Source organism: Desulfatitalea tepidiphila, from assembly GCF_001293685.1.
GTDB lineage: Bacteria > Desulfobacterota > Desulfobacteria > Desulfobacterales > Desulfosarcinaceae > Desulfatitalea > Desulfatitalea tepidiphila.
Genome location: NZ_BCAG01000005.1, coordinates 403,700 through 461,027 on the forward strand (window position 1 = coordinate 403,700; position 57,328 = coordinate 461,027).

At 58.5% G+C, this 57,328-nt stretch carries 57 protein-coding genes, 1 pseudogene and 1 riboswitch (2 of these 59 cut by a window edge); of the genes and pseudogenes, 19 read left to right on the forward strand and 39 right to left on the reverse strand.

Annotated elements, in window-relative coordinates:
- The 6 genes from DFT_RS19490 to DFT_RS19510 all read right to left on the reverse strand — a co-directional run.
- Positions 1-578, reverse strand: the 5' portion of a protein-coding gene (locus DFT_RS19490; RefSeq protein ID WP_235506279.1) for a PstA family ABC transporter permease. The gene continues 304 nt to the left of window position 1, outside the view; only the first 578 of its 882 coding nucleotides appear in the window; its start codon is at positions 576-578; the stop codon falls past the left edge of the window.
- Entirely contained in the window at positions 575-796 is a 222-nt protein-coding gene (locus tag DFT_RS26840) for a hypothetical protein (protein WP_235506280.1), read from the reverse strand. Before DFT_RS26840 ends, DFT_RS19490 begins: the two co-directional genes overlap by 4 nt.
- Positions 793-1,431, reverse strand: coding sequence for a hypothetical protein (locus tag DFT_RS19495; protein WP_235506281.1), 639 nt, complete (start codon positions 1,429-1,431; stop codon positions 793-795). Before DFT_RS19495 ends, DFT_RS26840 begins: the two co-directional genes overlap by 4 nt.
- A complete protein-coding gene (locus DFT_RS19500) occupies positions 1,428-2,240 on the reverse strand; it encodes a phosphate ABC transporter substrate-binding protein (RefSeq protein WP_235506282.1) in 813 nt (270 codons plus the stop codon). Before DFT_RS19500 ends, DFT_RS19495 begins: the two co-directional genes overlap by 4 nt.
- A 195-nt stretch (positions 2,241-2,435) precedes the next feature.
- The gene (locus tag DFT_RS19505; RefSeq protein WP_054032930.1) at positions 2,436-3,191 is read right to left on the reverse strand and encodes a YdcF family protein; all 756 of its coding nucleotides are present in this window, start codon (positions 3,189-3,191) and stop codon (positions 2,436-2,438) included.
- Positions 3,192-3,198: 7 nt separating this feature from the next.
- On the reverse strand, positions 3,199-3,963 hold the full coding sequence (locus DFT_RS19510; protein ID WP_054032931.1) for an SDR family NAD(P)-dependent oxidoreductase: 765 nt from the start codon (positions 3,961-3,963) through the stop codon (positions 3,199-3,201).
- 113 nt (positions 3,964-4,076) lie between these two features.
- On the opposite strand from DFT_RS19510, the gene DFT_RS27495 reads away from it, so the two are divergent.
- Positions 4,077-4,652, forward strand: a complete 576-nt coding sequence (locus tag DFT_RS27495) for a hypothetical protein (protein WP_235506283.1) — start codon at positions 4,077-4,079, stop codon at positions 4,650-4,652.
- A gap of 71 nt (positions 4,653-4,723) precedes the next feature.
- Here the strand turns inward: DFT_RS27495 and DFT_RS19515 are convergent, their stop codons facing one another.
- Positions 4,724-5,380: a CPBP family intramembrane glutamic endopeptidase gene (locus DFT_RS19515; RefSeq protein WP_054032932.1), complete on the reverse strand. Its 657-nt coding sequence runs from the start codon at positions 5,378-5,380 to the stop codon at positions 4,724-4,726.
- The gene (locus DFT_RS19520) at positions 5,347-6,825 is read right to left on the reverse strand and encodes a HEAT repeat domain-containing protein (protein ID WP_161807211.1); all 1,479 of its coding nucleotides are present in this window, start codon (positions 6,823-6,825) and stop codon (positions 5,347-5,349) included. The genes DFT_RS19515 and DFT_RS19520 overlap by 34 nt, the downstream gene beginning before the upstream one ends.
- Before the next feature lie 264 nt (positions 6,826-7,089).
- Here DFT_RS19520 and DFT_RS19525 point away from each other — a divergent pair, with 264 nt between their 5' ends.
- Genes DFT_RS19525 through rfbD form a run of 4 tightly spaced genes read left to right on the forward strand, consistent with a single transcriptional unit; the run spans position 7,090 to position 11,095 of the window.
- On the forward strand, positions 7,090-8,544 hold the full coding sequence (locus tag DFT_RS19525; RefSeq protein WP_054032934.1) for a mannose-1-phosphate guanylyltransferase/mannose-6-phosphate isomerase: 1,455 nt from the start codon (positions 7,090-7,092) through the stop codon (positions 8,542-8,544).
- 11 nt (positions 8,545-8,555) lie between these two features.
- Entirely contained in the window at positions 8,556-9,641 is a 1,086-nt protein-coding gene (gene rfbB, locus DFT_RS19530; RefSeq protein ID WP_054032935.1) for a dTDP-glucose 4,6-dehydratase, read from the forward strand.
- Positions 9,638-10,195, forward strand: a complete 558-nt coding sequence (gene rfbC, locus DFT_RS19535; protein ID WP_054032936.1) for a dTDP-4-dehydrorhamnose 3,5-epimerase — start codon at positions 9,638-9,640, stop codon at positions 10,193-10,195. The genes rfbB and rfbC overlap by 4 nt, the downstream gene beginning before the upstream one ends.
- Positions 10,196-11,095 carry a dTDP-4-dehydrorhamnose reductase gene (gene rfbD / locus DFT_RS19540; RefSeq protein ID WP_054032937.1) on the forward strand — a complete coding sequence of 300 codons (900 nt, stop codon included), beginning with the start codon at positions 10,196-10,198 and terminating at the stop codon, positions 11,093-11,095. It abuts the gene before it with no gap.
- A 66-nt stretch (positions 11,096-11,161) separates the two neighbouring features.
- On the opposite strand, the gene DFT_RS19545 is transcribed toward rfbD, so the two are convergent.
- The 11 genes and pseudogenes from DFT_RS19545 to DFT_RS19590 form a co-directional block, all read right to left on the reverse strand.
- Positions 11,162-12,004, reverse strand: a complete 843-nt coding sequence (locus DFT_RS19545) for a universal stress protein (protein ID WP_235506284.1) — start codon at positions 12,002-12,004, stop codon at positions 11,162-11,164.
- Between the two features lie 118 nt (positions 12,005-12,122).
- Positions 12,123-13,850, reverse strand: coding sequence for a chloride channel protein (locus DFT_RS19550; protein ID WP_054032939.1), 1,728 nt, complete (start codon positions 13,848-13,850; stop codon positions 12,123-12,125).
- 44 nt (positions 13,851-13,894) lie between these two features.
- Positions 13,895-14,563, reverse strand: coding sequence for a PTS sugar transporter subunit IIA (locus tag DFT_RS19555; RefSeq protein WP_054032940.1), 669 nt, complete (start codon positions 14,561-14,563; stop codon positions 13,895-13,897).
- 370 nt (positions 14,564-14,933) lie between these two features.
- Positions 14,934-15,362, reverse strand: a complete 429-nt coding sequence (locus DFT_RS19560) for a response regulator (protein ID WP_054032941.1) — start codon at positions 15,360-15,362, stop codon at positions 14,934-14,936.
- A gap of 56 nt (positions 15,363-15,418) precedes the next feature.
- Positions 15,419-16,075, reverse strand: coding sequence for a histidine kinase dimerization/phospho-acceptor domain-containing protein (locus DFT_RS19565; RefSeq protein WP_054032942.1), 657 nt, complete (start codon positions 16,073-16,075; stop codon positions 15,419-15,421).
- The gene (locus DFT_RS19570) at positions 16,072-16,446 is read right to left on the reverse strand and encodes a response regulator transcription factor (RefSeq protein ID WP_054032943.1); all 375 of its coding nucleotides are present in this window, start codon (positions 16,444-16,446) and stop codon (positions 16,072-16,074) included. The genes DFT_RS19565 and DFT_RS19570 overlap by 4 nt, the downstream gene beginning before the upstream one ends.
- A complete protein-coding gene (locus DFT_RS19575) occupies positions 16,427-18,184 on the reverse strand; it encodes a sensor histidine kinase (protein WP_054032944.1) in 1,758 nt (585 codons plus the stop codon). The genes DFT_RS19570 and DFT_RS19575 overlap by 20 nt, the downstream gene beginning before the upstream one ends.
- Before the next feature lie 66 nt (positions 18,185-18,250).
- Positions 18,251-19,471 carry a response regulator gene (locus DFT_RS19580; RefSeq protein ID WP_054032945.1) on the reverse strand — a complete coding sequence of 407 codons (1,221 nt, stop codon included), beginning with the start codon at positions 19,469-19,471 and terminating at the stop codon, positions 18,251-18,253.
- Between the two features lie 22 nt (positions 19,472-19,493).
- On the reverse strand, positions 19,494-20,150 hold the full coding sequence (locus DFT_RS27395; RefSeq protein ID WP_369688339.1) for an STAS domain-containing protein: 657 nt from the start codon (positions 20,148-20,150) through the stop codon (positions 19,494-19,496).
- Positions 20,124-21,625, reverse strand: a pseudogene (locus tag DFT_RS19585) (SulP family inorganic anion transporter); the annotation flags it as partial. The gene DFT_RS27395 and the pseudogene DFT_RS19585, both read right to left, overlap by 27 nt.
- A gap of 2 nt (positions 21,626-21,627) precedes the next feature.
- Positions 21,628-22,227, reverse strand: a complete 600-nt coding sequence (locus DFT_RS19590; RefSeq protein ID WP_054032946.1) for a TetR/AcrR family transcriptional regulator — start codon at positions 22,225-22,227, stop codon at positions 21,628-21,630.
- A 279-nt stretch (positions 22,228-22,506) separates the two neighbouring features.
- On the opposite strand from DFT_RS19590, the gene DFT_RS19595 reads away from it, so the two are divergent.
- Positions 22,507-22,668, forward strand: a complete 162-nt coding sequence (locus tag DFT_RS19595) for a rubredoxin (RefSeq protein WP_054032947.1) — start codon at positions 22,507-22,509, stop codon at positions 22,666-22,668.
- 6 nt (positions 22,669-22,674) lie between these two features.
- Here the strand turns inward: DFT_RS19595 and DFT_RS19600 are convergent, their stop codons facing one another.
- From DFT_RS19600 to DFT_RS26015, 4 genes are all read right to left on the reverse strand, one after another.
- Positions 22,675-23,712 (reverse strand): hypothetical protein, encoded by a 1,038-nt coding sequence (locus tag DFT_RS19600; protein ID WP_054032948.1) that lies wholly within the window; start codon positions 23,710-23,712, stop codon positions 22,675-22,677.
- A complete protein-coding gene (locus tag DFT_RS19605; RefSeq protein WP_054032949.1) occupies positions 23,709-24,386 on the reverse strand; it encodes an ATP-binding cassette domain-containing protein in 678 nt (225 codons plus the stop codon). The genes DFT_RS19600 and DFT_RS19605 overlap by 4 nt, the downstream gene beginning before the upstream one ends.
- Positions 24,386-25,849 (reverse strand): ABC transporter permease, encoded by a 1,464-nt coding sequence (locus DFT_RS26010; protein WP_054032950.1) that lies wholly within the window; start codon positions 25,847-25,849, stop codon positions 24,386-24,388. The genes DFT_RS19605 and DFT_RS26010 overlap by 1 nt, the downstream gene beginning before the upstream one ends.
- Before the next feature lie 237 nt (positions 25,850-26,086).
- Positions 26,087-26,653, reverse strand: coding sequence for a nitrous oxide reductase accessory protein NosL (locus DFT_RS26015; protein WP_054032951.1), 567 nt, complete (start codon positions 26,651-26,653; stop codon positions 26,087-26,089).
- 258 nt (positions 26,654-26,911) lie between these two features.
- On the opposite strand from DFT_RS26015, the gene DFT_RS26345 reads away from it, so the two are divergent.
- Together DFT_RS26345 and DFT_RS19625 are read left to right on the forward strand one after the other, a co-directional pair.
- Positions 26,912-27,601 (forward strand): sulfite exporter TauE/SafE family protein, encoded by a 690-nt coding sequence (locus tag DFT_RS26345; protein ID WP_054032952.1) that lies wholly within the window; start codon positions 26,912-26,914, stop codon positions 27,599-27,601.
- 99 nt (positions 27,602-27,700) lie between these two features.
- A complete protein-coding gene (locus DFT_RS19625) occupies positions 27,701-28,621 on the forward strand; it encodes a UbiA family prenyltransferase (protein ID WP_054032953.1) in 921 nt (306 codons plus the stop codon).
- Between the two features lie 189 nt (positions 28,622-28,810).
- On the opposite strand, the gene DFT_RS19630 is transcribed toward DFT_RS19625, so the two are convergent.
- Positions 28,811-29,842 (reverse strand): lipase family protein, encoded by a 1,032-nt coding sequence (locus tag DFT_RS19630; RefSeq protein WP_054032954.1) that lies wholly within the window; start codon positions 29,840-29,842, stop codon positions 28,811-28,813.
- 835 nt (positions 29,843-30,677) lie between these two features.
- Positions 30,678-30,775, forward strand: a riboswitch (TPP riboswitch).
- Positions 30,776-30,844: 69 nt separating this feature from the next.
- On the opposite strand from DFT_RS19630, the gene thiS reads away from it, so the two are divergent.
- The 7 genes from thiS (at position 30,845) to DFT_RS19665 (ending at position 37,676) form a co-directional block, all read left to right on the forward strand.
- The gene (gene thiS, locus DFT_RS19635) at positions 30,845-31,045 is read left to right on the forward strand and encodes a sulfur carrier protein ThiS (RefSeq protein ID WP_235506285.1); all 201 of its coding nucleotides are present in this window, start codon (positions 30,845-30,847) and stop codon (positions 31,043-31,045) included.
- 4 nt (positions 31,046-31,049) lie between these two features.
- On the forward strand, positions 31,050-31,838 hold the full coding sequence (locus tag DFT_RS19640; RefSeq protein WP_054032955.1) for a thiazole synthase: 789 nt from the start codon (positions 31,050-31,052) through the stop codon (positions 31,836-31,838).
- A 31-nt stretch (positions 31,839-31,869) separates the two neighbouring features.
- Positions 31,870-32,979 carry a 2-iminoacetate synthase ThiH gene (gene thiH / locus DFT_RS19645; RefSeq protein ID WP_054032956.1) on the forward strand — a complete coding sequence of 370 codons (1,110 nt, stop codon included), beginning with the start codon at positions 31,870-31,872 and terminating at the stop codon, positions 32,977-32,979.
- A complete protein-coding gene (gene thiF / locus DFT_RS19650; RefSeq protein ID WP_054032957.1) occupies positions 32,976-33,527 on the forward strand; it encodes a sulfur carrier protein ThiS adenylyltransferase ThiF in 552 nt (183 codons plus the stop codon). The genes thiH and thiF overlap by 4 nt, the downstream gene beginning before the upstream one ends.
- Positions 33,505-34,164 carry a thiamine phosphate synthase gene (gene thiE / locus DFT_RS19655; RefSeq protein WP_054032958.1) on the forward strand — a complete coding sequence of 220 codons (660 nt, stop codon included), beginning with the start codon at positions 33,505-33,507 and terminating at the stop codon, positions 34,162-34,164. The genes thiF and thiE overlap by 23 nt, the downstream gene beginning before the upstream one ends.
- A 14-nt stretch (positions 34,165-34,178) precedes the next feature.
- Positions 34,179-35,465: a phosphomethylpyrimidine synthase ThiC gene (gene thiC / locus DFT_RS19660; RefSeq protein ID WP_054032959.1), complete on the forward strand. Its 1,287-nt coding sequence runs from the start codon at positions 34,179-34,181 to the stop codon at positions 35,463-35,465.
- 537 nt (positions 35,466-36,002) lie between these two features.
- Positions 36,003-37,676 (forward strand): sensor domain-containing diguanylate cyclase, encoded by a 1,674-nt coding sequence (locus tag DFT_RS19665; protein WP_161807212.1) that lies wholly within the window; start codon positions 36,003-36,005, stop codon positions 37,674-37,676.
- On the opposite strand, the gene DFT_RS19670 is transcribed toward DFT_RS19665, so the two are convergent.
- The 5 genes from DFT_RS19670 to DFT_RS26350 all read right to left on the reverse strand — a co-directional run bounded on the left by DFT_RS19670 (position 37,663) and on the right by DFT_RS26350 (position 41,736).
- Complete coding sequence (locus tag DFT_RS19670) at positions 37,663-38,364, reverse strand: SH3 domain-containing protein (RefSeq protein ID WP_161807213.1); 702 nt, start codon at positions 38,362-38,364, stop codon at positions 37,663-37,665. The genes DFT_RS19665 and DFT_RS19670 overlap by 14 nt on opposite strands.
- Before the next feature lie 180 nt (positions 38,365-38,544).
- Positions 38,545-40,254, reverse strand: a complete 1,710-nt coding sequence (locus tag DFT_RS19675; protein WP_054032962.1) for a GGDEF domain-containing protein — start codon at positions 40,252-40,254, stop codon at positions 38,545-38,547.
- 89 nt (positions 40,255-40,343) lie between these two features.
- Positions 40,344-41,030 (reverse strand): ferredoxin--NADP reductase, encoded by a 687-nt coding sequence (locus tag DFT_RS19680; protein ID WP_054032963.1) that lies wholly within the window; start codon positions 41,028-41,030, stop codon positions 40,344-40,346.
- Entirely contained in the window at positions 41,030-41,602 is a 573-nt protein-coding gene (locus DFT_RS19685; protein ID WP_054032964.1) for a cob(I)yrinic acid a,c-diamide adenosyltransferase, read from the reverse strand. The genes DFT_RS19680 and DFT_RS19685 overlap by 1 nt, the downstream gene beginning before the upstream one ends.
- Positions 41,599-41,736: a rubredoxin-like domain-containing protein gene (locus DFT_RS26350; protein ID WP_161807214.1), complete on the reverse strand. Its 138-nt coding sequence runs from the start codon at positions 41,734-41,736 to the stop codon at positions 41,599-41,601. The genes DFT_RS19685 and DFT_RS26350 overlap by 4 nt, the downstream gene beginning before the upstream one ends.
- 266 nt (positions 41,737-42,002) lie before the next feature.
- Between DFT_RS26350 and DFT_RS19690 the strand changes: the two genes are divergently transcribed.
- Both DFT_RS19690 and DFT_RS19695 read left to right on the forward strand, forming a co-directional pair.
- On the forward strand, positions 42,003-43,079 hold the full coding sequence (locus tag DFT_RS19690; protein ID WP_054032965.1) for a DUF1786 family protein: 1,077 nt from the start codon (positions 42,003-42,005) through the stop codon (positions 43,077-43,079).
- 52 nt (positions 43,080-43,131) lie between these two features.
- Complete coding sequence (locus DFT_RS19695) at positions 43,132-43,722, forward strand: MarC family protein (RefSeq protein ID WP_054032966.1); 591 nt, start codon at positions 43,132-43,134, stop codon at positions 43,720-43,722.
- Between the two features lie 14 nt (positions 43,723-43,736).
- On the opposite strand, the gene DFT_RS19700 is transcribed toward DFT_RS19695, so the two are convergent.
- The 10 genes from DFT_RS19700 to DFT_RS19745 form a co-directional block, all read right to left on the reverse strand.
- Positions 43,737-45,263, reverse strand: a complete 1,527-nt coding sequence (locus DFT_RS19700) for an AMP-binding protein (RefSeq protein ID WP_054032967.1) — start codon at positions 45,261-45,263, stop codon at positions 43,737-43,739.
- A gap of 201 nt (positions 45,264-45,464) precedes the next feature.
- Entirely contained in the window at positions 45,465-45,860 is a 396-nt protein-coding gene (locus DFT_RS19705; protein ID WP_054032968.1) for a universal stress protein, read from the reverse strand.
- A gap of 301 nt (positions 45,861-46,161) precedes the next feature.
- Positions 46,162-46,983, reverse strand: coding sequence for an ABC transporter ATP-binding protein (locus DFT_RS19710; RefSeq protein ID WP_054032969.1), 822 nt, complete (start codon positions 46,981-46,983; stop codon positions 46,162-46,164).
- A 100-nt stretch (positions 46,984-47,083) separates the two neighbouring features.
- A complete protein-coding gene (locus DFT_RS19715; protein WP_054032970.1) occupies positions 47,084-48,301 on the reverse strand; it encodes an ABC transporter substrate-binding protein in 1,218 nt (405 codons plus the stop codon).
- Between the two features lie 70 nt (positions 48,302-48,371).
- The gene (locus DFT_RS19720; RefSeq protein ID WP_054032971.1) at positions 48,372-49,466 is read right to left on the reverse strand and encodes a branched-chain amino acid ABC transporter permease; all 1,095 of its coding nucleotides are present in this window, start codon (positions 49,464-49,466) and stop codon (positions 48,372-48,374) included.
- 3 nt (positions 49,467-49,469) lie between these two features.
- Positions 49,470-50,363, reverse strand: coding sequence for a branched-chain amino acid ABC transporter permease (locus DFT_RS19725; RefSeq protein WP_054032972.1), 894 nt, complete (start codon positions 50,361-50,363; stop codon positions 49,470-49,472).
- Between the two features lie 26 nt (positions 50,364-50,389).
- Positions 50,390-52,339 (reverse strand): AMP-binding protein, encoded by a 1,950-nt coding sequence (locus tag DFT_RS19730; RefSeq protein ID WP_054032973.1) that lies wholly within the window; start codon positions 52,337-52,339, stop codon positions 50,390-50,392.
- A 176-nt stretch (positions 52,340-52,515) separates the two neighbouring features.
- Positions 52,516-53,277: an ABC transporter ATP-binding protein gene (locus DFT_RS19735; RefSeq protein WP_054032974.1), complete on the reverse strand. Its 762-nt coding sequence runs from the start codon at positions 53,275-53,277 to the stop codon at positions 52,516-52,518.
- A 149-nt stretch (positions 53,278-53,426) separates the two neighbouring features.
- Positions 53,427-55,010, reverse strand: a complete 1,584-nt coding sequence (locus DFT_RS19740; protein WP_054032975.1) for a PAS domain S-box protein — start codon at positions 55,008-55,010, stop codon at positions 53,427-53,429.
- A 17-nt stretch (positions 55,011-55,027) separates the two neighbouring features.
- On the reverse strand, positions 55,028-55,678 hold the full coding sequence (locus DFT_RS19745) for an LOG family protein (protein WP_054032976.1): 651 nt from the start codon (positions 55,676-55,678) through the stop codon (positions 55,028-55,030).
- Between the two features lie 208 nt (positions 55,679-55,886).
- Here DFT_RS19745 and DFT_RS19750 point away from each other — a divergent pair, with 208 nt between their 5' ends.
- Positions 55,887-56,168, forward strand: coding sequence for an HPr family phosphocarrier protein (locus tag DFT_RS19750; RefSeq protein ID WP_054032977.1), 282 nt, complete (start codon positions 55,887-55,889; stop codon positions 56,166-56,168).
- A gap of 7 nt (positions 56,169-56,175) precedes the next feature.
- Positions 56,176-57,328, forward strand: partial view of a phosphoenolpyruvate--protein phosphotransferase gene (gene ptsP, locus DFT_RS19755; RefSeq protein WP_054032978.1) — the 5' portion only. Its footprint extends 623 nt past the window's final position; the window shows 1,153 of its 1,776 coding nt (coding positions 1-1,153); the start codon lies at positions 56,176-56,178; its stop codon lies off the right edge, out of view.

Here is a 57,328-nt window from a genome sequence, read left to right on the forward strand (position 1 = left end):
ACCAGGACATGAAAGATATTTTGAAATCGTGTCGCCCCCAACGAGGGACCGATCAATCGCAAATCGGGGGAGATCGCCTCCAATGCAGCCTGGGTGGTGCGGATGAGATAAGGCAACACCAGCACCGCCAGCGACAACGCCGATATGAACAGGCAAGGGTAAATATTACCGGAAAAGCGATGGTGCAGGAAGATGGTGATGGAAAAGCCGAACAGCCCCACAACAATCGAAGGCATGCCGGCCAGGATGTCAAAAAACAGGCTGAGAAGGAAATACAAGCGGCCCGTGGCGTATTCTGCCAGATAGATCCCGGTCGCCAGGCCGACCGGCAGGGCCATACCCACCGAAAGCAATACCAGCGCGAAGGTGCCAACCATTGCCGGAAAAAGGCCATCGAAGACCGGGCGTTGAAGCATCAGCGCGGCCAGCACCGGTGTCTCGCCAAAAACGAGCTCCCGGCCGATACCCGCCCACCCCCGAACCAACAAAAATCCGATGACCGTACCGGTTGCAGCCAAAAGAAGGAGCGTGCTGCCCCACACCCAGATATGAAACAGTTTAAAAGTGTGGCGCATCATGGCCTTTTCCCCTGAAGCCGCATGGTGAGGCGTACGAACAGGACCAGCAACGTGGTCAGGACATAAAGGGTCAACCCACATAGAAAAAGGGTCCTGAATTCGGGACTGTCAAAATCGGCGGCGATGATCAAGGCGATGTGCGCCGTAAGCGTGCGCGCTGAATCAAACACATGATCTGGGAAGGCGACCGCATTGCCGGCCAGCATCAGGGCGATCATGGTGTCGCCGAGGGCGCGGCCCAGACCGAGAAGCACACCGGCCAGAATACCGTTCCGGGCCTGAGGCAGCACGACAAAAAAAATAGCTGTGCGGTGGTGGCCCCCAACGCGGCTGCCGCCTGTCGATAGGTGTGGGCCACACGTCCAAAACTGTCGCAAAAGAGCAGGATCATGGTGGGTGACACCAACAGCGCCAGCATGAGGGCGGCCGTCAACAGCGAAAAGCCCGATCCTCCTCCGAAAGCCTCGCGTATCACGGGAACGAGCAGAAAGATGCCCACGAAACCATAAACCACCGTGGGAATACCTGTCATCATGCGCACCACGGCGTGCAGGAACCGCCCGACCGGTCCCGGGGCCGCATCGCTGACCAGGGCGGCACATCCCAAGCATACGGGAAACGCCGCGGCGACCGCCAGGATGGCGAGGATGAAGGTGCCGATGATCATCGGCAGGATGCCGTAGCTCTGGTGAATCGGATCCCATGCGCCGAGAAGGGTGCCCAACAACCGGCCGCTGGTCAGTATAGGGTATCCCAAGAGAGCCATGAATATGAAAATGGCCAGCGGCACAGCCGCGCTCATGATAGCCGCGGCCATGAAGCTGTACTTGGTCAGAAATTCGCTACGCGTCATTTCACGGGAATGAATCCACTGTCACGGACGATGGCCTGTCCTGCGGGGCTGAAAAGAAAATCCAAAAAAGATTGGGTCAATGGACCGGGATCGCCCTTGGTGTTACTGAAAAGTCCACGTGCGACCGGATAGTCGCCGCTCAGGACGCTCTCCATCGTGGGCGCCACACCGTCCAGCGCCACCGCCGACACGCTGTCATCGATATGCCCCACGGAGACATAACCGATGCCATAGGGATCATTGGAAATGGCCGCTTTCATGGCGCCGTTGGAGACCACGACATTGGCTTTATCTAAAATTTCTCCCTTGCCGAGCGCCTTTTGCCAGAAAACTTCACGGGTCCCGCTGGCAGCATCGCGGGTGTAGAGGTTAATCGCCTTGTCCGGTCCGCCGAGAAGCTTCCAATTGGAAATCTTTCCGCTGAATATCTCCTTGAGCTGCGACTCGGTCAACGCTTTCACGCCGTTTTGGGGATGCACCACCACGGCAACCCCATCGATGGCCCATTTGAACATCTTGAGACCGTACTTGCTCACCTCACCTTCGGTGGGTTGGCGTCCCGAGTTGCCGATATCGACCAACCCTTCGCCCACCTGCTTGATCCCCACCCCCGAACCGCCGCCGGCAATGCTGATGCGGACCTCAGGATTCGCGCTCATGATCGCCTTGGCAGCCGCCTTCATCACCGGGATGTGGGCCGTGCCTCCGGAAATCTTGATCTCGCCCTTCATGCCCTCGAAAGCGGCCAGCGGATCGGCATGGGTTACCGGCATGGATGCGAAAAACAATAAGGGAATTGAAAAAAACATAATCACAAACATCTTCAAAGAGTTGTGCAACATCGCAGCCCTCCGGTCCATTTAATGGTTTTATCGAATTCAATGAGTTTGCAGGGGTTATACGGAACAATGGCCAGCAGCTACCACAGGGGGTGAGAGAAATCTAATGGAAAGGTCCGATAAGAAATCAGGGCTGCAATAGAATATTTCGATATATGACGGTTCTCAGTAGCGCAATCGATAGTACATCAGTCCCAGCCACTCGTGCAGGGCGGCCGAGGTGCCCGCCAGTGCGGTCGCGCTGGGCAACCAGTGATGCCAGCTGTAGACCTTTCCCGGGTAGGTGGTCACTGCACAGGGGAAGGGCGTGACCTCCAGACCGACCTTTTCGAAGGAGAGCCGAGCGCGTTTCAGATGATAGCCGCTGGTGACCACCAGCGGTCTTTGAAAACCGTGCCGCTCGCAAAGCTGCTTGCTGTAGAGCGCATTTTCATAGGTATCCCGGCTTCGATCTTCCAGGAGAACAAGCGCCGCCGGCACCCCCAGGTCCACCAGGAAACGTTTTGTCAAAAACGCTATCGAATCGGCTTCGGAAAAGACCCGGCCGCCCGAAACGATGATGGGCACCTGCAACCGGCGATAGAGACGCGCCGCCGTGACCATGCGCTCCATGGTACCGGGCCCCGGGGCGCCTCTGCCGGATAGGTCGGCCACATTCTGGTAGGCGGCGCCGCCCAGCATGACGATGACATCCGCCCGGATCTCTTTGGGGAGGGCCGCCTCCTGCTCCAATCCCGCCATCAACAGATCCACGGTGGGAGGTACGGACAGGCCCCAGATCAGACCCCCCAACATTAAAGATATCCATGTCCCGGCCCAAGATCTGCGGCGAATGCACCACAGGGCGGCCACCACGAGAAGCAGGACGAAGAGGCCCGGTGGCAGCAGAAAGGGCGTTACCCATTTCTTTACCAGAAACATGTGAGGATCACACCGTCACCCCGCCGTCCACGACCAGCACCTGCCCGGTCATGAAGGTCGAGGCCCTGGAGGCTAAAAACAGCGCGACACCGGCAATATCGATCGGTTCGCCGATGCGCCTGAGCGGGGTCGCCGCCAGGCGTTTGTTGAGAAATTCGGGATTTTCCCACAATGCCCGCGCGAAGTCGGTCTTGATCAGGCCCGGTGCGATGGCGTTGGCCCGGATGTTGTGCGGACCATACTCCAGGGCGATATTGCGCACCAGGGCGATTTCGCCGGCCTTGCTGATGCCGTAAGTGCCCAGCGTCTCAGAACCGCGCAGGCCGGCGATGGAGGAGACGACGATGATCGACCCGTCGCGACGCTGGACCATGCCCGGCAGCACCATGTGGCAAAGCCAGTGGGTGGATTTCAGATTGGTGTCGATGATTTTGGAAAAGGCCTCATCTGAGATGGTGGCCGAAGGACCGTGATGGACATTGCTGGCCGCGTTACAGACCAGGATATCGATCTGCCCCATGAGTGCGATGCTTTGATCGACCAGGGCCTGCAGCTGATCCTTGTGGGCGATATTGCAGGCTACTGGAAACGCCCGCCCCGCGCCGCCGGCGGTCGTTTGGTTGATCTGGTCGGCCACCTGCGCGCACGCATCGGACTTGCGGCTGGAGACCACTACCTCGGCCCCCTGCATCGCCATCTGCTCGGCGATGGACCGGCCGATACCGCGCGTGGCGCCGGTGATCACTGCCTTCTTCCCTTTCAAATCAAACATCTCCTGCTCCTTTCGACGCCCGTCTTCTATAGACCCTACAGTTTGCCATCAAGGTAGCCGGCACTGAAAAAATTGTCCAGCAGGAAAAATTGGAAAACACTAGCGGGGGTGTGATGACGCAATCGAAGGTGGAAATAGGTCAGCCAATGGAGATAATGAAAAATTCAGGCGGGCCCGGTGTCGACATGGGAAGAGAAACGCGCTGCTGCGAAAAGGTGCCGGTATGCATTGATATCAAAACCGGCACGATTCCTTCAATCGACACACCACGGAAAATTCACGCTGAGCATATACTTCCGGCGACGCAAAATCCCGCCGTTACTTTGCTGCCTTGGCTTTTTTGGATTTTTTCAGGCGGCACTTGCCGGTCGTTCCACGCCAGACCTTGCCACGTTTCGTACGACGATCTCCCTTGCCCATTCGACCACCTCCTCAGTGCGTTTTTTGAAAATGGTTTTAATAGCACGCTCTTGAATGGCTGCCAAGTACAAATCAAGTGCGCCACGAGGCCGGCTATCCCCAGGGTAAAGGCAAAGAAAGGGCCAGCAGCTTTTATTGAATGCGATTCATTTTATCCGGCATGGGTGAACCAGGTGGCCGATGCCACACGCCAAGCGGTCAACTGCCGCTATGAATGCACGGCGGGCGGCCCAGAAACTCGCTGCGCTCAAACAGTCTGGGCCGCTTGACCGCCGTTTGCATTCAAGCGGCACTAACGACCCCTGGCGTATGTGGCCCTGGCCACCTGCTCAACCCATGCCTATCCCCAAGGCAAAGGCAAAGAAAGTACGAAGATGGCCGTGTTGCCCAGCACATGGATGGTCAAAGGCACCATCAGGTTGCGACTGGTTTCATACGCCAGGGCGAACACGATGCCTCCGACCACCTGGGTGACAGGCAGGCCGTGAACGGAATGCAGGGCCACGAAGATGGCGGTGCTGACGATCAGAGCCGTCCAGACGCCCCACCTGCGGAAGAAGGTGTACAGCACGCCCCGGAAACAGATCTCCTCGGCCAGGGGGGCCACCCATCCGCCGACAAGGAAGAACAGGGCCGTTTCCATACGGCTGGCGGGTAAAGGCGTGTGCAACAGGGCAAACGGATCGTTTCCGGTCAGGAAGATTACGGCCATGCCCAAAGCCGCCGCAAGCGCAAACCCCAGGGACCACGCGGCTCCCTTTTTCAACCCCGCGCCCCACGTGGCCGGGGCCCAGCCGATAGCCGCCAACCCGCCTTCCAGACGCACAATCAGAACGAGCAAAAGAACGATCTGGCACAGCCGGGTCAAGCCGAGCAACACCAGGGGCGAGACCTCCATTTGCCGAATGAGCCATCCCGCCGCCGCTTCCGTGGCGATCAAGACCGCCAGGGTCGCAGCCAGGGTCAGGGGCCTGATGTGGATCGGGTCTGACGCCATCCAAGCCTCCTCATCGCACGGTAGCCGTACCACTGGGTGTACCAGTGGTCCGACTGCACCATTTGCGCTTCAATGGCCTTGGCCGCGGTCCGTTGGCCGCGCTGTCCCAAGGCGTAGTAGGCCTGACATACCACGTTGGGATGCGGATCTTGCGTTAAACGCAATAAATCCGGGTAGGTGGATGGATGGCGACTCGATCCTAAGGCCCTGGCCAGCCAATAGCGTTCGACCACCCAAGGGCTTTCCAGCAAGCGTCGATACTCGGAAAAGCGGGCGATATCCATGCGTTGATCTTCAATGCGCCGCAGGGCGGCCACCCGCCTCGGCCACGAGTCCGCCGACAGGGCCCGGCCGATCTGATCCTCGGGCACCGCCTGAACCCTGCTTATCAGAAGCGGTATCAACAGCATCACGCCGATGGCCAGGCAGACGGATGACCGTATCCACACGACGGCGTCGGTGCTCGCGATCAGGCCGGCCAGGCGTCCGATTCCCCCGTCCACCATGATATACAGCAAGATCGGAAATCCGACCAAAAGGCCTATGAGTGCCATTCTCCGGAAGGGGCCGTAACGGTCCGCCGCTTCTGAAAAGCGTCTCAACCACGGGCGTGGATCCTGGCGGAAAGCGGTTTGGTCCGCATCGACGGCTGCACCGTTGGGCGAGACGAGTCGCAACTGCCCGTCGTGCAAATGAAGTCTCACATCCGCAGAAACGGTTTCCGGTACCGGCAGCACATCGTACCGGGCCAGCAGATCGACCCACGCGGATGCTGCATTGGGATCCAGATCAGGATCCAGGTGGCACGTTCTCAACGTCTTCTGCTCGAAGGATTTAAAGGCCTGGGCCGCAAACAGCGTATACCGGTAGTAAAAATCGTTCACCTGTCTTCCCGCGGCATTGGAGAGCAACAAATGATCCCGAATGGCGGTGAACAATTCTCGATTGAGCTGCGTGGACCACAACAGGATCAGCAGCAGCAATGTGATCAACGGCAGATACCACCGCCTGGGAGTTGACGGCTCCCCGGCCGCGTCAGGCCGCAACTGCACGGCGAACAGTGCGGTGGCCAGGGGCGTGCAGGCGACGAACAGGGTCGGAACGAGCGTCGGGCCATCCAGATTGACGGCAATGAGAGCTGCGGTCCAGATCAGTGCCCCTGCCAATAACCACCAACGGCGGCCGCCACGGCATCGCCGCCCGAGAAATAAAAAGGCCACGGTAGCCAGAGTCAGGCCGGTTCCCACGCTGAGGGTAAAAAACAATCCACCCCAGAAGGCCGCGCCGAATGTCTTGAGCGCAGCGGCCGCAGGCCCCGACGGGATGGCCAGCCAACCCGCGGTTTGAAGGGCTTGGACCTGGTCGGCCAGCACCCGGTTGGCATGCCGCACAAAAAAGAAGGCAATGATCTGGGCCGTGGCCAGACCGGCGGTTATGGGAAGCAAACATCGGCTGCGAATCACAAGGGTTTTCAAAAACGAAACAGCGTCCTTTCGTCGGATGCCATGGTACGACCGGCATATCGCTGGTTGGCGATTGGAAATCGAGATATAGCCCAAATAGCGTGACAGGTCAAAAGCGGCCGCATGGATAGATTTCAGAAACATCGCGCATGGTTTACACCGTCGGCCGCCGTGTGGTAAAAATAGCTTTTCCCATTCAGCCAGGCGTACCTTTTTAGCGTTGCGCACCGTAAAGGAGTGGTACCCATGATCACACCCGTCATCTTGGCCGGCGGTTCGGGAACGCGCTTGTGGCCCTTGTCCCGCAAGCTCTATCCCAAACAGTTCATGCAGCTGGTGGACGATTATACGCTGCTGCAAAACACCCTTCTGCGGGTCAGCGCCCTGGCGGAGGTTCAACCCCCCATCATCCTGTGCAACGAGGACCACCGCTTCATCGTGGCTGAGCAGATGCGCCAGATCGGCATCACACCGGCGGCTATCGTCCTGGAACCTGTGGGTCGCAACACCGCCCCGGCCCTGGCCGTGGCCGCGATCATGGCCGAGGCCCGACAAAAGGAGAGCACATTGCTGGCCCTGCCGGCCGATCACCATATCGAAAACACCGAGGGGCTCCTGGCCACCGTTCGAAAAGGGGCCGTCTATGCCGATCGCGGCCATCTGGTCACCTTCGGCATCGAACCGGATGCCGTGGAAACCGGCTATGGCTACATTCGTAAAGGTAAATCCTTGGAAGCGGAGGACGCAGCAGACACAGGGCCACATGCCGGGGTCTGGACCATCGACCGGTTTGTTGAAAAGCCGGACCGGGACACCGCCCGCCGGTATGTGGAATCCGGTGAATACTGCTGGAACAGCGGCATGTTCATGTTCAAAGCCGGCAAATTGCTTGAGGAGCTGGAATCCTTTGCGCCCGACATCGTGTCCGGATGCCGGCAGGCCGTGGAAAAGGGCCGGACCGATCTGGATTTCTTCCGGTTGGACAGGCAAGCCTTCGGCCGGTGCCCGTCGGACTCCATCGACTACGCGGTCATGGAAAGAACCCAGGCGGGCGTCATGATCGCCCTTTGCAGCCCCTGGAACGATCTGGGATCCTGGGAAGCTCTCTGGCAGGCCGGCGAAAAAGATACCGACCAGAATGTGATTCACGGGGACGTCTGTCTACAGAACGTGGAGCGCTCGTTCATCCACGCATCGAGCCGGTTGGTGACGGCCGTGGGGTTGATCGATCATGTGGTGGTCGAGACAAAAGATGCGGTGTTCGTCGCCCCCCGCCACCAGGTGCAGCAGGTCAAGGCTCTGGTCGACCAGCTGACCCGCATGGAACGGCCTGAAACCGTCACCCAGAAATTGGCCTACCGCCCCTGGGGTGCCTATGAAGATGTGGACATCTCCGAGCGTTTTTTGGTCAAGCGCATTACCGTCAAACCCAAGGCCAAGCTCTCGCTGCAGAAGCATTTTCACCGGGCCGAACACTGGGTGGTGGTCAAGGGGACGGCCCTGGTGACCCGCGGCGAAGAACAATTCATCCTCAAGGAAGATGAATCCACCTACATTCCCCTGGGAACCGTTCACCGCCTGGAGAACCCCGGCAAGATCCCCCTGGAACTGATCGAAATCCAGTCGGGCAGCTATCTGGCCGAGGACGATGTGGTGCGCCTCGACGACGTTTACGGACGTCACAACGATAGGGACGATTGAGGAAAAACGCGATGCAGACGATTCTGGTGACCGGCGGCGCCGGGTTTATCGGCTCCAACTTCATCCGGCACATACTCGCCATCCGGCCCGAATGGCGCGTGGTCAACCTAGACGCTCTGACTTATGCGGGCAATGCGGCCAACCTGGCGGACCTGGAAGCCGATCGACAAAAGCGCTATCGATTTGTTCATGGCGACATTAACGACAGTGAACGGGTCGGCCGGCTCCTGGCGGAAGAACAACCGGTGGGCGTCGTCCACTTTGCGGCCGAATCCCATGTGGACCGCTCGATCCACGGGCCGCTGGCCTTTGTACAGACCAATGTGACCGGCACGGCCCGCCTGCTGATGGCCTGTCAGCAGATGTGGGAAGAGGCCGGCCGGCCGGCGGCATTCCGCTTCCTGCACGTCTCCACCGACGAAGTGTACGGCAGCCTGGGACCCACCGGGCATTTTACCGAAGAGACGGCCTATGATCCCTCCAGCCCCTACTCGGCTTCCAAGGCGGCATCCGACCACCTGGTGCGCGCCTGGCATCGCACCTATGGCTTTCCGGCCATCGTGACCAACTGCTCCAACAACTACGGCCCTTACCAATTCCCGGAAAAACTCATCCCGTTGATGATCCTCAATATCATCGAAGAAAAAGAGCTGCCGGTTTACGGAGACGGCCGCAATGTCCGCGACTGGCTCTATGTCATCGACCATTGCGAGGCTCTGGCCACGGTGCTCGAAAAAGGGTGTCCGGGCGAAACCTATAATATCGGCGGCGGCGCCGAACGGGCCAACATCGATGTGGTTCAACAGCTCTGTGCCCTTCTCGACGAATGCCTCGGCCGTAGCGGTGCAAGTCGCAGCGAGCGCTTGATCCGCTTTGTGACCGACCGGCCGGGACACGACCGACGCTACGCCATCGACGCCGGCAAAATCGGACGGGAATTGGGATGGCGGCCGCGCTTCCAATTCGAAACGGCCCTGGCCGAAACCGTGGCGTGGTATCTGGCCCACCGACAGTGGATCGATTTCGTGCGCAGCGGCGAATACCTGCGTTGGATCGACACCCACTATGGCGCGACAGGAGGAACAGCGAAACGATGAACGTCATCCCGACCCGGATCCCCGAGGTGCTGATCGTCGAACCCCAGGTGTTCGGCGATCCGCGCGGCTATTTTCTCGAGACCTATCAGGGAAAAAGATATGAAGCCGCCGGTATGGCCGACACGTTCGTCCAGGACAATGTCTCCTTTTCCCGCCGCGGCACCCTGCGCGGCCTGCACTTCCAGCATCCCCAGGAACAGGCCAAGCTGGTCCAGGTGCTCTCCGGCGACATCTTCGACGTAGCCGTGGATGTGCGGCGCGGGTCGCCCACCTTCGGCCGCTGGATCGGCGTCCACTTGAGCGCCGGGCAGCCCCGGCAACTCTATGTGCCCAGGGGATTTGCCCACGGCTTCTGCGTGTTGAGCGATACGGCCCTGTTCATGTACAAATGCAGCGATTACTACGCCCCGGCCCACGAGGCAGGGTTTTGCTGGGACGATCCGGACGTGGGCATCGCATGGCCGGTCCAAAAGCCGCTGCTCTCCGACCGTGACCGCGCCTTTCCGCGGCTCAGGGATGTGGATTCCGAACGCCTGCCAGCGTATGAGGGTTAAATGCGACTACTGATTGTGGGCAGCAACGGCCAGCTCGGCCATGACCTGATGGCGCAGGCCCGCCAGCGCGGTTGGATGCCCACCGGCGCGGATATGCCCGTTTGCGATATCACCGATCGGCAAAGCGTCGAAAGGGCCATCGAATCCGCCGGGCCGGCCGACGTACCGGTCGACATCATGATCAATGCCGCCGCTTACACGGCCGTGGACAAAGCCGAAAGCGAACCGGAGATCGCGTTCGCCGTCAATCGAGACGGCGCCGAAGTGCTTGCACGGGCCGGCCGTGATCATCAGATCCCCCTGATTCACGTCTCCACCGACTATGTGTTCGACGGGCGCCAGACCCGCCCTTATCGGCCGACCGACCCCGTCAACCCCCAGGGGGTTTATGGCAAAAGCAAGGCCGAAGGCGAAGCACGCATACGGCAGCTCTGGGAGAGGCATGTCATCGTGCGGACCGCCTGGCTCTTCGGACGGCATGGCGCCAATTTCGTCAAGACCATGATTCGACTGGGCAAGGAACGCGACACCATACGGGTGGTCGACGACCAGGTGGGTTGTCCGACCTATGCCGGGGACCTGGCCGGTGCGCTTCTGGACGCGGCCGCAGATGTTACCGGGAAAACCGACGGTTGGGGCACCTATCATTATTGCAACGAGGGGGCCGTCACATGGTATGGCTTTACGCGCCGTATCCTGACCTTGGCCGGCCGCTATGAGCGGATACGTGTCGGGCAGATCCTGCCCATACCGACCTCCGAATATCCCCTTCCGGCGCCGCGACCCCAATACTCGGTCCTCGATTGCACCAGCTTCGAGGCCGATTTCGGAGTGACGCGCCGTCCCTGGGAAGCTGCCCTGCAGGAAATGCTGGCCGGCATTTACGGGACCGCGTCTTGATACCGTCGGGCTCCATGCGGACAAATAGGATTTGATGATTAAGCAAAAGGCCCGTGCCGGCCGACGTCACACCTCCACGGCGCAGTGGGGCCCGACGAGCAGCATGTTGTTGGGCATCCATGCCTGGATCTTTTCCGTTTTGCTTCCGAAAAGCAGCACCTTGATCAATCCATGACTGTAGGCACCCAGGACCAGCAGCGTATCGTGGGCCACTGCATAGAAGGCCTCCTCGAAACTGCCCCGATCGATTTTGTGCCACGTGCTTACCCGGTCTCCCAATTCGTCCCATAGCCCGGCCTGGCGCAGCTGTTCCTCGAAGTGGGCCGCCTTGTGTCTTTCCATGAAGGTAAACAGTTCGACGGGCATGCCTGACTTGCGTCCGAGATGCAATCCCCATCGCAGCGCCTTGTTGGCGTTGTTCGAGCCGGTGTAGCAGACCGTAATGCTCGTCCACGGTTTGTAGACCCTGCCGGTCATGAAAACGGGAAAGGTCGAGGACTTGGCGATGCGCCACACCTTGGGCCCCACGTAGCCCAAACCGATTTTGGCCGACAAATCACTGATGCTTTGCGGGCAGCACATGTAGGTATAGTGGGTGGGAATGTCGGGCAGCTGGGCGGACGTATAGTTCTTTGGCACGAGAAAGGTGACATGAACATCTAAAAGGTCGGCGAGTTGCCGGGCATGGTCGACGGCACTCTCCGGTGACAACAGATAGGATCGATCGAGGTCCACCTGCACCATGTCATGATCGAAATACATCAAAAACTGCTTGGATTCGGGCACATAGATGTGCAGATCGACCCCGAGGGTCTTGCAAAAATGAAGGGACTGCAGCAATGACTCCCGTCCCAGGGGCGTGTTTTGAAATACGTGCAGCAGGCGTTCGGTCACGATAGAATCCTTCACTTCACCGTCCGGCAACGACTTATTTCAGAGCCATCAATCTTGATGAAACCGTAAAAAGTCGTAGAAGCGTCATGCCGGCGAACGCCGGCATCCAGAACCTATTGAAAAAGCTGGAGCATCAGTTTCCGGCCTGCACGATCAGCTCCTTGCGGTAATGATCGAGCAGCGTGGACTTGGACAGCAACCCGACAAAACGGCGATTCTCGACCACCGGCAAGGCCTCCAGATCCTCATGCTCCATAAGCGAAAGCACTTCGGAGAGTTCGTCATCCGGCGCCACGGTAGGCACGTTCGACTCCATGAGTTGTTCGATCATAAGAACGCCGTACATCTGGCGATCGAACAGGAATGGCCGGATGCGATCCACAAAAATCATGCCCTGGTAGGCCCCGCTGTGCGGGTCCACCACCGGAAACAGGTGTTCCTTCGACTGCTCGAGAATGGTCAGAAATTCACGCAGCAACATATCGCCGCGCAAGAGCGTCGGAACCTCTTTGACCAATTCTCGTACGGCCAGATCGGAGAGCACCCGGGCATCGGTGCCCGGACGGAGAAACTGGCCCCTCTCGATCAGGTCCCGCAGATAGTATGACGCGGGTTCGATATAGTAGCAAAAGGTGGAGGTCAATGCCGAAACGATGATCAGGGGCAGGATCACATCATACCCGCCGGTGATTTCCACCACCAGAAAAATGCCGGTTAACGGCGCCTGCAAAATGCCGCTCAACAGCCCGGCCATTCCCAGCAGGGCGAAACAGCCTTCGTTGCTGAGGATCGCCGTGGGCATGATCCAGCTGAGAAAACGGTGGTAAACCAGGCCCACGAGGCTGCCGATCATCAGGCTGGGGGCGAAAATACCGCCCGATCCACCCCAACCCAGCGTCAAGGCCGTGGCCAGCATCTTGGCCGCCATCACCAGGGCGGCCAGCAGGAGGCCCTGGGAAAAAGTACCCTGGATCATCTGCTGCACCGAGAGATAGCCTTCGCCCAGCACAAACGGCAGATAGATCCCGAGCAGGCCCACGGCCAGCCCGCCGACGGCCGGACGGACCAATGGCGGAATGGGGGTTCGCATGGCCACCCCATGCATGCCCTTAAGCATTCTTCCCAGCACCACGGAAACCACGGTGGCCACTATCACCACGCCGAAACTGGCGGCGATATCGGGCAACCCGATGGTGTAGTGCTGACGAGGAAAAACAATCTGATTCCCCTGGAGCAGCCGGCTCACTTCGGTCCCCGCCACCGCGGCGATGGCGATGGGAATGATATTGAACGACCGCCATTCACCGAGAATCACCTCGACCGTGAAGACCAGTCCGGTAATCGGCGCATTGAAAATCGAAGCGATGGCGCCGGCCGCCCCGCATCCCACCAGCGTGATGCGTTGCCGCTCTTTGAGTGAAAAAAATTTGGCGATATTGGAGCCCAGGGCCGCCCCGCTGATCACGACCGGCGCTTCCGGACCTGCCGAACCGCCGCTCCCGATGGTCAGGCAACTGGACACCAGTCGCGAATAGCTGGATCGAAACCGCAGCAGACCGCCATAGCGCGATACCGCATAGACCACCTCCGGGACCCCGTGACCGGCGCGTTCTTTCATCAGAACATTGAGAAATATTGCCGAGAGGGTGGCACCAACGGCCGGCAGGACGACACCCCACCAGTGATGATGCAACGTGTGCAGCGCCGTACCCATGAAATGGAGGGAGCGATTCAGAGCGACCGCCGCCAGACCACTGCAGGCGCCCACCAGACCGGCCATGGCAATGACAATCAAACGGTCATCGGATCTAAAAACGGCCCATTTGCGCCTGGCCGCTTTCAGCATGCCGCGTTCGCTCATGTTGAATCACATACCCTTATGTACGCTGCGGTTTGAACGATGGGTCATTGCATCTCGGCCAACCTGTCCAAGAGCGCCTGGGCAGGCGGCGCAGTCAGCAGATAATCCCGGAACGAACGGTTGCGAAGGAAAAAAGAGATCTTGGACAAAAGGGTCAGATGCAGCTTGGTCGACCCGCTGAGCAGCACCATCATCACGGAAACCGGCTGGCCATCGATGGCATCGTATGGGATAGGCCGGGCGAAAAAACAGGTGCTGATCTGCGGCAGCATCAGACCGACACCCGGATTGGCCCTGGGATGGGGCAGCGCGATCCCATGACCGATGCCCGTGGAAGCCAGTTGTTCCCGTTCGATCAATTTTTCGAAAACGATTTTGCGATCGATCCGCTCCAGGTTGGGGATGTTGGCCACTGCGGCCTGCAAGGCCGCCTCTTTGCTGTCCCCTGTCAGGCCATAAAAGATGCCCCCCCGTTGCATGGCCGGCAATACCCCGTCGAAGGCCGCCTCCTCGCTGGGCTGCACGGCACCCGCTGTCTCGTGGATGCTGAGTTTGTGCTCGTCGGCCCATCGCTCGAACATCTCCTGCCGGATCACATACTCGCCCCGGTTGCGCTGCATGGGAATTTTCCCCTGGCGCACCCAGCGGTGAAGCGTCTCCAAGGGGATGCTCAGGCGCGTGGCGACTTCTTTTATGGTGAGCTCCACAGGCATGCGTTCTTTCCCATCCACGATTAAAACAAAAAAACCTAACCCAATACATTTTGCCCAAAAAGTCAATCCCATATCGCCGGCAGGGCAGGGATTCTAACTGAATTCTATTCATTAAGCCCGGCGTGAGTGGGACAGGTGGCCGATGCCACAGGGCAAGCGAATTCAAACTCCGGAAGCGTGGCAAACGGGCAGGGCCAGCGCAGTCGTGCCCATCCTCAAACGGAGCCCATGACTGCGCTGCGTCGGTCGACCCCCTCATGGCTTCGGGAGCCAAGGTCGCGCGCCGAACCGGCCGTGCCGTTTCAGGATGGGCACGAAAAGAGAGCCCACCGTTCTGAATTTTCAGATTGACGCTGTCGTCGAAATGCGCCTACCAACCCCTGGCGTTGATGATAGTTTTCAGTTTCGTTTCCATCTGTTTTTCGACCAACACCATTTTCTCGGCCCTGGCCTGGTGAATTTTCTCGGTCAGCGCATCGATATCCGCAGGTTTTTCCACGAAATCCATGGCACCCAGCTTCATCGCCTCGATCCCCTTTTCCAGGGTGGCATGCCCGGAAAGCAGGATCACCTGTAACTCCGGCCTCTTGCGCTTGATCGCCTTCAGGGTTTCCAATCCGTCCATACCCGGCATCATCAGATCGAGCACAATGGCATCAAATCCACCTTTCTCGACCTGCTCCAGCGCATCCAGGGCCGATTCTGCCGTGGTCACCTCCATGCCCCGGGCGCTCATGCGTTCGGACATGACTTCCAGGAAATCGGTTTCATCATCGACGAGTAAAATTTTTTCTGCCATATGGTGCCTCCTTTCGGCCGCCTACCCATCTGACCCCGTTGCGGGCAGACAGGAGATCAACGATTCGACAGGTTCACGAGAAGCGTTCCCGCATCGGGATCGATGTGGCACGCTGCATCCAACGATTGTAGCAAAACATTTTCGGCTTCTCCGGGAAATTCCCCCTTGTCCGCCCCCTTCAACCCGGAAAGCGGTGAAAAAAGAATTCGTGCCCCATCCTCGACTTTTTCGACTTGCAGATGCAACACCTTCTCCGGACCCAAAACCTCTAAACTAAATGTCATACAATGACCCAAAAAGGTCAACAGCCAAAATGGCGCCGTCTTGACCGTCATCGGCAATTCTCCCATCGACAACTGCAGCGTCGCCTGCTTCATGGAGACTTCCCGCTGGGTCAACGCGGCCAGCAACGAAACGACGTCGTTCAGGTCGACCGTGGTCAGCGGTTCGTCGATACTGTGTCCGAAGCGATTGAGATGTCTGATCAGCGTGTCGGCCCGGCGGGTCTGTTGGTCGATGCGATCGGCCAATATTTTAAGGCGTTCGGGTTTAAGCGGTGTGCCCTTTTCAGCCATCAACAGGTAATCGTTCAGCAGGCCGGCATTTTCCTTGATAATCGCGAGCGCGTTTTTCAACTCGTGGGACACCGATGCCGTCGTACGGCCGAAAAACTGCAGTCCGGTCCAGCCGGGCAAGTCCGTGGTGGTGGTCATTGGTCGCCTCCAATGTCCCCTATCAACTCCTTCATCCGCTTTAAAAGATCCTCGATATCCACGGGCTTGACCATGTAGCAGGTCTCGCCCTCCTGGCATTTGACCTTGTTGAAGTCCATCTCCGATCCATAGCCGGTCACGAAGATGAACTTCATGCGGGGATGTCGTTCGTGGAGGCGCTCCCTGAGTTCCAGCCCACCGATCTTGGGCATTTTCACATCCAGTATGGCCAGATCGTAATCGACCGCATCGGCTTTATCTATGGCTGCCTGGGCCGTAGTCACCCAATCGGCCTTGATACCGCGCAAATCGAGTCTTTCCGCCAGGGCAGAGGCCAAATCCACCTCGTCGTCAACCAGCAGTACGCGCATCGTTTCGTCCTTTCCGGGGCGGCATGGTCATCGGCAGTTGTATTTCAAAGGTGGTGCCCACGTCGACCTCACTGGAAACCGCGATCTGACCGCCGATCTCATGCGCCAGGCTATAGGTGATCGAGAGCCCCAGTCCTGTGCCACCCTGCCCGGTTTTGGTAGAGAAAAAGGGTTCGAAAATCCGATTCAGGTCCTCCTTGGGGATACCGCAACCATCATCGCTGATCCTGACGGTCACGCCCCGGGTACCCGCCGAAGGTAAAACCTGAACATTGATATGGCCGCCGTTGGGCACCGCCGCACAGGCATTGTTGACGATATTCAGAAAGATCTGCTGGAGTTTACCCCGATCGCTTTGAATGGTCGCAGCTTCGGGAGACACCTCTATATTGATCTGCACTTCCCGTACCTGGGCCTGCTTTTCGATGAAACTGAACACCTCATACACCACCTCGCCCACATTGATCTCTTCGACCGTGGCCTCCAGGTTGCGGGCAAACGTCAACAGCCGCTTGGTGATCCGGCCCGCCCGCTTGACCGAGGCCGAGATGGCATCGACCAGGCCGATCAGCTTCTCATCGGCCGAATAGGTCTTCTTGAAGGTGAACAGGTCCTTGATCAACCCGGCCTTCTCACCGATGATGGCCAGCGGGTTGTTGATCTCGTGGGCCACGCTGGCCGCCATGCGACCAATGGAAGCCATTTTGTTAGCATACTCCACATGGTGCAAACTGACGAGGCGTTTTTCGTCGGCCACGTACATGTTGTTGACCATATAGGTGGCCGTGCCGAGGATCACCCCCAAGATCAAGGTCACGCTGATGACCAGAAACAGAATCAGTCCCAGACGGGTACGGTGCCACGAGCGCATCAGGTCCTGCTTCTTTTTGACAATCATCAGGATGAACGGGGTATCCTGAATGAAACGATAGCCGATCAACAGCTTTTCCCCCTCGGGATTGACCGCGTCGACCAGCTCGGTGGCCGAACTGAATTCAGGAATAGGCAAATCCAAGTAATCCAGTACTTGACCATGGTATCGCGAATTGGTCTGCAGGATCCCGTCTCGGTTGATGATAAAAGCATCACCGAGACCTCCCAGTTCCAGGTTGGCAAGCAGATCCTCAAACGGCGAGATCCCGACCGACGCCCTTAAAATCTGAAAGTCCCCATCGGGCATCGTCTGCTTGACGGCAATGACCAGATGCGGCACCTGCCGGAATCCGAGGAAAATATCGCTGACATAGACACCGCGCTCGACGACCTGCTGAAACCAGGGTTGCTCGTGGTAATCCTTGTCATACAACTCGAAATCCCCCACATAGGCCTCCTGCTCGCCGCTGGACCCGATAACGCCCAAATCGACGAATCCGCCACCGAAACTTTTCTGCAGGGCATCGAGTATGAAGGCCAGACGAATCGGATCGCCCAGGTCATCCGCAGGATTGTCCCGTACAATGAAATCGAGGGCCGCACGTCGCTCGATGAGGAAAAAACCGATGGCGCGCTGGGTATTGGCCACCACCCGGGCCGTGGTGGACCGGAACTCGGATTCGAAGGCCTGTTCGGTCACCTTGTAATCCACCAGGGTGATGAATATCAACGGCAGCAAGGCCACCACCCCGGTGAGCAGGACCGACAATTTCCAGATGCGGCGATAATTGAACAGGTATCTGGGGGCCCCCGGTAAGTGATCGGGAACGTTCCAGAAACCTGGTATGAAGTTGCGTACCGGCATGGGGTTCATCTCATTTTGGCCGGCCGTAATGTCGCCACAGGACGCCTGGGGCTAAATTACCGCCGGTTACTTCGTATGCTTGCGCTGAATCTTCTCATTGGCCCGTTTGATGGTCGCGCTGAGTTCCTCCACATCCACCGGCTTTTGCAGATAGGCGAATGCACCCAGCTGCATGCAGGTTTCCCGGTCCGCGTCGGAGCCGTGGCCGGTCAGGATGATCACCTCGATCTCGGGCTGCGTCTCCTTGACCCGGCGCAATACTTCTATACCATCGATTCCCGGCATTTTTAAGTCCAGGATCATCACGTCCGGTTCATCTTCGCGCACCACCTCCAGGGCCGACTCGCCATCATAGGCCACGGCGGACCCCAAATCACGCATGAGCAGGCGCTCGGACAGGGTTTGCACGAATTCACGCTCATCATCGACCAAAAGAATTCTGGAAGGCATATTAAAATCCTGTTTTCGATAAATGTCGGCCTGGTAAAAGCCAGGGCCGACCTTGGTGGTCACTTCCTTTACCTCGGGCACCTTGCCGGCAATGGTTTTCAGTTCGTTTTCCAGACGGCTGAGCATCAACACGTGCTTGTTGATGGTCAAGGTCACGACACCATCCTTGGCGCTTACGATCACCTGATGTCCCTGGTTGACCAGGGCCACCTCCACTTCTGCGGCCAGCAGAAAATCGGCTACGGCTGCATCGCTCCGCGCCGTTCGGCGAACGACATCCGAAGCCGCGTTTTTGGCGATGTCACGGGCAATCTCCTCAGGGGCCAGTTTGTCCGTGGGCAGCACCATGTCATACAGATCCGATGCCCAGGGGTCGGAAATCTCCCGCAAGCTTTGAACCCATGCGGCCCGATCTTCATCCTGCTTATGGATCAGTTTGAGGGCGTCCGGTTCCGGGACATTCATGGTCGTCATGGCCTTGACCAGCCGTGATTTCAAATCGGCGATGAGACAGATGCGAAGCACATGGCTGATCCTGGAAGGGATCAGATGACTGACGAATCCGTTGACGATCAACCCGTCCTCTCCGATGGCTTGGGCGGTCACCAGTCGCAGATAGGCAATAGCCCGCTCACGATCATGGGTGAATTTATTGAACACCGAGGGTTGGGCTGCAAAGGCACGCTCGACCTTGGCTTCGGACATGCCGGCAAGCTGGCCGGCCCGCTCGATCAAATCGACATCACCAACCAGGCGATAGCCGGTCTGTTCGGCCATGGCGCGCAAAACGATCTCTTCGTCACAGAAACTGCCGCTGAATAATGAAATGATGGACATGGTCTTCTCCCATTCACAGTCATTAATTTTCTACGAGATGACAAACAGTCAACAATGGACAAGTCGGCTCACTACTCTCTTTATGGGCTTGGGGGTGCACCGCGGCAATAGCCTTTTCCATGGTCGGGAACAAATGATCCCCACCTATCTTTTCCGGCAAATGGGTGTTGCGCAGCACTTTGAGCACGGCTTCGTTCACACCGCTCAACGAGATGTCCACACCGGCGCTGCGCAATCGGTCGATCAACAACGAAAGCGTCTCCTCGCCCGAGGCATCGATATCGTTGATGCCGTTGGCCACGAGGATAATATGCCGCAACTTCTTCTTGTTCCGAAGGATTTCCATCATCTTGTCTTCCAGGTAGCTGGAATTGGCGAAAAAGAGCGGGCCGTCGAAACGCACCATCGCGATGTATTCACACTCTTTCAAGCCATGGGTGCTGGCGCAGCGCAATGCATCGTCCGCAGCCCGCGCGAGGGATACCACCTTCGGACGCATGCTGTTGTACAAGAAGACGCCCAGCGACAAGACCACACCGATCATGATGCCTTTGTCCAGATGGGGGGCGAATACCAGGGTCGCCAGAAACGAGATAATGGAAATCACGCCGTCATACCATTTGGCATGCCAGGCATGCACGAAACCGGAAACGTTCACCAGGCCGATCACCGCCATCATGATGACGGCGGCCAGCACCGATTGGGGCAGATGATACAATAACGGGGTAAAAATAACAGCACGATCACCACGGTCATACTGGTAAACACGCTGGAGAGCCCCGTTACGGCGCCGGCCTGCAGGTTGACCGCCGAACGCGAAAACGATCCGGAGGTCGGATAGCTCTTTCCGATGGCGCCAAGGATATTGGCCAGTCCCTGTCCGATCAATTCCTGGTTGGGGTCGAGACGCTGACCGGTCTTGGCAGCCATGGCCTTGGCAATGGAGATGGCTTCCATGAAACCAAGCAGTGAAATGATGACCGCAAAGGGAAAAAGGTGTCCCACGACCGTCCACTGGATCTTGGGAATGGAGAGGGTGGGCACCCCTTTGGGGATGGTGCCGACCACAGCGCCGCCGCCCATCATGGTGATGGCCTCCGTCGGTATGGCGGCGTTACCCACCTTGATGTGCCAACGGCGGCCGTCGGTTTCCGCCCCGGCCGGCACGGCTTCAGATGGATAGAACCGCAACCCCTGATCGCCCTGAGGCACGCCCTTGAAAATAAGGTAGCGCATCCGTTCCCGGGCGACATGGGACTCCTCCTTGAGGCGGTTTATCTTTGCGTTGATGATGTCCATGTCGTGCTGGGCATCGATGGTGCCAAGGGTATCGCCAGCGTTGGCCGCTTCGGTCAATTCTGCGCTCACCTCGGTTCGCTGCCTGGCGAGCGCCGCGATTTCAGAGGTGGCGGCATTGAATGAATCGAGCAGCTCCTGGACCTCCTGGGACTCGATTTGGCTGCGATCCACCTTGACATTGTGCTCGAAACCGATGGTCCAGGAGATCAGGGTGGTCACCACCACCGCCACGAGAACGTTGGGAATGCGGGGATTGAGCATCTTGAGCCCGTACATGATGCCAAAGGCCAACGCACCCATGAAGAGGGTCGGCCAGTGTGTGTAATGACCGGCCGCCTGGATCACCCGCCAGATGGTTTCGTAATGGTGCCCGGCCTGGTCCACATAGACACCGAACATCTTGGAGAGCTGGGACGAGGCGATGATAATGGCGGCCGCATTGGTGAAGCCGTTGACCACCGGGTGGGAGAGAAAATTGACCACCAGCCCGAGTTTAAGCACCCCCAGCGCCAATTGGAATATGCCGACCATGAGGGCCAGGATGATGGCATAGGCGATATACCCTTCGCTGCCGGCCGTGGCCAGGGGTTCCAGCGACGCCGCCGTCATCAACGACACGATGGCCACCGGTCCTGTGGCCAGTTGACGGCTGGAACCGAACAGGGCGGCGATCATGGGCGGCAGAAACGAAGCGTAAAGCCCGTAATAGGCCGGCATGCCCGCCAGTTGGGCATACGCCATGGATTGGGGGATCAACACGAGGGCCACGGTCAGCCCTGCGATCGCGTCGATCTTGAACGCACTGAATTTGTAGTCCTTGAACCATTCGATAAAGGGGAAAACTTTGGCAAGCATCTTCAGCTCCTGGTTGGCGACACGTGATTTTGTAAAATGGTGCGACACGATTGAACCACATCATCGTAGAGCACACCGGCATCGTACAGATTGTGGGTGTGAAAACGGACCAATCCATCCACCATAGTGAAAACGATCATGGCCATGCGGCGCGCCGGCCCCTTGCGAATCGAGCCGTCCTGTTGACCGGTCGCGACCGCCCTTTCAAAAATATCGATCAGGCAGTTGTAAATCGCCTCCAAATAGTGATGGCAGGTGGGGTTGACCCTTGCCAGCTCATAGGCGTCATGGCGGTGCAGCAGCATGAAACGATCTTCCATCTGGGAGGCCATCTGCAGATAGAAGCCGATCACCGCCTCGACCATCTCCAGGCCGCTGGCAAAGTGGTGCTCCCGCCGGTAGCGGGAGAACTCTTCGACGATATCCTCCTGGAATGCCTTCAAGATCGCCAGGAAGAGCTCTTCTTTGTTTTTGTAATGATAGAAAATGGTGCCCTGGGCCACGCCGGTGGATTTGGCCAGTTCGGCCATGGAGGCGTCCTTGTATCCTTTGACCGCCAACAGGTGGGTAGCGGTGAGCAAAATTTCGGCCTTTTTGGACATCGCAGCGATCCCATAAAATTTAACTGAGTGCTCAGTCAGTATCTTACAGGTCTGCTGCTGTCAACCGAAAATTTGCGAGACATATGAGACACAAGTGGATCGAAAAACAGCGATACATTGTGCCCTCAAATCGGCAAAAATTCGCCGAGATGGAAAAACATATTGTTTTTCATAAGGAATTTGGTGCACGAATTTATTATTCGGGCCTGGCATGTTCGTTGAATTATCGAGGAGGAATTATTCAACCCTGCCAGAAATGAAACTCAAAGGAGAACGACGATGGCAAGATACGAATGTCCGTGCGGCTACATTTACGATCCAGCAGAAGGCGACGCCGAACACAACATCCAGATCGGGACCGCCTTCGAGGACCTGCCCGATGACTGGGTCTGCCCCAAATGCGGCGCGGAAAAGGAGTTTTTTGAACGGCTGGAGGACTGATCGGCATCAGTCGATCCAGCCACCGAAACGCACCCGCCAGAGCACCACGGGTGCGGCGGTGCTCGCCCAAAAAAGAAGTGAAGACCACATGATACGACGGCCGGCGCGTTGTGAACGACGGCGTGCGTCCTGGTACAGGGCAGGATTGTGTCGGCCAACCGAAACGGCGACCAGACCGGCCAGGGCTTCACAGATCACGAGGGCCACCAGACCGTAAAAAACGAATCCCACGGCATGGTGCGCCGTGAGGAAGAAGCACCACGGACACGGATGGCCGAGCACTTCGTAGACATAGGGTGCGATACCGAATTTCAATCCGTTCAATGCGGCCACGAGCCATAGCAGCAGCAAACCGGCCGAGATGGCAATAACGCCCTTTCCGATCCGCCCACACCACCCGTGCAAAGCGCCCCAGACCGTCATGACGCCGCTGGCCGCCATGCAGGACCAGAACCACGCCCTGGACGACATGAGGTCTGTCGTCCAGGCGGTGACCCACCCCTGGCCGCCAACCTGATCGTAAAGCACAGCGCAGCAACTGACCGGCACCTCCGTTGTCAAGGCGGGCAGGGCCTGGGCCAGGCTCCAGGTGCCCAGCACCATAAATGGCGACGCCACCAGCAGCAACCTCGCCTGCAACAAAGAGAGCCACCCTTCGGGTCGGCAGCCGTCGATCTGTACCACCACGAGCCAGACGTAGAGCACTCCCAGGGTCAGCGCGCGATACAGCAGCGTCCGGGCACCGGGTGCGCCCATGGCCTGGAGCACGCCCGTTCCGCACATGGCGCCAGGCACGAGGGAAGGCCACAGGTTGCTGATGCCGATCACCAGCAGCACGAAAGCCGCGGCCAGGAGCAACACCACCCAACGCCCCTGATAACGGGTCAATTCAAGGGCACGTTCACACCAGAGTTGCTGGGCGTCAAGAGATAACGGCTGCCAGTTCGGCAAGATCCGCAATAGCCGCCAGGCGGCACCCATATAAATCAGCCAGGCCGTGATATCGAGAAGCCAGATCGCCAGGGCCGTCGGATGCCAGGTCATGGATCGGGCTCCAGGCGAGATGAGTGCAAACGAAATTTTTGCCCGAATATACGGGTCTCATCGCACAGACGCACATCATGGGAACAGACCACCACACAGGCGTCATCGGCCGCCGCCTCGGCCAGAAGGATGAGCAGGTTGGCGGTGCCGTCATCGTCCTGAAAGCTGGTGGGTTCGTCCATCAACAGAAAACGGGGCCGGGTGATCAGGGCCCGAACAATGGCCACCCGCTGCCGCTCTCCGCCGGAAAGGGTTTGCAAGGGCTCCCGGCCCGCTGCAGGCAGGTCCAACTGTTTCAACAGCGCCCCCGCCCGCTGGATCAGCGCCGTGTAGGACGATGCCGTGGGAATGCAGGGGAGCAGCACGTTCTCCATCACCGAAAGATCCGGCACCAGGTTTAAATGCTGAAACACCATGCCCACCTGCCGCCGCCATCGGTCCCGATGAGGTGCGGGCCATCGCGAAACCGGCTGGCCGTCGGCCCATACTTCCCCGCTGGTCGGCCGCAACAACCCGCCCAGCAAGTGCAGCAGCGTGCTTTTGCCGGTGCCGGTGGGAGCGGATATCAGCGTGGCCTGTCCCGGTGTAAACCGGGCTTGAAGCATCTCCAGCACCGGTTTACGGCCGGGCCGCGCAAAGCCCAACTGATGGCAGGCCAGTCCCGAAAGGTGCATCAGCGGCCTCCTTCCAGAATGTCGCCGGGCTCGGCACCGGCCGCCCCCCATCCGGTCCAGAAAACGGCCGCCATGAACGGCACGCCGACCAACACCATCGACAGCAGCCACGCGCCGGCGCTGCCTGCGGAAGACAGGTAGAACCCCGGCGGCGGGCCGCTCCATCCGAACAGCAATTGTGGGACCCAGGTCATGCCGGGCCAAAAAAGCAGCAAATGGGCGATCAAGGTGCCGACGGCCATGGCCGGGAGCCCCACCAGCAGACCGCGATACAGATGCAGGCGCAACATGTCGGCGCCGGTCCAGCCCACCGCCCTGAGCACACCCGTCTCCCAGCTGCGCCGGCCCCAAATCCCGACCGCCATCACCACTGAAAGAATCGCCAGCAGCAGCGGCCCGATGCCCAGGCAGGCCGTGCCGGTGGCGCGGGAAATATGAGCCAGATGACGCCCCAGCTGTTCCTGCCGGGTGGTGATCTGCACGGGCCAGTCGAAAGCGGCCGCCAACTCCGGCAGCAGTGCCGATGCTTCATCCGGGTGAAACACATCCAACGCCAGGTCGCTGGCTTGCCCGGGACCGAGCCCCAACAGCGCCCGGACATCCTCCGCATGCGCCACGACCACGTCGTGAACAACCGAACCGGCGCCGCGGGGCAACTGCCCGATGACCGTCAGCAGACGCGAAACAGAACCATTTAAGGAGATGTGATCCGGCGTTTCATCCCCTGAAACACCGGGGCCGGCCAAGGCTTGTCCCGGTTGCGGCAGTGGGCAGCCGGACGGCAAGTCGATATGATCTCGGCCATCGACGGCCACCAGTGTCACCGCACCTTCCGGGCCGCTCACCACACCCCACAAACGGGCCCGGGGACGAAGCACGCCCACCACGGACGCTGCCCTGGCCCGCGCCGTCTCAGCATCCAGGGGCAGCCATCCTCCGGCGCCCACCCGCCGCACCACCACATGGGGGGACTGCTCGAGCAAACGGGTGCTGGCCGTGGCCAGGGTTTGCTGCAGCAGGAGCACCAGGGCCGCCAGGGCGGTCACCGCCGCCAGGGCCACAAAAAGGACCAGGGTAAAGGCAGGTTGCCGCATCAGGTCACGGGCGGCCCAGGAGGCCAGGGCCGGGGACCAGAATTTCCGATGTGTGGTTTGGAACATGGCGTGCGGCATCTCGGTTATCGTGGCGACGGAAGAAGCAGGCGTCCGTTCGCGGTCCCAGTCAAAGAGTGGACTCATCCGTACATCCACGGCCGGCGGCAGCAATTGCGGGTGGCGCTGAAAGGTGCCGGCCGGCCAGAATGCCGGCGATGGGAGATCCAGGGCCGCCATCCAGCGCAGTGCCGCGCGATCCTGCCGGCCGGTCCGTAAGTACCGATCGGCGGTGAGGGTCATGATGATCACCAGCGGCAGCATTCCAGCGATCCATACGAGCAACCGGGCCCACCGCATCGATTTTTCCATCGTCTCCCGCCCCTCGTTCAATCCGTTCAATTTTGATGAGCTCGTAAAAAGCGGCTTACCCCGCTTCGCGGTGAAACATTTGATCCCAGGAAACGGCCCACAATAATGACGCTTCCTTAGAAGTCCGGAATCAGGTTTCCCCGTCATCCCGGCGGAAGCCGGGATCCAGTATTTTCAATAGCTACTGGATGCCGGATCAAGTCCGGCATGAGGCTTCTATGACCTTTTACCGTACCGTCAATTTTGTTTTGACGGGAATAACGCCCCCCACAACTCGTCGTCGACCTCCCTGAGCCGAAATACGCGCCGGCCGCCATGGCGCTTCTTGAACGCGGCCACCTCCTGTTCGGATCCCAGGGTCACCAGGGCAGGTCCCATGGGGCCAATGACATCGGAGCCGGCCACCCACCAGGCTTCATGGGCGTCCAGGGGCGCGCCATTGAAATAGTCCTGCACGACCATTCGCTGAATGCCCTGGACCGGGACCTTCAAGCGGCGCTCGGATTGGCGCCAGGCGCGCAACAGGCAACCGTTGGCACAAAAATAGAAGGTCCGGCCGTCATTCAACACCATGGCCGCAGCGCTCTTGGGCCGCTTGGCCGGAAACATCCCGCACAACGGGCAGCGGTCTTGCTCGCTGATCTGCATCCGGCCGTTTTGATCCAAGGACTTGAGCGCCGCATGGGGCCCCTGGCCATGGCCAGTAGCCGCCTGACCATCCGGATCGGCCGCGAACCCGGCGGTGACGCCCCAAAAGAGTGCAACCCAACACACCCCGACAAAAAAGAAGTGTCGTTTCAACATGATTCTCCTTTCAAGGATAAAAAAAGCCATTCGAACGGCTCGAAACATTTGAAACCAGCGAAGTTGGCCTCAGGCGGGTCGTTTCATCGCCCATCCACCTTAACTGTTTTTGACAGAGGCTTCAAGCCAAGCCCTCACGACCCGGGAATTCTAACTGAATGTCATTCATTGGATCCGACCCGGGTTGGACAGGTGGCCACCGGCCCCTTTTTGGTCTATATAAACAACTTCGTTCATCTGAAAAGGAGCCATCCAACCTTGGAGAGCGGCGTCGATCATCTTTCCATGTTTCTGCTGGGGCTGCTGGGATCGGGGCATTGCATCGGCATGTGCGGGCCGTTGATCATCGCCCTGCCCGGCCGTTATGGCCGCTGGTCCGCCCACATCATCTACCACCTGGGGCGCCTGCTGACTTACGGCGCGGTCGGTGCGCTCATGGGCGGCGTCAACCAGGGTCTGGTCCGATTGGCCGGCGGCGGCGCCCAGGCGGCCCTGGCCTGGACCACGCGCATGCAAATCGCCATCTCTGCATTTGCCGCGATCTGCCTGCTGCTCATGGGCCTGGCTCGAATCGGCCTGGTCCATGAACCCGCGTGGATGGTCAAGGCATCCCCTCAGCGGATTCCCGGATACCAAACCCTGATGCGGCGCTCCTTGGACCGCCGCAACGCGATTTGGCTTTTCGGCATGGGATTGATGCTCGGTCTGCTGCCTTGCGGCCTTTCCTACGGGGCCTTCACCCGCTGCCTGGCCGCTGAAAGTTTTGCCACCGGCGCCGCCCTGGCCGGCAGTTTCGGTCTGGGCACCCTGCCCGGCCTCCTGCTCCTCGGCACCGGCCTGACTCGTCTGTTGCGGCGCTATCAAATACAAACCGAATTGATCGCCGGTCTCGTCATGATCGGCATGGCGGTCGTGCTGTTCGCCGACGCCTGGACCGCACTCGCTTAGCTGTCATTGAATGGGATTCTGAACCATTGAAGGTATTTACTATTGCCATGAATTTCGGTATGCGTGCTTGGATCTCATAAAAAAGGACCTGACGCACCCATGACGCAGATATTCCAAAATCGTCTCAAACTCTTTCTGGCCTTGTCCCGCACCCCTCACGGCATCATCGACATGGCCGCACCGGCATTGGCGGCTCTCCTTTGTCTGGGCCATTTCCCGCCGATCCAGGTGACGCTGGTAGGGATCGTTACGGTATTTGCCGGATACACGGCGGTTTACGCGCTGAACGACCTGGTCGACCTGCGAACCGACCGGCAGAAAGTCGATATCGGCGGCTACAGCGACGGTGAAAACTACCTCGACGGCGTGATGATGCGCCATCCCATGGCCAAAGGCGCCCTGAGTTTCAAAGCCGGTCTCGCATGGGCCGTGGGCTGGGCGATCCTCGCCCTGGCCGGCGCCTACTGGCTCAACCCGGTGTGCCTCTATATTTTTCTTGCCGGATGTCTTCTCGAAGGCCTTTACTGCAAACTCTGGCGGGTAACCCCCCTGCGCGCCCTGGTCAATGGCGCTGTCAAAACACTCGGGTCCGTGGCAGCAGTCTTTGCCGTCGACCCTTCGCCATCACCACTTTTCCTGATCGCCCTGTTTGCATGGATGTTTGCCTGGGAAATCGGCGGCCAGAATATCCCCAATGACTGGACCGACATCGAAGAGGACCGTCACTTCAAGGCTCAGACCATCCCCCTGCGCCTCGGCCTGCACAAGGCCACGCTGGTCATCGTGGCCTGTTTGACGGCCACGCTTTTTCTCAACATCGTCCTGTTGTGGGTCTCGCCACTCACCTTCGGCATCCTGCCCATGATCGTCGTGGTAGCCGTGAACGTCCTTCTCCTGCTTCATCCGGCCCTGCTGCTGGTCGAACGCCAAAAACGAGAGTTGGCCATGACGCTGTTCAACAAGGCCAGTTATTATCCCCTCGCCATATTGGGGATTGTGCTGGTTCGGCTGGCCTACTGATTGGACTCGCTGCCGAAACTAGTACCTCGGCCTTCCACGTTTCCTTGCCTGGTCCAAACGGAAGACGACAGCAGGTCTCTCCGTTGGAATCCATAAGGCAGTACTTGACCTCTATAACACCTTGACGATCTCACGCCGCATCGCCTGCGGGGAAATGCGAGGACGGCATAGATAGCGCTGGATCCCGGATCAGGTCCGGGCTGGCGGAAGGTGATCTTTTGGATTACGGGCATTAAAAGCGATCTCTGCTCCGGCCTCACGCGCCCTCGAGTGCGCTATAGACCTGCGCCGTATCCTTCTCAAAAACGAAGTAAACGACTCCCGCTGCCAATCCTGGAAAATCAAGTCATTATGCCCGCCCCGCGCAATCACGATGTTTTCCCCGGGCAGGAAGCCAAGAACGGCGTTTAACGTGTCCTTGAACGGCACGATGGCATCGTCCACATTGAGAAACAGGTTGAGATCGTATCCGTACTGTCTGCTCAAGGCCGCCATTGCCGGAAGGATGTTGAAGCTGACGATGTCACGTGCCTCGCGATAGGAACGCAACGGGTCTTTAAAGGCCCTGGAGGCCATCGCGGCAATCCCGCAGATCTGGCGATGAATATAAATGGTTTTCCAGGGGTCGTCTTCTCCGATCGGCCCGCGGCCCAAGCCGACCATATGGGCGAACATCTTTAACCAACCGAGAAGCACATACCCTAAAATGAAACGCAAACAATGGGTGACGGCACCAATCTTTCTCCTGAATCCAGGCGGATTGATAAAAAGCACACTCTTCACCCAGGACCGGTAACCCAATGGATCTGACATCAGGGTTCGCACCACTTCGAAGGCGGCATACGAATGGGCGACGATGTCAATCCCTTTGACATGCCGGTCTTCCTTGAGTCTGGAGACATAGTCTTTGAAAGCACTCTTGCGAAATAACTTGGGCCGGATGGCCGGTCCAAGCAAGCTTCCCATGGGATAATCGATCGCCGCCACCGTCATTCCGCTGGCTATCAAGTGTTGAATCAATTCGTGTTGATCATTTAGCGTAATACTGGTGCCGCCAATGAGCAACACCGGTCTCTGGACATCATCTGATAAAAAAGAATTCTCTTCGCGGGTGAGGCACTGACCCGTCGCATAAAGTCCGTGATATTCTCCGTGTAGACTTTCTTTACCAAATAAGAAAGCATATCGGCGCAAATGTGCGCCTTGCATACACAACTGCATCCCGACCCTCCATTTCTGCAAGGTTTACCAACAGAAACAAAACAGGGATCGATTCCTCGTGATGACAATTCGTTCAGGTCAATCTCAATTCAAACGCCGATCTTCTGAAATGGGTTCTAAAGCGGCGACCCAACGGTATCGATGATTCAGGAGTGACAGCGATCGATTGAACGATAGCGCATGGGAGAGACGGCGCGCCTTGACATACCGATGCCGCAGAATGGCACCCAACTGGATGAAAAGTGTTTACCATGGACCCGACATCCTTTTCAATATCTTTTAAAACAGTACCCATCCTCGTTGGGCTTAATGCATGGCATTCAGTTAGAATCACTGGGTCACATGCAGCAGTTTTAATTGAAAGTGATTCACAATGAAGGGCATGCATTCCAAAAGTGACGTCACCGTAAAAAGCCCAAGATCTGCGTTGTGCTCATCCCGTCGTCCTTGCGGCGTAAGACAAGTACGCCTCAGGACACGGAATTTCGCACGCCTTGATCTTGAACTTTTTACGGTTTTATCAAAAGTGTTTTGTTAAAAAAATTCGCATCGCAACGGATATGGCAGGCGTGGGCGGGGCGGGTGGCCAGGGCCACGTGAGCCTGCGGTCTTAGAGCCAGTTAAATGCAAACGGCGGACAAGCGGCCCAGACTGTTTGAGCGCAGCGAGTTTCTGGGCCGCCCGCCGTGCATGTTACTGGCTCTTGACCGCTTGGCGTGTGGCATCGGCCACCTGCCCCACCCGCGCCGGGCTTAATGAATAGCATTCAGTAGGAATCACTGGGTCACACGCCAGCCGGTTGACAAATCCACCTCACTTATCTATAGGTGAATCCATCATACGCTAGGGGTGCGATTCACGCTGAGAGGATTTCTCCAACCCTTAGAACCTGATCCGGATAATACCGGCGAAGGGAAGCGGCCTGATGAAAGCACCTGCCACTCAATCAGAAAGCCGCTTTCCCGATGCCGGGAAAGCGGCTTTTCGATTTATGGGGGGCCCGTGATACGCGTGACGATTAACGGAAAAACCGAGTCTGTGGGGGCGGGCACGATCGAACAACTGGTCCATGACAAAGGGTTGCGGCCCGAAGCACTGGTGGTCGAACACAATTTCACCATCGTCAAGCAGCCCCAATGGTCCCGGATCCAACTGAGCGAGGGAGACACCCTGGAACTGCTCAGCTTCGTCGGGGGAGGTTGATTCAATGGAAAACGACACATTGACCATCGGCGGCCTTGAATTTACCAGCCGTCTCTTCACCGGCACCGGCAAATTCGCCGATGACCGCCGGATCGCCGACATGCTGGCAGCCAGCGGATCCCAACTGATCACCGTTGCCCTGCGGCGCATCGATCTGGGGGGCAAAAGCCACAACATCCTCGACTTTATTCCCAAATCGGTCACCCTGCTGCCCAACACCTCGGGTGCCCGCACCGCCGCCGAAGCCGTGCGCATCGCCCGCATCGCCAGGGAGGCGGGTTGCGGTCCTTTTATCAAAATCGAGGTGATCACCGACACCAAGTACCTGATGCCCGACAATTATGAAACCCTGGCCGCCACCGAGACGCTGGCCCGGGAGGGATTCGTGGTGCTGCCTTACGTGTTACCCGACCTACCGCTGGCCAAGCGTCTGGAGGATGCCGGCGCCGCTGCGGTGATGCCGCTGGGAGCGCCTATCGGGTCCAACCGGGGCCTGGAAACCGCCCCGTTGATCGCGCTGCTGATCGAAAACTGCCGGGTACCGGTGGTGGTCGATGCCGGTATTGGACGGCCGTCGCACGCAGCGGCCGCCATGGAGATGGGGGCCGATGCAGTCCTGGTCAACACCGCCATCGCCACGGCCGAATATCCGGTCGCCATGGGCCGCGCGTTCTCGCTGGCCGTCGAGGCCGGCCGTATGGCCTACCTGGCCAAAATGGCCGAAGAGAGCCGAACGGCACAGGCATCGTCGCCCCTGACCGGATTTTTGGATCCGATCGAGGATATCGTTTAACGTTCACCTACGGAACAATGCGGTCGTTGCCATGTCTTTCATAGATGTCGTGGAACAGTACGAAGATTTCGACGTTGATGGCTTTTTAGGCCAGGTCACCGATCGGGATGTGGAACGTGCCCTTGCAAAAGAGAAAATGGAACCCATGGATTTTCTCGCCCTGCTCAGCCCGACGGCCGCCGGGCACCTCGAACCCATGGCCCAGAAGGCGCGGCGCCTCACGGTGCAGTATTTCGGCCGCACCATCCAGCTGTTCATACCCCTCTATATCTCCAACTATTGCAGCAACCAGTGTCTCTATTGCGGCTTCAACCGGACCCATGCCATCGAACGCAAGACATTGACCCTCGAAGAGATCGAATGCGAAGCCCAAGCCATTGCCAGCACCGGCATGCAGCACTTGCTTCTGCTCACCGGAGAATCCCTGCAGGCGACGCCCATGGATTACCTGGAGGCGGCCGTGCGCCTGCTCAAACGATATTTCGCGTCGGTCTCCATCGAAATCTTTCCCTTGGATAAGGCCGACTACCGGCGACTCAAAACAGCCGGGGCGGACGGACTGACCCTCTATCAGGAAACATACGACCGTTCTGTTTACCGGCAGGTCCACCTGGCCGGCCGCAAAGCCGATTACCGAAACCGTCTGGACGCACCGGAACGTGGCGCACGGGCCGGCTTCCGGGCGGTCAACATCGGGCCCCTGGTGGGGCTGGGCGAAAAACGGCATGACGTGTTCATGTGCGGTCTGCATGCCCGTTACCTGGACGACCGCTTTCTGGAGACCGAAATCGGGCTTTCGCTGCCGCGCATCAACCCGGCCGAAGGCGGTTACCAACCCGCCCACCCGGCCGACGACCGCGCCTTCGTCCAGTTCCTGCTGGCCCTGCGACTCTTTATGCCAAGATCCGCGTTGACCGTCTCCACCCGTGAGCGCGCCGGTTTTCGGGACCGTCTCATCCACCTGGGGGTCACGCGCCTTTCGGCCGGATCGTGCACCGGCGTGGGCGGCTATGCGCGTCCGGCCGAACGCAAGACAGCGCAATTCGAAATATCGGACCAACGCAGCGTGGCCCAGGTGGCCCAGGCCATTGCGGCCCAGGGATATCAGCCGGTATACAAAGATTGGGACCTGATCGCATGAAAATCGGCATCGCAGGCACAGGCGGCATCGGTTCGAACGTGGCGCATTTGTTGGTACGCGGCGGTGTGCGCCGGTTGAAACTCGTCGATTTCGACCGAGTGGATGCGAGCAATCTCAACCGGCAGTTTTTCTTCCACGATCAGATCGGCCGCACCAAAGTCGAGACGCTGGCCGACAACTTGAGACGCGTCGCCCCTGATCTACACCTCGACACCATGGTTCTGCGCCTTGATGAGGCCAACATGGCCGCAACCTTTCACGATTGCGATGCAGTGGTCGAGGGCCTCGACGACCACGCGGCCAAAAAACGGCTCATGGAAGCGCTGGCCGCCACAGGCCGACCCATCGTGTCGGCCTGTGGCGTGGCCGGACCGGATCTGGACGGCATCGGCACCCGCCGTTTGGGCAACGCCACCATCATCGGCGATTTTAGCACCGATGCTGGCCAGGCGCTCTGCTTTGCGCCTAAAGTGACCATCGTGGCCGCCATGATGGCTCATGTTCTTTTAGAAAAAGGGGGATACTATGAGTGTTGCCAAATCGAATAAACCCCAGCTACCCAAAGGTATCTACGCTATTACGGCCGAGGCGCTCTCCAACGGCCGGACCAACATCGAGGTGGTCCGAGCCATGATCGCCGGCGGCGTTCCCATCATCCAGTACCGTGAAAAGCGCCCCTACAAGAGCCAGCGCCAGATGCTCGACGAGTGTCGGGAAATTCGGCGTTTGACCCACGAGGCCGGAGTGTTGTTCATCGTCAACGACCACGTGGACATCGCCTTGCTCGTCGAAGCCGACGGTGTTCACGTGGGCCAGGACGATCTGCCGGTCCCGGATGTTCGCCGCCTGGTCGGCCCCGGCATGCTCATCGGCCTCTCCACCCATGCCCCAGGGCAGGCCCGCGAGGCCGCCGCCCTGGGCGCCGACTACATCGGCGTGGGCCCGATCTTCAGCACCCAAACCAAGGCCGACGTGGTCGACCCGGTGGGATTCGACTACCTCGACCATGCCGTCGCCCATGCCGGACTGCCAATCGTGGCCATCGGCGGCATCAAACAGCACAACATCGGAGAGGTCGCCCGCCACGGCGCACGCTGCTTCGCCCTGGTCACCGAAATCGTGGGCGCCCCTGACATCGCGGAGAGACTGCGAGGACTGAACCACATTATCGCCAACCTTGAATAGAAAGAAGGTCAACCATGTCCTATGCCACCCAAATGGAAGCCGCCCGCAACGGCATCCTCACGCCGCAAATGGCGCAGATTCTCGCGGATGAAAAAATCGAACGAAACGTGCTGCTCGAACGGGTCGCCGCAGGCCGCATCGCCATACCGGCCAACAAACATCACCCCAACCTCAAGGCCAAGGGGGTCGGCGAGGGATTGAGCACCAAAATCAACGTCAACCTCGGCGTCTCGGAAGATTGCTGTAACGTGGAGCTGGAGTTGGACAAGGTGCGCACGGCCATCGACCTGAAGACCGACGCCATCATGGATCTCAGCACCTTTGGAAATACCCACGCCTTTCGCCGCCGGGCCGTTGAAATCAGCCCGGTGATGATCGGCACCGTTCCGGTGTATGATGCCGTGGTCCGTTATGGCAAACAGGTTCCCGGTATCACGGTGGACGACTTCTTCGACACGGTCGCCCTGCATGCCGAAGATGGCGTGGATTTCCTCACGATCCATGCCGGTCTGAACCGCACGGCGGTCCAACGCGTCCGACAGAGTCCACGCCTGACCCATGTGGTCAGCCGGGGCGGCTCGATCCTGCTGCACTGGATGGAGGCCAATGAAGCGGAAAACCCCTTTTACGAACACTTCGATCGCCTGCTCGAGATCTGCCGCACCTACGATGTGACCATCAGCCTGGGCGACGGCCTGCGCCCCGGCTGCCTGCACGACGCCACCGATGCGGCGCAGATCCAGGAGTTGATCGTACTGGGCGAGCTGACCCAGCGGGCCTGGCAGGCCGACGTGCAGGTGATGATCGAAGGGCCGGGCCATGTGCCGCTCAACGAAATCATCGCCAACATGCAGTTGGAGAAAAAGCTGTGCCACGGTGCGCCGTTCTACGTCCTCGGACCCATCGTAACCGACGTGGCGCCCGGCTATGACCACATCACCTCGGCCATCGGCGGTGCCCTGGCAGCGGCCCACGGTGCCGACTTTCTCTGTTACGTCACACCGGCCGAGCACCTGCGCCTGCCGGACCGGGAGGACATGAAGGAGGGCATCATGGCGGCCAGGATCGCGGCCCACGCGGCCGATATCGCCAAGGGCATTCCCCACGCCATGGATTGGGACAACGCCATGAGCCATGCCCGCAAGGAGCTGGACTGGCCGCGCATGCTCGAGCTGGCCATGGACCCGGAAAAGGCGCGTGCCTATCGCGAATCATCCAAACCCATGGATGAAAACGTGTGTACCATGTGCGGTGACTTGTGTGCCGTCAAACGCAGCCGACAGGTGCTTGAGGGGCGCTGAGGACACGGCAGGGCCGCGGCACGCCAAGTGGCGGTCGAGACATGGGGTGCCGGCCGACTCGTTGAGTGATGAAGACGCATGTGGCGATGGATTGGTCCGCCAGCGCCAAACATGTGACAAAATGTGTCAGGATTTCAAACCAAAATTGCCCCTTCTCCTTTGCTGGCCCATGAACGTTGTCTGAAGATGGCCTGAAAAAGGATAGATTCCATAGAAGTCCTTGCCGTGCGGTCTCACAGTGCACCTTGTTCGATAAGGGAGCCGCGTCTAAAGGTCAGACTCACGGTGCGCCATCCACGCCCGCCATTTTTTTGGTACAGTATTTGCTTTAAACCCGAAAGATACGAGCGACACGCGAGAAGGTATGTACCTTGGACCCAACGCCGGCTGATGTCTACGATGCTCCACTGCCCCAACCCGATATCGGCCGCTGACATAAATGAGGCCGATTTGGATAAGGCGACAGAGAGTCAGACCCGGTTTCTACGCGTTTCCAGATTTCAAAGCATAAAAACCAGAATCATCGCATTTGCTTTATTGGCAACGATCGTCCCCTCGCTGATTCTCGGCGGCGTCTCCTACCTGCAGAGCAGCAAACTGCTCAGGGAAAAAATCTCCCAGGAACTGCACAACGCAACCGTTCAGAGCGCAAAAGAACTCGATTTGTGGCTCAAGGAACGCCTGTACGATCTGAGGGTCTTCTCGAGCTCATACGTCATCTCCGAAAATCTGCCGCGCCCGGCTGGCAAGCAACGATCCGGTATCGAAACCCAGGTGGATATGGAAAACATCAAAAGTTACCTGCGTTCGATCAGTGAAAAATTCGGCACCTATGAATCGCTTTCTCTCATGGATTTGGAAGGTCAGGTCATCGTGACCAGTGCTCCGGATCCGCTGACGATCACCATTCCAGAAAACTGGCGCAAACAGATCCTCAGCCTCACTTCGTCTGGCGTAAAAAATCGTTTCAGTCCCTGCATGGCAAACGGATCCATCCTGATCGCGGAAGAGATAAGCGCATCCGACGGCAGCCCGTTGGCTGTGCTGCTGGCAAAGATCAACCTCGATGCGATCCGTTCGATGCTGAAACTTCAATGTGACGGGGGAATCGGGGAAATCTATCTGACCACCACCGAGGGCAGGGCATTGGTGAGTTCCAGGGATCTGCCCGAGCCGCCGCCTGTCACCGGCCACCCGCTTGTGGTCTCATCGGGATCGGCTGACTCCCCCATGGCGCCGAAAGACTACATCGGTTATCGCCATGAAGCGGTCATCGGTATGGCCATATCGATCGCCCCCGTGCAATGGGTGTTGGTCGCGGAAATGGAGAAGCAGCATGCATATTCGGAGATTGCGATGTTGCGCCGCCTGACTTTGTCATTGGTGGGTGGCTTGATTTTTTGCATCGGAATTGGCGGCTATATCTTCGGCCACTGTCTCGTACGCCCGGTTCGAAGATTGAGCCACGGCGCCGCCAACGTGGCCGCTGGCAACCTGGACGTGGATATCCCGGTAACGGGTCTGAGCGAGATCAGCTACTTGACCCAGGTCTTCAATCATATGGTGGCGAGCCTGAAGCGCGGCCGAGAAGAGATATCCGCGGCCCATGAATCGCTGCTCGAAACCAACAAGGTCTTGCAGCAGCTGTCGATCACGGACAGTTTGACCGGTCTGCACAACCGGCATCATATCATGGCACTCTTCAGCCGGGAAATGGCGCGCGCCACGCGGTACCGCGATCCGTTGACCCTTCTGATGCTCGATATCGATGATTTCAAAAAAATCAACGACACCTATGGTCACCAAGCAGGTGACGCGGCCATCCGTCGACTGGCTGAATCCCTTGGCGAATCGGTCCGGGAGTGCGACTATGTGGGCCGCTACGGGGGCGAGGAATTTTTGATCGTATTGCCAAGCAGTCCCATCGAAGGCGGCGCGGCCATTGCCGAAAGGATACGGCACAATGTGGGCCGCTTGGAGATATCCACTGGCAGAGAAGAATTCTCGGTCACCGTCAGCATCGGCGTTTCAGGTTATCCGGAGGACGGAGACGATATGGAGACTCTGTTGCGTAAAGCAGATAGCGCCCTGTACGCGGCCAAGGCCAGGGGGCGCGATTGCATTGTGGTTTCAAAAGAGACAGAAGGCCGGACGCCTGTGATCATCGGCGAAAACAAGGGGCCGAATCTCAAACTGGTCACTCTTTCTTGATCATGGCCGCGCCCAATAGGGATCGGAAAACCCATCCGCTGGTTCCCGACTCGGTTTCCACGCGTATCCAACTCTCCTTGTAGGAATAACCGATGACCCGCGCGTTCTTGCTCAACCGGCCGATCACCTTGTACTGAAAGCCGGGCCCTTCCCTGAGGTTGCAATCCTCTTTCAGCACCTGGAGCGTCAACGGCTGGGCAAAGGCGGCCTCCCCCTCGACGGCCGGTTCGCCCATCGGCTTGTCCAGCCGATCTTGCACGGTTCGGACCTGACCTTTGGTCTGGTTGGCCAGGTAGAGGGCCCCACCGAAATTCTGGGCATTGAACTCATCGATGCTCATGTTGAGCAGCTGCTCGGCCGTGGCGATTTCGGCCGCGGTGGCCGCATCGGGCGATGGGCCCCGCCGCTTTAATCCCTTGACCGCAAGCTCGGCCTCGGCAAGCGTCGATGCCGCTTCGGCTTTGCTTTCAAGGCTGCGCATCTTGGCTTTGGCCCGCACCACCTCGATGATAGCGGCATCCAGTCGCTTTTGCTGATTGTCGGAACGACGCTTGAGGTCGTTGATCAAGGCCTCGTATGCCAGGGCCTGGAGTTTCATATCGGAATTTTCCCGGGTCAGAAGCTCAAATTTTTCACGGTCAGAGGCCAGCTCCTTGCGAAGCGTTTCATTTTCTTGGGATAACGCCACACTTCGATCGGGTGGGCAAGGCGGACAGACAATGGATGCCGGATCAGGCGCCGGGGATTTGACGGCGGACATACAGCCTGCCAGGCTGCCTGCAAAAAGAAAAACGAGAGTGATCGCAAACTTAACCTGCTTTGATGCGCATTGAATCGGCATAGATCCTCACAGAGTCGATCAATGGTGTCAGCGATGATGGTCCGGCAGCAGGATCACCTCGCCGCCTTGCCCGCCTGCGCCTCTGGCGACCGCGATGCGATTGCCGCCGCTCCGCTTGACGGCGGCCAGCAGATCATCGGCACGTTGTACCAATTCGGGGGGCGTCTCATCATTGAAAAAGGTCAACCCGCCGCTGAGCGTCACCTTCACCTCACCCTGCTCCCAGGACAAGGCGGCAACCTTCTCTCTTATGCGCTCGGCCATCAGCTGGCCCTGGGCGGCGCTGGTATTGGGCAGGATGACCAGGAAGGCTTCCCCCCCGTAACGGCCCACCAGATCGATCTCCCGCATGTTGCGCTTGATGCACCGGCCCACGTCGCGCAGTACACTTTCCCCCAGAACATAGCCGCGTTCATCGTAAATTTTCTTGAAGCCATCGATGTCGAACAGCACTATGGCCAGGGGCATATTGTAGCGGCGGGCCTTTTTGACCTCCTCGACCAGGCGCTGGTAAATATAGCGCCGGTTGGGGATACCCGTCACGCCGTCGGTCATGGACTGCTTCTTGAGTTTCTGGTTGACGATTTGCAGATGGATCGACTTTTCACGAATCCGGCCGTCCAGATCGGTATTGATCTGCAGCAGGTTGCTTTGCTTGCGCCGCTGGCGCAACACCATGACGAGCAGCATGCCGCTGAATACCAGCAAGAGCGCGACGAGGCCAATAGAATAAATGCCGTGACGAACCCAGAAGACCGGCTGGGGGAAAACAATTTCCGTGTTTTCAGGCAATTGTCCGGATTTAATACCGAAACGATGCAGTGCCCGGCCATCGACGCGCAACTGACGCGACAGACCGATATCGGTCGCCATACCCTCTACGGCCTCTCCGGAAAGAATGCGCAACGCTGTGCGACCGGCCTGAATTCCCTGATGGTGCGCCGAATTGATCGCGCCCCCTACGATCCCTTTGCCGAAATAAAAATCCACGGGACTATATACGGCCACCGGCGACCACCGCACCACCATATCGATAACCTCTTTGGCGTGCGCCACATTGCCGCGCCGGTCGTGATCAAATGCGAAAAGATAGACCAGATCATTGGGTGTCAGGGCCACCAGATTGGCCGGCAGCCGCTCCCAATCCACGTCGTTCCAAACCTCCACCAACGCGCGTTCTTTGAGCCCTGCCAGGGAATTTTCCAATTCATCCAGCAGAACCGGCTGCATTCCCCTGCGATCGACGATGACCACGACCCTGCGGCAATTGGGATGCAGTCGAAGCATGAGCGCGAAGGTGGCTGCATGGTCAATCTGTTCCGCCATACCGGTCGCACGGAGTTGGCCGGTCGGAGGGAGTGCGTCACGGTTGTTGATCCCGCAAAACACAATGGGTATGGCGGGCGCCAGTTGGGGGCCATGGGTTGCGATAAACTGCAAGGCACCGTCGTCCGACACGATGATGACGTCGATGGGGATTCGACTCAGCTTTGTCTTGAAATAAACGATGAGATCGGCGACGACCGCCTCGTTGGCCCGATGCAAATCCAGGTAGTCGTAATAAAGGCTGATATCCTTTCCAAACGGTTCGAATACGGATTGGATGCCTTCGGTAATGCGGTCGGTCCAGGTCCATCCCTGGTGATAGCTGTGGAGCACCCAGACATTTTTGGGTTCGCCCGCGTTAGCGTTCACGGCAAAGAGCCATACCATCAAGATGACGAACAGACGCACCATTCCAATAGATCCCGTGACACGAAAATGAGGGCGCATTGTATGGCCTAAAGTTGAATAAATGTCAAACGCCTGCGACCGATGGGTCCAGCTCAATCATACGCCTCGATGAACACGCGAGATCCCGAAAAACGCGCATCGATCACACGGGTCACATCCCGAATCATCTGGATGCGTCCGCAAAGAAAAAAGTCGTAGGCACCGTCGGGATATTGGGTCGATAGAAACCGGTCGACCCGCCCGGCAAATCCAGCCGGCCCAATCTCGCCATCGCCGGCAGCTGCGGAGATGCACGGTATATATCGGCGCGCCGCTGTGAATAGAAGGTCCCGGTAATAAAGCTCGGCCGGGGTACGCACGCCATGCAGGAGATCAAATCCTCGCGCGCCGTCATTTGCAAAGGCGACAAACGGAGCGATACCGGTGCCGGTGGCCACGAACACCGCCCGCCGCCCGGAGGTCTTGAGAGTAAAATATCCGAACGGAGCGGTAATCTGAAAACGATCACCGATCCTGGCCCGGGACAACCGGGGTGAAAAAAGCCCATCCGGTACCAGTCGGACGCAAAGGGCCAACTCTCGGGCGTCCACCGGTCCGAGAAGGGTGTAATCCCGACGAAGGGCGCCGTCGACAAAGCTGATTTTCTGGCCGGGAAAGAAATCAAATCCGTCCGGTCGCTCCAAACGGATCTCGAAGGTGCCTTCGCTCAACCACTGCACCGCCGTCACCGCCACCACGAATAGCGGCCGGAGGTCGTTGGCCGGGGTTGACCGGGGCATCATCCCTGCCACTGCACATCTCCCACGCCGGCGTGCTGATTGAGCCAGCGGGCCAGCACAAAAAAATAGTCGGAAAGTCGGTTGATAAAAGCTACGATCGGTGCGAATCCTTCAAACGACCGCCCCGCAGCGGCCTCTTGTTCGGCCAGCAGGATGACGGCCCGTTCGGCCCGCCGGCACACCGTGCGGGCGATATGCGCCCACCCCGCGGTGGGGTGCCCACCGGGCAAAATAAAGGACTTGAGTTCGGGCAACTGCGCGTCCATCCCATCGATCCAGGATTCGATCCGTTGACTGTACCCGATCGTAATCGAATTCAACCGCGCCTGGGCTTCGGACCCCGATGTGGCCGCCAGCCAGGCGCCGACCTGGAACAGATCCGATTGAATCTCCTTGAGCTGGACCTCGGCCGCTTCCGTATCCGGCAGCAGGACGGCAATCAGCGCACCCACCACGGAGTTGAGTTCGTCGATATCTCCGTAGGCGTGGATCCGCGCGTCGCTCTTGACCACCCGTTCCCCGCTGAAAAGACTGGTTTTGCCCTGATCTCCGGTCTGGGTATAGATCTTCATGCGCGGGCCGCCGACGGCTTGGCGTCTTGTACCACCGGTTCGAACATTTTGGCCGGTGCCCCGCAGACCGGACAGCGATAGGGTGGTTTTTCGCCATCATGAATGTAGCCGCAAATCAGACATCGCCAGCGCATAAAGACACCTCCTGGTATAGGGCTTGACAGTTCCGGGCGGGTTTTACATCCGCCCGGACACTTTCGTTGGTATTGTCATATCAGTGCAGCCCGACATTTGGCAACTCATTGTCATCTTGCCGCTGGTTTCACAGCAGCAAATGGCCTGATCAGGTCAGATACCGGCCGCCAGGAGCGGTTTTGGGATTTGTCTTTTCAGCATGCTTAATAAGCGGTAAAAGCGGGCCAGGGTATGAGACCTAACCTTTGATGGAAGGAAACCCCTGATGAGCCAGCTTCTCATGATCGATATCGGCGCCGGAACCATGGATATCCTCTGCTACGACAGCAGCAGCGGCGAGCATTTCAAGGCCGTCGCTCCCTCCCCCGTGCGCCACCTTGCCTGGCAGATCGCCCAGACCAGCGGCGACCTGGTCGTGTCGGGCGTGGAGATGGGGGGCGGTCCGGTCACCGAGGCCTTGCGTCAACGGGCTGCCACGGATCGCGTCGTCATCTCCTCATCGGCGGCCGCGACACTCCACCACGACATGGATCGGGTGCGTCATTGGGGCCTCATCGTAGAAGAGGATGCCGCCGTCGAGCGTTTGTGCGGCGACCCCGGCTACACCGCCGTCCGTCTGAGCGATGTGCAGCCCGAACGCATTGCCCAAATCATCTCCGGCCTGGGGCTGCCCATGGCTTTTGATGCCGTGGCGCTCTGCGCCCAGGATCATGGCGTGGCCCCCAAAGGCGTGAGCCATCTGGATTACCGTCACAACCTGTTCCAGGAGATCCTCGACCGTCCGGCAACACCTTTCGATCTGCTCTACCACGAGGATGAAGTGCCGGGGGCCTTCAACCGATTGCGCAGCATGGTGAGCGACGCCCGCCAGCTCAACGCCCAGGCGGTCTATGTCATGGACAGCGGCATGGCCGCCATGTGCGGTGCGGCCCAGGATGCCCATGCCGGCAACGCTTCGCCGATCATCATCCTGGATATCGCCACGTCGCACACCGTGGCCGCCGTTATGGAAGGGGACCAGGTGGCCGGGTTCGTGGAGTACCACACCCGCGGCATGACCTTGGCGCGCCTGGAGGAACTACTGGTGGCGCTGGCCGACGGCCGCGTCCGGCACGATCAAATTCTGGCCGAAGGCGGCCATGGTGCCTATTTACGCCGCGCGGTGGGTTTCGAGCGGGTCCGGGCCATCATCGCCACCGGCCCCAAACGCCGCCTCATGGCCGATTCGGCCCTGCCGGTGATTTGGGGCGCCCCCTGGGGGGACAACATGATGACCGGAACGGTCGGCCTGCTGGAGGCCATGCGCCGAAGGCTCGGCCTGGCGCCCATTCCATATCTATAAAGAACCTGAGAAACGGTGGAGGTTTCATCCCCACCCCCTGGAAAACCATACCATGCAAGATTTCTGGCTCTGCTTCGTCCCCCTGTTTGTAGCCGTGGATGCCATCGGCGTGCTGCCGATCTACATCGCCCTGACAGACGACCTCGACCCGCGCATTCAGCGGGCGGTTCTGGTGCAATCGATCGCAACGGCCACGGCCGTGTCGCTGGTGTTTCTCATGTTCGGACCGGCGCTGCTGACCTTTCTCGGCGTGACGGTGGCCGATTTCATGATCGCCGGTGGTAGCCTGCTCTTTGCCATCTCCCTGAGCGATCTGATCACCGGAGAGAAAAAGAGGCGCCAGGCGGACGCGCAAAGCCTCGGAGCCGTGCCCATCGGGATCCCCTTGCTGGCCGGGCCGGCCCTGCTGACCACCTGCATCGTACTGGCCAACGCGTATGGCAAAAGCTTGACCGCAGCCGCCGTCATCGCCAACCTGCTGATCGCGGGAGTGATCTTCATGTTCGCCGAACCGGTCACGCGCATCCTGGGCCGAAACGGCACCCGCAGTGCATCGAAAATTTCGAGCCTCTTTCTGGCGGCCATCGCCGTGATGCTGGTCCGAAAAGGTTTGATCGAAGCGCTGGCCGCCAGCGCACCTTGAAAATGCGCGAGCGGTCAGGCCTGGGGCCCGCCGTATAGCTTCTTGACCTTGACGCGATCGGGTGAACCGTCCGCCGCCAGCGGCAGCTCATCCACGAATTGCACGTATTGGGGCTTTTTATAACGGGCAATGCGCCCCCCGACGAATTCGATCAGCGCCTTCGCGGTCAGAGATCCGCCGGATTTCAGGCGGCACACCGCCTTGATGCCTTCGGTCCACTTGGGATCGGGTACACCAAAGACCACCACGGCTGCCACAGCGGGATGTTCGAGGATCACCTTCTCCACTTCGGCCGGATAGACATTCTCCCCGCCTGGTTTGATCAGCTCCTTTTCGGCCTTGCGGGCCACGTACCACAGGTAGCCGTCCTCATCGAAACGGCCCACATCGCCGGTATGGTGCCACCCGTTGCGAAAGGTGTAGGCATTTTCATCGTCCAGCCCCCAATACCCCTTGAACACCATAGGACCGCGCACGGCGATCTCTCCGGCCTGACCGGTAGGTACAGGCCGGTCGTTGTCGTCCATTAACTGGACATCGATGAGGGGCATCGGCCGGCCGGCCGATCCTGGACGCTCGCTGAAAGGACTCATGGTGACCACGAGGGAGGTTTCGGTCTGTCCGAAGAGACTGTAAAACGAACCGCCGGTCATCTCCTGGTAGCGCGCGATGACCTCTGGCCTGTCGATCCCCAACACGGCCCGCAAGGAGCTGATATCCTCACCGCTATCGGCCACGTGGGCCAGGAGGGTCTGCATCATGGGCGCAAAGGCGAACAGCACGCTCGCCTTGTGCTCGGCAATCAAGCGGGCGGCCTGGGCGGCATCGAATTTGCGCATGTTGATATTGAGCATCCCGCCATGGAAACAACAGAACGCCATACCCAGGCCGGCGATATGAAACATGGGCAAGGGATTGAGGTGAACATCGTCTTGGGTCAGATGGATCTGCTGCATCAACTGGGCATTGGCGCACAGCAGGTTATAATGGCTGAGCAGAGCCCCGCGAGGTCGCCCGGCCACGGCCGCGGTATGGATGATCACCAGCCCGTCGTCGGCCGAAACCGCCCGGGACGGCAGCCCCCCTTCGGGCAGGGGCGCGTCGACGAGGTCCCTGAAGGGGCCGTTCCGGGCCTGCAGGTTGTAACATTTGGTGTCGCGCCCGAGCTTGGCCGCAACCGCCTCCATCGCTTCAGGGTCTTCCCCGTCGGCAAACAGAAAGCGCACCTGAACGTCGTTGAGGTTGTAGGCCATCTCATCCACGGACAACCGCCAATTGATGGGCACGACGATCGCGCCCAAGGCAGCGGCCGCGCCGTATAGGACGAGATAAGCGAGGCAATTTTTACCGATTACGCCGATACGATCGCCCTTGCAGCACCCGGCGGCCGTCAACCCCGAGGCCATGCGCTCGACCGACGCCTGGTACTCCGCGAAGGTCATGGCCCGATTTTCTTCGGCCTCCAGCCAGGCGATGCGTTCCGGATAGAGCCGCGCATTGCGGCAAATGATATCATACAGGGTCAAATCATAGACACTCATGCAATACTCCTTCCGTGCGGTTAAGAAAGAGAATTCTTAAAAACGTTATCCACTGTAATGGAGGCTGCATTAAAAAGAGGCATCGGTGGCGGGCGAAAGGCCTGACGCACAGTAAGCGCCGATCGAGCATCCGACCCGTCCGGCATCGGGGAACCAACACACCTGTTTGGGTGTCAAATTGAGGGGAACACCCGTGGACCTTTACTTGGTGGTGGTCACCGGGCAAGGGCCCCTCAGGATAATAAACTGAGCCGTGGAGCCGAGCAGCAGTTTGCGGGTACGCGACTTCTTTTCGATCCCGATATAAATGTGGTCCACGCCATTGTCTTCGGCGAACTTGACCAGGTCTTCACCGGGTGTCAATCCACGTGCCAGCTGAAGCGTCTCGCAGGAGATATGAAATTGAAGCAGATAGTCCTTGGCCCGCTCCAATTTTTCTTCCACTGCCTGGATATCCTCCAAGGTCTCGTTACTGCCCCCCTCCATGGAAGTCACCACGTAAACCAGGGCGTCGGCATTTGTCTTGGCCTTTTCGCATGCCAATTCCAAGGCTCTCTGAGAAGGCGGCGAGCCATTGTAGGCAACCAACAATTTCATGACACACTCCTAATTCGTGTCCATCCACAAATGGCCAATTTGCCCGATATCGGCGTTATGCTCAAAATTTTATCCTCGGAATATTCGACATATGCCTGCGGTAAAATTTTTCGCATGCCTTGATCTCAGCCAAATTTGCCTATTTCTGGATGGACACTCGCTCTCACCCATCCACAAATGGCCCTTTTGCCCTTATTTGGATGTGCACTCACTGTATGGAAATTCAGATCGAACCCTGCGGCCTAACTCAATCAGACTGCCGCTACTTTACACTTAACACTTCAAACTTAAAACTTCTTTTTTACATCCAACGCTTCCGCCGCTTGTAGGACTTGACCTCCTTGAACGACTTGCGCCCGCCCCCCTGGGTGACGCCCATATAGAACTCCTTGACGTCCGGATTGTCCTGCAGCTTGTCCGAAGGCCCCTCCAGCACAATTTTGCCGTTTTCCATGATATAGGCGTAGTTGGAGATCGCAAGGGCGATCTTGGCGTTCTGCTCGACCACCAGAATCGTGGTCTGCATCTCCTCGTTGATGCGTTTGACGTTGTCGAAAATTTCCTTCACCAGAAGTGGCGCCAGCCCCAACGAGGGCTCGTCGAGCATCAACATCTTGGGCGCTGCCATCAAAGCCCGCGCAATGGCGATCATCTGCTGCTCGCCGCCCGAACAGTAGCCGGCCATGCGATGGGTCACCTTGGACAGACGCGGGAAATGGGTATACATCAATTCATAATCCCTGCGGATATTGGCCGCGCCGTCCTTGCGGGTGACCGATCCGACCCGGATGTTCTCGTCCACGGTCAGGTGCTTGAACACCCGGCGTCCTTCGGGCACCATGACCGCCCCCAGGTGCACCACCTGTGTTCCCAATACGTTGGTGATGTCCTGCCCATCGAACTTGACAAACCCCTCGCGTATAGATCCGTTTTCCGGTTTGAGCAACCCGCTGATGGCCCGCAGGGTAGTTGTTTTACCGGCGCCGTTGGTTCCCAACAAGGCCACGATATCGCCCTGGGTCACGCCGATACTGACGCCGCGCAGCACCTGGATGATATCGTTGTAGACCACCTCGATGTTGTTGACTTCCAGCAACCGTTCGTTTGCAGAGCTCGCTGTCATATAACGTACCGTCTATGCCTGCTTTGGTGATGGATGAACCCGCCCACTGGGCGCGAAAAACGCTTGGCCCCCAGTGGGCGGCTGATATTGTGTCTCTTGCCTATTTGGCGAACTTGGGGATAAACGGCTTGCCCACGGCCTTGAAAACGCCACTTTGCACCGAATAGATCTGCAGGGTATCCACACCGGCGTGATCGGTGGGCGAATAGGTCACCGGCCCAACGGTGTTGCCCGGCGAATAGCTGTTGGCGCCGTTCATGGCGTTTAGCGTTTTGTAGAGGCTCTCCCGGGTCACCTTCCCGCCTTCGGCTTTGACGCGCCGGATGGCTTCCACTGCCACCTGGGCCACCATCATGCCATTGGTGTAGTTGTGGGAGTTGGCCGTCTTTTCATCGCGGCTATACTTCTTGGCCAGCATCAGCTGGAAATCGGTGCCCGGCCCCGGCTCCGAAGTGAGAGTGTAGGAAGTGGTCCAGAAAAAGCCTTCGGCCGCAGATCCGGCCAGATCGATCAGGTCGTTGCCGCCGGTGTAGTGCGCCCCGGTGAAGGTGAGCTTGCCCGGCTCGCCGAAGGTCTTGGCCGTCACACCGAGCCGCTGGGCGTCCTTGATCAGCGTGGCCACCGGCGACTGCACGGTCTGGCAGATGACGTATTGGACATTCTTGCTCAGCAGGCGCTGCAAGGTGGCGGTGTTGTCCAGGTCCTTGCCGTGCTCGACTACTTCGACGATGTCCATTTTGAGGCCGGATTTGACCGCATTCTGGACATCTTCCACCGGGCCGCGCCCAAAGGCCGATGGATGGATGAACATGGCCACCTGGGGAGTGCCGCCCTTGTGGTTGGCCACGATATATTCGGCCAAGCCGATGCATTGACTCGAATAGGTGGCGATGGGCAAAAAGATATACTTGGAATCGACCAGGTTGCCGGCATGAAACGAAGCCGGAATGGTGGGAATCTTCTCCTCGTCGAAGTCACGCTTGAGGGCCAGGGTGCTGCCTGTGGAGTAGTTGAGATAGAGCACGATCCCTTCACTCAGAAAATCCTCGAAGTTGCGTTTGGTGATGTCGGTCTGGTACTGATCGTCGCGGATCGGGCAGTCCACTGTATCGTCACCGAGCAACTTCGTGTCGTTGACATAGCGGACATAATCTTCCACCCCTTTGGAGTAAGGGTTGCCGGCATCCGAGGTCGGTCCGGTGATGGCCAGGGACAAGGCCAATTTATGGACTTGGCCGGCGTGGGACGGTGCCGCCAGCACTGCACACACAATCACCGCTAACACCACTTGCATCATGAACGCATGTCTCTTTTTCATACTCCCCTCCCTTGTTTGGCGGGCGTTTGAACCGGTGCCCTTTGAATGCCCACGAGCGGCCTCCCGCCGATCAATAGCGGAAAGGCCAAAGCTTCACATAAGAGCGGCAGATGCGCCACCAATTGGCGATGCCGCGCGGTTCGAACATCAGAAAGAGCACGATCACCAGACCGAACGTCAACGGTTTGAGCGCAGTGGCCAGGTTCATGTTGGCCGGCAAGAACTGGGCGGACCACTCCACCAGATTTTCCACTTGCAGATCCAGAATGCGAATGGCCGCGGGCCCCCAGAAGGAGCCGGTCAAGGTGCCCAGACCGCCCACGATCGCCATGGCCAAGTAGGATATGGACTGCGACAAGGTGAACGACTCGATGCCTGCGCCACGATAGAGGTAGGCGTGCAGCGCACCGGCCACACCGGCGAAGAATCCGGCCAGGGCAAAGGCGTACACCTTGGTCAACCCGGGGTTCATTCCCATGGCATCGGCTGCCCGGTCATTGTCGCGCACCGCCACCAGGCTGCGGCCGTAACGGGAACGAAGCAGATTGCGAACGGCCAGCCCGAAAAGGATCACGATGGTCAGTATGACATAATACCAGAACAGATAGTGGTCGCCACGCGATACCATGCCGGTCAGCCAGTAGACCCGACCGATGGGGATCGTCTGACCCTGGTTGAAAAGGGGCAGGAAATTGATGGTCCACTGGAATATCATCTGAAAAGACAAAGTGGCGATGGCCAGATAAAGGTGTTTCAAACGCAGGGCCGGCAGACCGACGAAGGCGCCGAACACGGCCCCCACCGCTCCCGAAAGAACCAGCATGAGCGGCCAGGCGTGGGTGATGAGCACATGGGAATCGCCTATGGTCCGGGCGAACACAGCCAGGGTATACGCCCCCACGCCTACGAACGCGGCGTGACCGATGGAGATCAATCCGGCAAAGCCGGTGACCAGGTTCAACCCGATGATCGCCACCATGGCGATCAGGATGTTGTCCAACACCAGCATGTATTTGTTGCTCACTTCGTACACCAGCGGCCAGATGAATAGCACGGCAATGAAGACGGCGAACACCAGCCGGTCCAGATGGGTGAAGAAGATGCGCTGCTCTTCCCGGTAGGTACTGAAAAAGTTCCCTGTGGCCAGCCATCGGTTTGCGGACATAGCTTACACCCGTTCGATTTCATGGGTACCGAACAACCCATGCGGTTTAAACAACAGGATGATCAATAAAATGACATACGGCAGCACATCTGCGGTGCCGTTGAGACCCCAGTTGCCGTCCAGATAGCCCGCGGCGAATTGCTGGATCAATCCCATGATGATGCCGGCTACCACCGCCCCTACGATGGAGTCCAGGCCGCCCAGGATCACCACCGGGAACACGATGATGCCAAAGGCGTGCAGGGTCTCGAAATTCAGACCGGTGATATTGCCGATGATGCCCCCGGCCGCAGCTGCGCTCAGGCCCGCCATGGCCCAGGCCAGACCGAACACCCTTGGCACGGAGATTCCCACGGACATGGAGGCGAACTGATCGTCGGACACGGCCCGCATGGAGATCCCCACCGTGGATCTTTTAAAAAACCAGGAGAACAGACCGATCAACACGAAGGTGATGATGACCCCCACCAACTGGGTCCAGGAGATGGACACCCCCCAGAACTCGACGGGGGTTCGGGGGAAAAACCGCGGAAAAGAGTAGTTGAACGTGCCGAAGGGGGTGAGGTAGATAATGCCGTCGAGGATGGACATCAGGCCGATGGTGACCATGATGACCGAAATGATCGGCTCACCGATCAGGCGGCGCAGAAATATCCGTTCGACACTCATGGCCAGGAAAAAAGTGAGGATCATACTGATGAAAAAGGAGATATAGAGCGGGATCCCCACCCAAACGGTCAACGCATAAGTAATGAAGGCGCCGGAGGCGATCAGTTGCCCGTGGGCGATATTGAGCACCCGGCTGGACTTGTAGATCAGGACGAATCCCAATCCCGAGAGGGCATAGATCGACCCCACCACGATGCCGCTGACGACCAATTGCAAAAAATAGCTCATAATCCTTCACTCTGAGGCAATGTCGTTTACTTCAGGTTGTCCGGTCGAGGCGCTTCGTCACCGACCGAATAAAAACGCATTTCCGTCTCGACCGTCGTGGTCTGCCCGTCCTGATACTGGAAGGTGGCCTGCACCTTTTTACGGCTGACATCTTGATCGTAAAGCGCGTCATAGAGCGCCTGGTACCGTTTTTTCACGAAGTCACGGCGAATCTTGCCGGTCTTGGTCAATTCGCCGTCATCCACATCGAGCAGCTTGTAGAGGATCGCAAAACGACGGATCTTGAAATGGGGTTTCTCCGCGTTCGCATTGATGGAGAGGATCTCGTTGTAGATCAGCTCCGCCACCTCGGGTTTCTGGGACAGATCCATGAAGGTGGTAAAGGAGATGCGCCGGTCTTCGGCCCACTTGCCCACGATCACCGGATCGATATTGACCAGGGCCGCCACAAAATCCTGTTTATCCCCATAGATCACGGCCTCTTTGATATAGGGGCTGAATTTGAGCTTGTTTTCCAGAAACATGGGGCTGAACATCTCTCCCGCGTGGTTGTGCATCACATCCGACAAACGATCGATCACGACCAGATGCCCGTTTTCGTCTATAAAACCTGCATCGCCCGAGTGCAGCCAACCGCCTTCGAGCAACTCCTCGGTCTTTTCGGGCAACTTGAAGTATCCGGCGCACACCGAAGCCGACCGCGAAAGAATCTCCCCCTCTTCCGAGATGCGGCACTCGGTGCCCGGCAAGGGTTTGCCCACCGTATCCGAACGGATATCGCCGTCGCGGTGCATGTAGGCGATGCCCGTAATTTCCGTCTGCCCGTAAATCTGCTTCAGGTTGACGCCGATGGCCTGGTAGAAGGTAAACAGCTGCGGGCCCAGGGCCGCCCCTCCGGTATAGGCCCGGCGCAACCGCAACAAGCCGAGCTGATTGATCAATGGATTGAACACCATGGTCTTGCCAAGCCAAGCCAGCACGGCGAGCTTGAACGGCATCTTACGTCCGCTCATTCGGTATTCGGCTGCCTCCTGGCCGATCTTGATGAAGTAATAGTAGCATTTGCGATTGAGCCAGTAGGATTCGTCGATCTTTAGCCAGATCTGGGAGCGGATGGTTTCATAAATACGCGGCGCACCAAACATGAAATGCGGCCCGATCTCCTTGAGATCGGACATGATCGTCTCCACCGATTCGGGGAAATTGATGGAAATGCCGGTGGCCAGGGCCACACCGAAGGAGTTCATCTGTTCGCCGATCCAGGCAAACGGCAGAAACGACACATATTCGTCATCGGCCTCCAACGGATCGGCCTTGGTGATCTGAACGCCCATGTTAATATAATTTCGATGGGTCATCATGGCGCCCTTGGGCAGACCGGTGGTCCCCGAGGTGAGACACAGATGGCAGACATCGTCGGGCTTTCCCCGATCGATCATCTCGTCGAAACGTGCCTCGTTTTCTACGAGGGTTTCTTCCCCCAACCGGTAAAGATCGTCGATGAAAACGAACCAGTCGTCGTCGCGATAACCGCGCATGCCGCGGGGGTCCTCGTAGATGATCTTCCGGACATTGGGAATTTTCGATCGCACTTCGATCAGTTTGTCGACCTGCTCCTGGTCATCGCAGAAGACGTAGCAGACCTCCATGTAGGTGAGAATATCGGCGATCTCGTGCGGCAGGCTGCTCTGATAGATCCCCGCCGAAATCCCTCCCAGGGACTGGGCGCCGATGGCCACGACCAACATTTCAGGAATATTGTCGGTGATCAGGGCAATGACTTCTCCCTTTTGCAAGCCGATTCGGGAAAGGCCCAAAGCCGCCTTTCGCACCAGTTCGTAGTATTGATGCCACGTCAGGCTGCGCCAAACCCCGAATTCCTTCTCGCGCAACGCCACCCGGTCACCGGTCTGCGCCACCCGCCATCGCAGCAGTTGGGGGATGGTGTATGTCAACAAAACGTCCTGATCCGTCATACGTACTCTTTTCTAAATCCTATTCTTGATGGCCATGTAAAAAGTCGCTGCCGGACGGCGCCGTAAAAGGTTCAAGATCAATGCGTGCGAAATTCCATGTCCTGAGGCGTATTTGTCATACGCCGCAAGGACGACGGGATGAGCGAAACGCAGATATTGGACTTTTTACGGTGTCGTCAATCTTCGCCAATGTATGCTTCCACCACCTTCGGGTCCCGGGCTACCTCTTCGGGTCGACCGGCACCGATCACCTCTCCGAAATCCAGCACGTAAATCTGGTCGGAAATATCCATGACCACCCCCAGATCATGCTCGACCAGCACCACCGTGGTATGTCGTTCTTTCTGGATATCGATCACGAAACGCACCATATCTTCCTTCTCTTCGATGTTCATGCCGGCCATGGGTTCGTCGAGCAGCAGCAGATCAGGCGCAAGGGTGAGTGCACGGGCCACCTCGATCCGCTTTTGAACGCCGTAACTCAAATTGCCGACCGGCTGTTTGCGGTAGGGTTCCAGCTCCATAAAATCAATGACGTCCTCCACGCGGGCCCTGTTTTCGGCCTCCAACTGGCTGGCTTTGCCCTTGTAGATCACGGCGTGCCAAAAGCTGTAACGCAGCTTGCGATGGCGGGCGAGCATCAGGTTGTCCAACACCGTCAATCCACCGAACAGCTCGATGTTCTGAAAGGCACGGGCGATGCCCCAGCTGGACACCTGGTGGGGCGATGCATGGGTCAAGTTATATTCGCCGTATCGAATGGTGCCGCGGGTGGGATGGTAAAACCCGGAAATGCAGTTGAGCAGACTGGTCTTGCCCGCACCGTTGGGACCGATGATCGAGGTGATCAATCCCGGCTGGATGGAGAGGTTGACTTCGGTCAGCGCGTGCAGTCCGCCGAAGGTGAGGGTCACGTTGGAAACAGTCAGAGGGTTCATAGATTGCCCGAGACAGTCATCAATTTTTAGGTTGTTTTTACTGGTGCGAACCGGCATTCGGATCAATTGGACTGGTGACTGTATTAAAACGCAGGGCTTGAAACATTGTCAAGTTGATAAAACAGCGGCAAAATAGTGGGCTTTTCCCGCTACTCGTCCATGGTCAGCAAGTGGGAGCGCAGGTTTACGGCGGTGCCGGCGAGCTTCAATTTCTTGCGGATATTGTGGCGGTGGTACAAAACCGTGTTTTTGGAAATGAACATCACCCCGGAGATTTCCTTGTTGGTCTTGCCCTCCTTGATCAGGTTGGCGATGCGGATCTCGGCCGGCGTCAGGCCTGCCATGCGGGCCGACAGCCGCTGCACGAACGGCGACACGATGTGGTTCAGATTGGACTCCAGGATGCGCATCAGGGTCTGCTGACGGGTACTCAGTCGGGTCTGCTGGATCTGTTCCAGATAGGGCAGCACCAGCTCCTTGACGTTGTTCATCACATTGTTGCCCAGCTCGTCCCTGTCTTCACTGCGTTGCTTGAGCAACACCCTCAGAGCCGTGTTGACCTCTTCCAGATGCTGGGATTGGGCCTGCAGATCGACCTCGCGCCGGCGCAAGGCCTTTTCGGCCCGCTTGCGATCTTCGACTTCCCGGCCCAGCTGCGCGTTGGCCAGGTTCAGCTCCCCGGTGCGCTCCTGCACCAGGGCTTCGAGCTGGTCCTGGTAATTGCGAAGTGCCCGTTCGGCCCTTTTGCGGTCGGATATGTCCCGCAGCGTGACGATATTGCCCACGTGATTGCCCGAATCGTCCATGTACAGGCAGGAACTGATTTGCACGTCGAGTATGCGGCCATCCTTGGTCATGCGCTGGGTCTCGAACAGCTTGATCGTCTGGCCGTGGAGCATGGCATCGATTGCGGCCCGCGTCTCGGGCCATGCCTCGGGGGGCACGAAATCGATCCGCTCCCCGAGTATCTCCTGGCGCGACATGCCGAACGTCTGCTCGAATGCCGGATTCACATAGGTGGCGGTCCCCTTCATGTTGTACACCACGATGGGATCGGGGGAGGATTCGAGGAAATTGCGGTAGCGCTGCTCGCTCTCCCGAATGCGCGCCTCTGCCTTTTGCCGCTCGCCCAGCTCGCGGCGCACCTCCATATAGAGCTCGGCCTTTTCAAGGGCCAGCAATGCCAATGCGGCAAAACGCTCGAGAAGCTGGACAGCTTCCGCGTCGAAGCGACGGTCCGGCGCCACATGGCCCAACCCGATGACACCGCGCACCCGCTTGTCGAACTTGAGCGGGATGCCCACCACGCAATGCAACCGGTCCAGCGAGTCATCAGGCAGACGATCGGACCAGCGCTGGTAATCATCCACTACCAGGGGACGCCCCGACTGCCATACCTTGCCGCCCAACCCCTCCCCGCAATGCACCCTGCGCCCCAACTGGCCGCTGAAAAACCCCATGCCGACCTGCATATCCATGTATTCGTCGTCGGGCTCGCGAAGATAAAAAAAACCATGCCGGGTGCCGGCCAGGGCCACGGCGCGCTCGAGAATGGTCTGGAGCAGTTCCTGGGGATCGAGCTTGTCGATCAATCCCAACGCTGTTTCGTGCAGCGCCTTTAAATATTCATTGTGGCGCTGGACCGCCCCCTCGGCCGCGATCAGCCGCTCGGATTGCGCCTTGAGCGCCTCCATCTCGCGCGTCAGGCGGTCATATGGGGTTTGTTCAACCAAGGTCACTCCATCCCTGTTTATATCACCACGACCCGTTTTACCGCAGCCACCACCTCTTCCGGATCGTCGAGAAGCTGAACGATATTCATGTCCTCGGGCGAAATCTTGCCCGTATCCCTTAATCGCGACCGGATCCAATCGAGCAACCCGGACCAGTAGTCGCTGCCCACCAGGATCACCGGAAATGGTTTGATCCGCCGGGTCTGAATCAGGGTCATCACCTCGAACACCTCGTCCAGGGTGCCCAACCCTCCCGGCATGGCCACATAGGCAAAAGCATACTTCATAAACATCACTTTGCGGATGAAAAAATATTTAAATTCGAGCTGGATATCGGCATAGGGGTTCGGGGCCTGCTCGAAAGGCAGCTTGATGTTCATCCCCACCGACGGGCCGCCGGCCTTGGCAGCCCCTTTGTTGGCCGCCTCCATGACACCGCCGCCGCCGCCGGTGATCACCGCAAACTTGTTTTTCACAAACAGCTCGGCGATGCGCTCGGCCTTCTGGTAAACCGGATCGGTGGGCGGAATCCGCGCCGATCCGAAAATGCTCACCGCCGGACCCAGTTCGTAGAGGCTTTCCACGCCCTCGACAAACTCCCCCATGATGCGAAACAGGCGCCACGACTCACTCAGCTTCAAATCGTCGATCAAAAATTGCTTTTCCATAAGTCTCCTGTCATTATACACTATCTTGGACCAAACCGCTCCGGATTGAAATAAACTGTTTCTTATCAATATATTATAACATTGTCAACCAAACCCCGTTGACACCTCAGAACGATAATGGTACTAAAATCAGCTTTATTTAAAATGATAGCCGCCTTTCCATCTCGTCCATCACGATCCCCGATGGCTATCCTTTTGGCAAACTCAAATGGCAAACAGCGATCAATTGCTCTACCGGGACCTGAAAATCGTCAACGAATTGGGACTGCACGCCCGGTCGGCCGCCAAACTTGCCAAAACGGCTCAGCAAGCCGTTGACGGTGTATGGCTGCAAACCAGTCAGGACGAGGTGGACGCCAAACAGATCATCGATATTCTGACACTGGGCGCCGGCCAGGGTGATCGGGTGCGGGTGCGGATCGATGACCCGGCGGATCAGCAAATTCTGGATCGCATCGTCGAGTTGTTTAATACGGGCTTTGGAGAATAAGCAAGACATGCCGGAAAAAGAGCCACAAGAGATCATGTTGCGGGGGATCGGCGGATCCCCGGGCATTTGTATCGGCAAAGCCTACCTGGTCGACAAAGAGGGCGTGGACGTCATGCCCAAGTACAGCGTCAGCGGCAAGCAGTTGGAAGCGGAGAAAAAACGCTTCAAAGCCGCCGTCAAAAAAGCCGTCGACGAACTGCACCACATCATCAACGATACCCCGGAAGAGCTGCGCGAAAACGCCAAGATACTGGAAACCCACGCGGTGCTGCTCAAAGACAAGATGCTCTACGGCCGCACCATCGAAACCATCGAACAGGAGCAGATCAACGCCGAATGGGCCCTGCGTAAGGTGGTCATGTCGATCAAACCCCTCTTCGAAGGCATGGGTGACGCCTACCTGCGCGACCGCGCCGAAGATGTGGCCAACGTCTCGGACCGAATCTTCAAACACCTCACCGGCGCAGGATGCGTCGACATCGGCAGCATCAACAAACGGGTCATCCTGGTGGCCCGCGACCTGTCGCCGGCCGAAACCAGCCAGATCCAGCTCGAGCGGGTCATGGGCTTTGTCACCGACAGCGGCGGCCGGGCCTCCCACACCAGCATCATCGCCCGCAGCCTGGAAATACCGGCCGTGCTCGGCCTCGACCGCGCCACCAGCATTATTCAAAACGACGACATCATCGTCGTGGACGGCACTTCCGGCACCGTGGTCGTCAATCCCAGCGAGGAGACCCTGGCCGAAGCCGAAACCCGGAAAAGCCAATTCGAGGCGCGCCGCGCCCTCTACGCCCGCAGCGGCCACCTGCCGGCCAAAACCAAGGACGGCCTGGAGATGGCCGTCATGGGCAACATCGAACTGCCCGAAGAGGTGGTGGCCGTGCGCGATCGAGGCGGAGACGGCATCGGCCTGTACCGCACAGAATTTCAATACCTGGCGCGCAGCAGCTTTCCCACCGAGGATGAGCTGTTCGAAAATTACAAAGACGTGGTCGAGGTGATCCCCGACAAACCGGTCACCATCCGCACCCTGGACATCAACGGCGACAAGGCCGTGGCCTACACCGCCGAGCAGGAGGAGAACCCGGTCCTCGGTTTACGGGCCATCCGCTATTGTCTGAAAAAACCCAACGTGTTCCTCACCCAGCTGCGCGCCA

Coding starts and splice junctions, on each gene's coding strand:
- DFT_RS26840 (WP_235506280.1), bottom strand. CDS start 796: ATGATCGCCCTGATGCTGGCCGGCAATGCGGTCGCCTTCCCAGATCAT.
- DFT_RS19495 (WP_235506281.1), bottom strand. CDS start 1,431: ATGACGCGTAGCGAATTTCTGACCAAGTACAGCTTCATGGCCGCGGCT.
- DFT_RS19500 (WP_235506282.1), bottom strand. CDS start 2,240: ATGTTTTTTTCAATTCCCTTATTGTTTTTCGCATCCATGCCGGTAACC.
- DFT_RS19505 (WP_054032930.1), bottom strand. CDS start 3,191: ATGTTTCTGGTAAAGAAATGGGTAACGCCCTTTCTGCTGCCACCGGGC.
- DFT_RS19510 (WP_054032931.1), bottom strand. CDS start 3,963: ATGTTTGATTTGAAAGGGAAGAAGGCAGTGATCACCGGCGCCACGCGC.
- DFT_RS27495 (WP_235506283.1), top strand. CDS start 4,077: ATGACGCAATCGAAGGTGGAAATAGGTCAGCCAATGGAGATAATGAAA.
- DFT_RS19515 (WP_054032932.1), bottom strand. CDS start 5,380: ATGGCGTCAGACCCGATCCACATCAGGCCCCTGACCCTGGCTGCGACC.
- DFT_RS19525 (WP_054032934.1), top strand. CDS start 7,090: ATGATCACACCCGTCATCTTGGCCGGCGGTTCGGGAACGCGCTTGTGG.
- rfbB (WP_054032935.1), top strand. CDS start 8,556: ATGCAGACGATTCTGGTGACCGGCGGCGCCGGGTTTATCGGCTCCAAC.
- rfbC (WP_054032936.1), top strand. CDS start 9,638: ATGAACGTCATCCCGACCCGGATCCCCGAGGTGCTGATCGTCGAACCC.
- rfbD (WP_054032937.1), top strand. CDS start 10,196: ATGCGACTACTGATTGTGGGCAGCAACGGCCAGCTCGGCCATGACCTG.
- DFT_RS19550 (WP_054032939.1), bottom strand. CDS start 13,850: ATGAGCGAACGCGGCATGCTGAAAGCGGCCAGGCGCAAATGGGCCGTT.
- DFT_RS19555 (WP_054032940.1), bottom strand. CDS start 14,563: ATGCCTGTGGAGCTCACCATAAAAGAAGTCGCCACGCGCCTGAGCATC.
- DFT_RS19560 (WP_054032941.1), bottom strand. CDS start 15,362: ATGGCAGAAAAAATTTTACTCGTCGATGATGAAACCGATTTCCTGGAA.
- DFT_RS19565 (WP_054032942.1), bottom strand. CDS start 16,075: ATGACCACCACCACGGACTTGCCCGGCTGGACCGGACTGCAGTTTTTC.
- DFT_RS19570 (WP_054032943.1), bottom strand. CDS start 16,446: ATGCGCGTACTGCTGGTTGACGACGAGGTGGATTTGGCCTCTGCCCTG.
- DFT_RS19575 (WP_054032944.1), bottom strand. CDS start 18,184: ATGCCGGTACGCAACTTCATACCAGGTTTCTGGAACGTTCCCGATCAC.
- DFT_RS19580 (WP_054032945.1), bottom strand. CDS start 19,471: ATGTCCATCATTTCATTATTCAGCGGCAGTTTCTGTGACGAAGAGATC.
- DFT_RS27395 (WP_369688339.1), bottom strand. CDS start 20,150: ATGATGGCGGTGATCGGCCTGGTGAACGTTTCCGGTTTCGTGCATGCC.
- DFT_RS19590 (WP_054032946.1), bottom strand. CDS start 22,227: ATGTCCAAAAAGGCCGAAATTTTGCTCACCGCTACCCACCTGTTGGCG.
- DFT_RS19595 (WP_054032947.1), top strand. CDS start 22,507: ATGGCAAGATACGAATGTCCGTGCGGCTACATTTACGATCCAGCAGAA.
- DFT_RS19600 (WP_054032948.1), bottom strand. CDS start 23,712: ATGACCTGGCATCCGACGGCCCTGGCGATCTGGCTTCTCGATATCACG.
- DFT_RS19605 (WP_054032949.1), bottom strand. CDS start 24,386: ATGCACCTTTCGGGACTGGCCTGCCATCAGTTGGGCTTTGCGCGGCCC.
- DFT_RS26010 (WP_054032950.1), bottom strand. CDS start 25,849: ATGGAAAAATCGATGCGGTGGGCCCGGTTGCTCGTATGGATCGCTGGA.
- DFT_RS26015 (WP_054032951.1), bottom strand. CDS start 26,653: ATGTTGAAACGACACTTCTTTTTTGTCGGGGTGTGTTGGGTTGCACTC.
- DFT_RS19625 (WP_054032953.1), top strand. CDS start 27,701: ATGACGCAGATATTCCAAAATCGTCTCAAACTCTTTCTGGCCTTGTCC.
- DFT_RS19630 (WP_054032954.1), bottom strand. CDS start 29,842: ATGCAGTTGTGTATGCAAGGCGCACATTTGCGCCGATATGCTTTCTTA.
- DFT_RS19640 (WP_054032955.1), top strand. CDS start 31,050: ATGGAAAACGACACATTGACCATCGGCGGCCTTGAATTTACCAGCCGT.
- thiH (WP_054032956.1), top strand. CDS start 31,870: ATGTCTTTCATAGATGTCGTGGAACAGTACGAAGATTTCGACGTTGAT.
- thiF (WP_054032957.1), top strand. CDS start 32,976: ATGAAAATCGGCATCGCAGGCACAGGCGGCATCGGTTCGAACGTGGCG.
- thiE (WP_054032958.1), top strand. CDS start 33,505: ATGAGTGTTGCCAAATCGAATAAACCCCAGCTACCCAAAGGTATCTAC.
- thiC (WP_054032959.1), top strand. CDS start 34,179: ATGTCCTATGCCACCCAAATGGAAGCCGCCCGCAACGGCATCCTCACG.
- DFT_RS19675 (WP_054032962.1), bottom strand. CDS start 40,254: ATGGTGCGTCTGTTCGTCATCTTGATGGTATGGCTCTTTGCCGTGAAC.
- DFT_RS19680 (WP_054032963.1), bottom strand. CDS start 41,030: ATGCCCCGGTCAACCCCGGCCAACGACCTCCGGCCGCTATTCGTGGTG.
- DFT_RS19685 (WP_054032964.1), bottom strand. CDS start 41,602: ATGAAGATCTATACCCAGACCGGAGATCAGGGCAAAACCAGTCTTTTC.
- DFT_RS26350 (WP_161807214.1), bottom strand. CDS start 41,736: ATGCGCTGGCGATGTCTGATTTGCGGCTACATTCATGATGGCGAAAAA.
- DFT_RS19690 (WP_054032965.1), top strand. CDS start 42,003: ATGAGCCAGCTTCTCATGATCGATATCGGCGCCGGAACCATGGATATC.
- DFT_RS19695 (WP_054032966.1), top strand. CDS start 43,132: ATGCAAGATTTCTGGCTCTGCTTCGTCCCCCTGTTTGTAGCCGTGGAT.
- DFT_RS19700 (WP_054032967.1), bottom strand. CDS start 45,263: ATGAGTGTCTATGATTTGACCCTGTATGATATCATTTGCCGCAATGCG.
- DFT_RS19705 (WP_054032968.1), bottom strand. CDS start 45,860: ATGAAATTGTTGGTTGCCTACAATGGCTCGCCGCCTTCTCAGAGAGCC.
- DFT_RS19710 (WP_054032969.1), bottom strand. CDS start 46,983: ATGACAGCGAGCTCTGCAAACGAACGGTTGCTGGAAGTCAACAACATC.
- DFT_RS19715 (WP_054032970.1), bottom strand. CDS start 48,301: ATGAAAAAGAGACATGCGTTCATGATGCAAGTGGTGTTAGCGGTGATT.
- DFT_RS19720 (WP_054032971.1), bottom strand. CDS start 49,466: ATGTCCGCAAACCGATGGCTGGCCACAGGGAACTTTTTCAGTACCTAC.
- DFT_RS19725 (WP_054032972.1), bottom strand. CDS start 50,363: ATGAGCTATTTTTTGCAATTGGTCGTCAGCGGCATCGTGGTGGGGTCG.
- DFT_RS19730 (WP_054032973.1), bottom strand. CDS start 52,339: ATGACGGATCAGGACGTTTTGTTGACATACACCATCCCCCAACTGCTG.
- DFT_RS19735 (WP_054032974.1), bottom strand. CDS start 53,277: ATGAACCCTCTGACTGTTTCCAACGTGACCCTCACCTTCGGCGGACTG.
- DFT_RS19745 (WP_054032976.1), bottom strand. CDS start 55,678: ATGGAAAAGCAATTTTTGATCGACGATTTGAAGCTGAGTGAGTCGTGG.
- DFT_RS19750 (WP_054032977.1), top strand. CDS start 55,887: ATGGCAAACAGCGATCAATTGCTCTACCGGGACCTGAAAATCGTCAAC.